We start from the raw sequence: 57,671 nt of genomic DNA on the forward strand, positions 1-57,671 counted from the left end.
GCCCACCGCTGGTCCTCCGTCCAGCCGTGCGCGGCGGGCCCCCGCTCCAGGTACGTCTGCAGCCAGGCCCGCCACTCGGGCCTGATCCGACTCGGCCGGCCGCTGGGCCCCTTGGACCGCAGCGCCTCGGTGCCGCCGGAGGCCCACCGCCGGTGCCAGGCGCAGGCCGACTTCCGCGAGATGCGCAGCCGCTCGGCCACCTCCGGCGGCCGGATTCCCTGCTCGAACATCTTGGCGGCCTCGAACCGCACCCGCTCCCGCCGGGCCCGCTCGGCCGACGTCTGGCCGCCACTGTCGGGATACCTCATGCCACCGGCCTACACCCGTCAGAGACAACCGGCACCCTGAACCGAAAGCCTCAGGTGTGACCTGCTGGATCAGTCCGGCGGCCTTGCGCAGCCGCTTGTTGTACCCGGGCTGCTTCGGCAGGTAGGGGAACAGGTGCCGCAGATGGGCGCGTGCGTGGCGGATCCACCGGGCCTCGGAGGTGAAGCCCAGCAGCGCCTGCATGACCGAGAGCGTGACCAGTTCGGCATCACTCAGCCGCGGCGCGATGCCGACCTCCGGGCGGTACGGGGCCAGCTGCGGCGATGTCTTCAGCAGGTCGTCAGTCTTCACGTAGAGTGCGGTCGCGAGGGTGTCCAGATTGTTCGTCACACAATGATCATGGATGCCCTCGCCTCATCACCGCGTGGAACAATTCCTCCCGGGTGCGGGAACAACTCCGGCCCGGCGGTGGAGCGTTCGCTCGCCGTACCTCGACGGGCAGCGCGACGGCGTTGAGACACCGTGTCCGCTACCGAGAGGGCGCTGACGATGGCTACATATGTGCTGATTCCCGGTGCCGCGTCCGGCCCGTGGTACTGGCAGCTGCTGGAGGCCGAGTTGCGTGGGCGGGGCCATGACGTGGTGGCGGTGGACCTGCCGTGCGACGACGACTCGGCCGGGCTGGCCGAGTACGCCGACACCGTGGTCGACGCCATCGGTGATCGCGCCGGCCTGATCCTGGTGGCCCATTCCTTCGGCGGGTTCACCGCCCCCCTGGTGTGTGACCGCGTGCCAGTGGACCTGCTGGTGATGCTGCAGGCGCAGATCCCGGCACCGGGCGAGAGTCCGGGCCAGTGGTGGGCCAACACCGGCTACGAGCAGGCCAGGCGCGAACAAGACGAACGCGACGGCAGGGACCCTGACGACGACACCGCCCTGTTCCACCACGACACCCCGCCGGCACTGGTCGCCGAGGCCAAGAAGCACACGCGCACGCAGTCGGCCACTCCGTTCATGAAGCCATGGCCACTGGCCGCGTGGCCAGATGTGCCCACGAAGTTCCTCCTGTCCCGGGACGACCGCTTCTTCCCCGCCGAGTACATGCGCCGGATCGTGCGGGAACGCCTCGGCATCACACCCGACGAACTGCCCGGTGACCACTGCCCCATGCTCGGCCACCCCACAGAACTGGCCGACCACCTGGAGGCATACCGAACCGGGGCGTAACAGCCGCCCGGCTCCACGCTCGCCTTCCACGTCAGCGCCGAGCCACCGCACACCACCTCTTGGAATAGATCATCTAGGGCCCCGCGATCAGCCAGAGGATGAGGACGGCGTCCAGATCTTCGCTGTAGCGGTAGACGACGCTGATGCCGCGCCCGCCGGTCTGCTCAGGCAGCAGCTCGACTACGCGGGACTCACTGCGCGCGTCGGCGTCCGGCAGGCCCCGGCCCTGCCGGGGGTCGTCTTCGAGCGCGCGGCGAACGCTCTCGACGGCGGCCCGCTCGGGCGGGCTCAGTTCGGTGAGGATCTTCTCGGCGGGGTCGCTGAAGAAGGCGTGGGTCACCGGGCGGCCTCGGCCAGCTTGCGGCGCAGCTCGGCCTCGACATCCCCGGTGGACCGGGCGAGTGCGGCCATGGCGCCGGGGTTGTAACGCATCAGGATGCGGTGCCGGTAGGCCTGAGTGATCTCGCGGACCCTGGTCAGGTCGTCCAGCTCGATCGCGTCGAGTTCCGCCTCGAACTTCTGCCGGTCACCGGGGAAGCCCCACGTCGACAACGCCTCACGCAGCTCGGCGAGCGTCCGCATCGGCGGGGCGAACTGGCCGATATCGGAGTGTTCGGGCTGTGCAGTCACGGTGACCTCCTCATGGTCGCTGCGTACGACGCTACCCGGGAGCGGCGCGTCATGGGGAGAGGCCCCCGACGACGGCAGCATCGGCCGGACCCGAGCGCGCCGCCGGGGACGGCCCAGTCTTTCTCATGCTGAACTGGCCTCCCCGTCCCGGGGCGCCGGGCGGGCCTGGGCGGCTGCAGCCGACGGGCGTCGCCACTGCCAACTGTCGTGAGCCTACCTGTACTCGCGACACTCCGGGCACCGGCACCAGCAGGGCGGCAAGGGTTCGTGTGACTCCGACCGATAGTTGGCCCTCTCGATCCGTAGTGGGCCATCGCCCCGTTTCGACTGCCCAAGACAGGCCCAGGTGCCTGTCGGAGGCTCAGCCGCTCGTCCTCCCCGCCGGGGAGACAGGGGAGATCGTGCACCGAAGCCCGGACGCCACCGTCGGATACCTCGGCGACCCGCAGAAGACCGCCGAAGCCTTCCGCGGCGGCTGGTTCCACTCGGGCGACCTCGGCTACTTCGACGAGGACAGCTACCTGTGGGTGGTCGACCGCAAGGTGGAAGAAGCCCTCCACGCGATGGACGGCGTCGCGGAGGCCGCCGTCATCGGCGTCCCGCATCTTTGGTGGATCGAGGCGGTGACCGCGGTCGTGGTCAGCGACCCGGACGCCGAACTCAGCGCACGGCAGGTGACCGAGCACTGCCTCCAGGCGCTGGCTGGCTTCAAGGCTCCCAAGTACGTCGTGTTCGCCGACTCGCTGCCCAAGAACCCGAGCGGAAAGATCCTCAAGCGGGAACTGCGGGAGCGGTACGCCGAAATTGCCGACGAAACCGACCCCCCGGACGCCGCCGGGACCCCGACCACCTGAGGAAACCGACGAGCACCCCCTGCTCGGCGCCGCGAGGACCACGGCGCCGAGCAGGACCTCGCACCGACGCCCCACCCGGGCCCACAGCCCCACCCGAACACCGGAGTACGATTCCCGTTCGATCGGCCGAACGGCTTTGGGGAGATGGAACTTGAGCACCCAACTGAGGGGAACTGCAACGCAGTTGGCCGACCAGCTCTGGCGCCGGCACACCGTGTACCGGGACCGGGAAGGGGGGGTGGTCATCCGGGGCGAGCACGTGCAGCGCTGGATCAGTCTCGCCCCCTCGGGCCGCACGGACGAAATCCTGCTCCGCGCGGGCCGCATCCTCGACGGCGGCACCACCGCTCCGGCACGTTCGGAGACCTTCGTACCGCTGCACGCGGGCACCGCCGAACTCGCCACCGCATGCCGCCGCCTGCTCGCCGAGACCGCCGCCGACGCCGCACCGCCCCGCCCGACGGAACCCGGCCCCACCGGACGCCCCGAGAAGCGGAAACGGTCCGGACGGAAAGAGAGACGGACGAGCCTCGCCTCCTGGACGATCCTCGTCTGCGTGGCCGGCGTGGTCGCACTGTACGTCTACAGCGCCGCGGCGACAGGCGCACTCTGAAGCAAGCCCCGCCCGCCCGCGATGCCCCCCACCCACCGTTGTGCAGCTGCCGGCCGTGAAGGCATTGACCGTCCGCGCGGCGGCGGACGTGTTCCTCGACCTGCTTGGCAACCCGCACACGGTCCGCAACTACGGGATCGGGGTCGGCAAGACCACCGAACGGATTGGCGAGGCTTTGGAACTGCTGTGGGGCACCGCAGCGGTCAACACGTGGAACTCCCGCCAGGCGGGGTGCTGTCCTGGCTCAGCTGGTGCCGGGAGCGCGGCTACGAGGGGCCGATGGCCCCGGCCTGGGCGAAGCGGCTGGCGGTGCCGGACTCCGTGACCCCGGCCCGCTCGAAAATGGCGATCGACCGGCTGGTCGCCCGCCGCGACGTCCACCTGTGGGAGAAGACGCTGTGGCGGATGCTGAGGGGGACGGCGTTGTTCCGGGTCGCCCGATCCGTCCGAACTCATCACTTGACATAGCAGCTTGTCACAAAGAAACCACACTGATGTGGACCTGTCATCTAGGGTGTGGCCATCCGAGGCGTAGGGGTAATTCCTGCGCAGTACGCGGCGGCCAACCGCGAACGATGCCTGACCGCCGATCGATCCATAGGGGGGCACATGAGACCGAGAACGCAGCGCGCCGGTTTTGTGACGGCGGTGGTGATAGCGCTCACGGCCGGGACAGCGCCGGCCGGCATGGCCGACGCACCGTCAAACGACCCGCCCAACGGGCAGAAGTTCCGTGTCCTGAAACTGGTCAAGGAGTACTTCACCACCCGGGACAAGGGCTGGATGTCTCCGCAGACAAGCCTGCTCACACGGGGGCAGCTCAGTGACGGCAGTGTCGGCGCGCAGCCGCTGCGCGTCGCACGGTCAGTGGCGCAGCTGGCCGACGAGGTGGAGGAGGAGCGAGGGCTGCGCGCGGAGAAGGTGCTCACTGGGTTCGCCGAGAAGAACCCCGTGCAGATCCGCGGTCACAAGGCCAGCGTCACCGTGACCACCGGAACAATGCTCGCCTGGAACGACAAGACTCTCGGCGAGTCGCAGCTGGGTGACACTTACGAGGTGACGCTGGAACGCGAGAAGCAGACCTGGCGGATCGTCGGCGTGGCCTACCAGCCGGTGCCGAGCACCGAGGGGAACGAGGGCCCCGACAAGCCTGACGAAGCAACTTCCGTACCCACCCCCGGGACCGCTCAGGAAGTCGCTTCAGAGGTCCTGCGGGAGGAACCGCACGCCACGGGCACCTACGACCGGGCCGCGGCCGCCCGTTACGCTTCCTACTGGGCGGACGAATGGCGCTGGTCGTCTGCACTCAATGAGTACGTGTACACGGGTGGCAACTACAACCCGGACTACGAGAAGTACGACAACGACTGCGCCAACTTCGTCTCACAGGCGCTGCACGCGGGAGGATGGCCCAAGAAGAGCGGCAGCGGCCTCTTCCAGGATCCCTCCGACCCCGCTGTATGGAGCGACAACGTCAGCGGCATTCGTGGCCCGGCCTGGAACTGGACCAAGGCCGCCTCGCTCCGCAACTACGCCGCCGACCCGGTCCGTGGCGAGGCGTGGAAGTCCGGCACCGGCGCTGAGACCGAAGATATCTGGAGGCTCCGGCCCGGTGATGTGCTCTTCACCGACTGGGATCCCAATGGTGTCCACGACGGCAGCATCGACCACGCCATGTTCATCAGCGGCACCTACACCGAGCTCGGCTTCACCGAGCCGACGTACTCCCAGCACAGCCCGCATCGCCGGAACGTCCCGCTGAGTATCGGAATCAAGATCGCCACCTCAGAGCCGCCGCCGACCGATCCCGGTGACGGCATGGGCGGCCAGGGTCGCAAGGTGATCTGGCACCCCGTCCACATCAAGGACATCTTCACCGGCTAGGTGTGCTGTCCCGGGACGTTGGTGACACGCGTGCTGGGTGTTGAACAGTGAGGGCCTTCTGGGTTTGGTGTGTATTGCGACATCTACCACCGAAGCCCCGGAGGCCCTCGTGTCCCACGATCATGCCCTGCTGACTCCGGCTGAACGACTGCGTCTTGCCCGGTGCGTTGACGAGGACGGATGGCCGGCGGTGACCGCCCGGTGGCGACGGCAGCGACGGGCGTGATGATGGCGCCAGTCGGTGTCACTCGTCCGGCTGACTGACCTGCGGTTTGCCCGCCGACTCGCATCAGATGCGGTTTTCTCGCATACGACGCGAGTGCCGGAGGGTGGTGGACCGGTGGGGTTCAACGGGTCGATCCCAGGTGCGGCACGGCTGCACCTGGTGGACGGAGTCGCACTGCTGCGGCCGGAGGAGCAGGTCTTCACCGCGATGCTGACCGGGTTCGCCAACCAGCAGCTCGCGCGGAATCTGGCCCGGACGGCGGTGGAGGGCCGGGAGAACACGGTCAAGGCGTTCGCCGCCTACGTGAACACCTACCCGTGGCGCTGGACGCCGGCGATGGTCGACGAGTGGCTCGGTGACCTGCGCTCGCTGAGGGATCTGCGCCGTTCCACGATCCGGTCTTACTCGGAGGCGGTCCGGGCGTTCTGCCACTTCGTCACCGACCCGCTCTACGACTGGGCGGCCACGTGTGAGGAGCGGTTCGGCACCCACCCGGTCCAGGTCGTGCATGAGTGGAACACCGCGGTGCACGTCCAGGACAACGAGGCCGACGCGAAGAAGCGGGCGTTCACCAAGGCCGAGCTGCACGCGTTCTTCGAGCACTGCGACGACGAGGTCGCCCGGATCAGGGCCTTCGGCCGCAAGGGCTGGCTGCCGGCGTTCCGTGACGCCACCCTGTTCAAGACCGCTTACGCCTACGGGCTGCGGCGCAACGAGACGCGGATGCTTGACGCCGCCGACTTCGGCCGCAACCCGCACGGCGCCGAGTACGGGGAGTTCGGTCGCTGCCAGGTCCGGTTCGGCAAGGCCAAGAAGGGCTCACCGCCCAAGCGCCGTGGCGTGCTGACCGTGTTCGGCTGGACCCCTGACGTCCTGGACGAGTGGTTCACCGAGGTCCGCCCGCTGCTGGGCACTGACGGCAACCCGGCAGCCTGGCCGTCCGAACGCGGGATGCGGATTGGCTGCCAGCGCATCAACTCCCGCTTCATCACCTACCGCAAGGCCCTGGGCCTGGACGACGGGCTGGACTACCACTCCTTCCGAAGGTCCTACGTCACCCACCTCATCGAGGACGGCTGGGATCCCCGCTTCGTCCAGGAACAGGTCGGTCACGAGCACGCCAGCACCACGTCCATCTACACCTGTGTCTCCTCGGACTTCCGCACTCGCACCCTGCGTCGGCACCTGGACACCACCGTCGCCGCCGCCCTCCAGGCCCAGAACGGGAAGCAGGCATGAAGCGCAAGGTCGGCTACACCTGGCGGTTGCGTGAGGTGATGGCCCAGCACCGCATCTTCACCGCGACCGAGCTGGTCCCGCTGCTGCGCGAACGCGGCATCGACCTGTCCGCCTCCCAGGTCCACCGTCTGGTCTCCGGAACCCCGGAACGGCTGTCGCTGCAGGTTCTGTCCGCGCTCTGCGACATCCTCTCGTGCACCCCGGCCGACTTGGTGACCACCACCGCCGAGAACGCCGGTGTCCGCAAGACCGCCACCGGCAACCTGCCCGCCCCACCCGCGAACGTCGCGAAGCTCCGGCCTCGCGCGGCCCGCATCCTGCCCGACGCATGAGCCGCCCCTACGCCACCGACGAACAATACGAACGCTGGTTCATGGCCGAGTGCTGCCGTTGCGGCCAGCGCAGACACAAGGCCGGCACCTGGCCGGACGGATACGTCTGCCGGACCTGCTCGGACCGCGCGGTGCGAATGCGAGGCACCTGCGCAGGATGCGCCCAGGACCGTGCCCTCCCTGGGCGTCACCCCGTCGACGGCTCCGCGATCTGCACGACCTGCGCCGGCTTCTCCCAGACCTTCGACTGCTCGCGCTGCGGCTTCGAGGGCAAACTGCTGGGCGGCCGGCTCTGCGAGCGGTGCACGCTCCCTGACCGGCTGACCGCCCTCCTGGACGACGGCACCGGCCGCGTCCGGCCCGCGCTGACGCCCTTGTTCAACCTGCTGGTGGGGATGGACGAGCCCAGGAGCGGCCTGGCCTGGCTGGCGATGCGCCGCGGCCAGCCGGCAAACGCCTCCCAGATGTTGCGGCGACTCGGTATCGGACAGCTACCTCTGACCCACGACGCCTTCCACGAACTCCAACCCTGGCGGGCAGCGGCTCATCTGGAAGAGCTCCTGATGGCCAGCGGAGTCCTGCCCGCCGTCGACAAGTACATCTGCTCCTTCCAGCGATGGCTGCCCGGCCACCTGGCCGACATCGCCGATCCCGAACACGTCAAGACGATCAAGCTCTTCTCGACCTGGCACGTCCTTCCCCACCTACGGGAACGATCCGATCGGAGCCGGATCACGCCGAGCGTCCGCCGCTTCGCAGCCGAGCAGATCAAGTACGCGACCACCTTCCTGCGATGGCTCAGCGCCCGGGACAGATCCCTCTCATCCTGCAGCCAGCTCGACATCGACGCCTGGTTCGCGGAGAACACCGAACACGGCCGCACCTGCCTGAGGGCCTTCCTCAACTGGGCTAGCCAGAGCCGTCGTTGTCCACACTCCCTGTCCATCCCCGCTATGAAGATCTCCCGGCGACCCGCGCTGAGCGAGGCCCAGCGGCTGGCGGCTCTCGGCCGACTGCTGACCGACACAGACACACCGATGCGCCTCCGCGTCGCCGGCATCATCGTCCTTCTCTATGCGCAACCCCTGACCCGGATCGTCCAGCTGACGATCGACGACGTGCTCCACGACGGGAAGACCACGCTTCTGCGGCTCGGGGAGCCGGCCTCGCCCGTCCCCGCGCCAGTGGCAGCCCTGCTGCTGGCATACATCGCGGACCGCGACAACATGAACACCGCCACCAACCAGGCATCGAGCTGGCTCTTCCCCGGCCGCCGGGCCAGCCGGCCGGCCCGTCCCGACCACATGTCCGCACTCCTGGGCGAGATCGGTGTCCCCGTCGCAGCCGCCCGCGGCGCCGCCATCCGGCAACAGCTCCTCGAACTTCCCGCCCCCGTCGTCGCGGACGCCCTCGGTTACCACGACAAGACCACCAGCCGCCTCCTCAGAGAGACCGGCGGGACCTGGAGCCGATACGCCGCAGGCGACCACCTACGGTCACCATCCGGCTGAACTCCCCATCGACTCACCGACGGTTGAAGCTCAGATCACGTCCCGGACCGGTTGCGGGTAGCCGATCTCGGCGATGTCCTCGGCCAGGTCTACGACGGTGACCTCCGAGTTCAGCGATGAAACGAGCTTCTGGCTCAGCGGTCGCAAGGCATACACATCGCGCACCGCTTCCAGGTCCACGGGAACCTCGTAGTAGTCCTCGGCGAAGCGCTGGAACGCTTCCGGCGAGCGGTCGACCAAGAGCTCGAACAGCCCCGTTGCCCCGTCCGGGTCGGAACACCCGGCGGGGAAGTCGATCACGCCGTGCCGCCACCGATCATCCGTCGCCTCCCGCCACAGGCAGGCCGTCACGACGGGGACGTCGTCCTCGTCGGTGAACGCCGGCTCTTCGACGAAGGGCTTGAAGACCTCCGGAACCTCGTCGATCACTCCCGGCCAGGGCTCGCCATCGTTGCCATACGGGCTCATCGGTGCTTCGTGGTCGAAGCCCCGGACATAGGCCCCGGCCGCCGAGAACACAATGGAGTACTCATCCCCCGACCCGTTGCGCATCGACGCCATCTCCTCGCCATCGGCCCAGCCGGCGTCGAAGGAGTAGTACCGGCCTTCCCAGTCCGGGCTCAAGATCGCATCGAGCATCGCCAGTGAGCGGCACAGGTTCCGCAGGTCAGCGATGGAAGGGAGCCGACGAGCTACGTCATAGACAGTCACGTGCTCATCCAACCGGATGCCTCTGACACCCAGAATCCCCCCAAGGCTGTCACGCTCAGTAGCGGTTCCGGAGTCAGCTGGGTCAACTCGCGACAGTTGAATACGCGAGCCCACCAGTACCACGGCCGATGACCATCGCTCGCTCCGTTGCCCTGTTCGTCGTCGCCGCCCTCTTTGAGATCGGCGGTGCCTGGCTGGTCTGGCAGGGCATCCGCGAGCACAAGGGGTGGGTGTGGATCGGCGCCGGCGTCATCGCCCTCGGCTTGTACGGGGTGGTGGCGACCTTCCAGGCCGACGAGAATTTCGGGCGCATCCTCGCCGCGTACGGCGGGATCTTCGTCGCCGGGTCGATCGCCTGGGGCATGGTCGCCGACGGCTACCGGCCCGACCGCTGGGACATCATCGGCGCCCTGGTGTGCCTCGCCGGTATGGCCGTGATCATGTACGCCCCCCGCAGCCACTAACGGCTGGCCGCAGGCGCACGCTTCATACGGACACACCAGGAAGGCTCAGACCGTGGCAGCCGAGCACGGGCTGGCCCAGACCCAGCGGCGGCACTGGCAGGACACGCACGCCGCCCACCCGGGCATGTACGGCGAGAAGCCGTCCGATCCCGCGGTTCACGCCGCCTCGGCTTTCAGGGCCGACATGGCCAAGAAAGTGCTGGAGCTGGCCGCCGGGCACGGTCGCGACGCCCTCTTCTTCGCCCGCGCGGGTCTTTACAGTCCAGGCCACCGAGGCGTCCGGCAGCGGCTCGCTCGGGGTCACGTGAGGCGCTGTGGCTTGGTGGGGGTTCGTGCGACGAGGAGGGCGATGTCGTCGGCGTGGTCGGTGGCCATACCGGCGAGGAGCTCGTCGCAGAAGGTGTCGAGGTCTTCGCGGGCGAGGGCGGCGGCGTGTTGTCGTAGCCGGGTCATGCCGTGGGTGAGGTCTTCGCCACGGCGTTCGATGAGGCCGTCGGTGTACATGAGCAGGGTGGAACGGGCGGGCAGCGTTTCGGTGGCGTGGTGGCGCGGGAGGCTGGAATCGACCCCGAGCAGAAGGCCGCGGCCGCCTTTGAGGTACTGAGTGTCGCCTTCGTGGGTGACCAGCAGGGGTGGTGGGTGGCCGGCGCTGGAGTAGGTGAGCGTCCAGCCACCGTCGTCGTCCTGGTCGAGGAGGGCGTACAGGCACGTTGCTGTGGCCTGCGGATAGAGGATGCCGTGTGCGAGGTCGAGGCGGCGCAGGATGTGCCCGGGGGGCTCTTGGCGGTCGCAGCCGATGCCACGCAGCATGTTGCGCAGCTGGCTCATGGTGATGGCGGCGCGCAGGTCGTGGCCGGTGACGTCGCCCATGATCATGGTGGTGCTTCCGTTGGGCAAGGGGAAGCTGTCGTACCAGTCGCCCCCCACTTCGGCGGTGGCGGCGGCGGGTGCGTAGCGGGCGGCCATCTGCAATGGGCCGGTTTTGGGAAGGGTGGGCAAAAGGGAGCGCTGGAGGCGTTCGGCGATGTGCTGGGTCTCGCGGTGCAGCCGGGCGTTGTCCACGCCCAGAGCGATGCGGTGGGTCAGGTCCTCCACCATGGCGAGATCGTCGTCTGTGAGGGGGGCGCGGTCGGCGGAGCGGGCGATGGTCAGGGCACCGAGGACTTGCCGGCGGGCGCGTACGGGGGCGACCACAGCGGTGTGGGTGCCGAGCTGGTCGAACAACTCGAGCTGGCGAGCGTGCAGCGGATCCGCGGCCTTGTCGGGGCTGGGGATGTCGCCTGCGGTCAGCAGCAGGGGCCCGGCACCGATGAGCGCGCGTGCGAGCGGCCCGACCGGATCTTCCGGGATGTCGGGCAGCAGCCCGGTCAGCCCGCCGACCGGCAATATATCGGGATCACGGTGCACGACGCTGACCCTGCGGGGGCGGCCCTCGTCGTCGAGGAGGTCGACCGCGCACCAGTCGGCCAGCTGTGGCACCAGGATCCGGCACACCCGTCGCACCGCGGCATAGGAATCGAGCGTGCTGGTCATGGCGGTGGTGGTCTCCGCCAAGAGAGTCAACCGGTCCAGCGCCCGCTGGACCACCTGGTCCACCTCGAAATCGTCCATACCCTCTCCTTCCCACATGGCCCACGAAGGAGCACCGGATACGGCACGCCTGCCCCTCAAAGCGCCTGACAGCTCACACGTGGTGGCTGTGTCACTTTCCGTGGATGTCGTTTCGACGTGAGTTCGGGAGTTACTCCGGCCGCTCATGCATGATCAATGTCAGCGAGAAGTGATGTCGCTTGGAGGGTTCGGGGGCCTGGGTAAGCGGCGTGGCATGCTGCGCATGACCGTCGGCAGGGATAGACACAAGAGATGGGTGATCACGGGGCTGGTCGAGGTGTAGCCGCGCAGGACTGGTTCGCGGGTGCTCGCGTCCGCATCCTCGGAGCGCATCGGTCCTTCTCGATGGAGCCCCTCGTGCTCAGGGCCTTCCAGTTCGGTGAGGAGTTGGAGATGGTGCAGTGGGGCCGGTCGGGACAGCGGGTCGGCACGGGCATGTGGTGGACGAGTCAGGATCTCGACGCAGCGCACTCCATCCCTGCGCAGAAGGTGGAGGTCCTGGAAGTGCTCGAGGGACAGCTGCCGGAGCCGGACGGGTAGGTGTGGAGGCGCCTTGGGGTGACGCGCCGACACTACTGTTGAGCAGCACTTCATCCGCCGGACGGGCAGTGTTGACCCCGCCCGGCACGTGCACACCCGTCCTTCCCCCGAGCAACCGCATCACCAATGCCCGAAATCAGACGCTGTGAATAGTTGCGCAAAGGCTGCCGACGGCGTACCCACACGCCGGCCAGCCCCATCCCTGGCCCCGCCCCGTCCCCGATCGCCTGCGAGCCGGCCGGAGCAGGGTTGGCTGTGCGCGGGGGAGGACAGGCAACGGGGGGATGTGCCTGCCCGCCCCCGCACGAGACGCGCTCACGGGGGAAAGCGGGCCTCACGGGGTCGACCTCGCGACCCACTTGCTACAGCGCACCGTTAGTCTCGGGTGTCACACCCCCGGGGGATGCGGCTGGTCCAGCGGGTGGCTGCCCAGCAGCTGGGCCGCCTGCTGCTGCGCCTGCTCGGCAGCCGCCTGGGCGTCTGCCACGACGTCTCCACGCTCGCGCACCAGGTCCTCGTAGATCGGTGGGTTGTCCCCCTCGTTCAAGCTGCCTGTCACCGTGCTGGCCTTGCCATGTCGGGCACTTTGTGCCGTAGTGGTTCCGGCACGGCGCTCGGCTGTCACGAGGCCCCACAGAAGCACCACGTTCACGTCACATCAGGCTCGGTTGATCCGCGCGGCAATGCCGTGACCGATCAGCAGATAAATGACCGCCGGAAGTCCGTAATTGAGGACGATGCGTAGCCCCTCTGTGTCCATGGTGAAAATATCCTGCGCCCAGCCGGACAGCCAGTCCGCCGCTCCGTGCACGAATTCGACGAAGGGGTTCGCCTGGTTGGCGTCGAGCAGGTAGAGCACGATCCACAACCCCAGCAGACCGGCCGCGATGTCGGCGATCGTGCAGATGGTGAGGGCCGTTCGGCGTGCGGCGGCCTGGTTGCGGGCGGAGTGGTCGGGCGCTGGCGGCTGGTCGTAGCTCTGGTATCCGGAAGCCGGGCCGGTGTTGTTCATGGGGAATCCGCTCTGACGGGTTTGCTGCCTCCCTCTACAGCGCCCGGTATTCGCCGCCGCGTTACACCCGGCACCTGGAACACGACAATGTCGCGGCCTATTCGGTCACGTACGCAAAAGGTCACCCTGCGGGGTACATTCCGGGCACCGGAGAGCGATGTCTACTTGACGCTGATCAGCAGGCGGGCGGATCGTGGCCATCTGCCGCCGCTTTAAAGGCTGATTGCCTCACGCAGGGTGGAACGGCAGTCGATGACGTCGTCAATGCCGACGATCTGCAGGGTGCGCAGCACGGATTCGGACGGACCGGCCAGGCGCAGCCATCCTCCTGCTGCGGTGACGGCTTGGTGGGCGGTGATGAGGATGTTGATGCCGGTGGAGTCCAGGAAGGTCACCTGCCGCAGGTAGATGACGAAGCGGGGGCGGTAGGCGTCGGAGAAGTCCAGGGCCTGTCTGAGCTGGTCGCCGGCGTGGTGGTCGATCTCTCCGGCCAGGGTCAGTACGCGGATGCCGTCGGTGGCGGTGGACACCACCGACAGCCCGGCGGGCCGCGGTGTGTGCTCAGCTCGTTCGGTGTCCGCCATGTGTCCCTCTGCCGTGTCGGTGATTCTGGTACGCCAAGCTTTCGCCCGGAGTGCTGCTCTGCACGCCACGGGGCATGCCCTTGTGTGGTGGAGCCGACAGAGGGGCGCCGGGCCGGCACCGGGCACACGCCGCGGTGCCCTGCGTCTGCTCGCTGCTACAGCCGAACGTCGCCCGCGTCCGCGCCCCTTTCCCGGTCCTGGGCGGCCGGGCCGGCCTCGCCGCCGAGGCGAGCGTGTGCGCCATGCTCCTGCAGACCGTGAGCCGCGGAGACAACCTCGCCCTCCAAGGCCCGCTCCGTCACTGGTCCGGGGAACTGCGCCGCTGATCTGCTGGGCGGGGCAGCGTCTCGCTCCACGTTCGCGGTGAGGCGCAGATGGGCGGTGATCTGCTTTCCCGGGGGGCGGGATGCGAGGACGACTCTGTCGCTGACCGTGTGTACCAGGTGCAGTCCGTGACCGCCGACGCGGTGCCGGTCGCCTTGGTTCACCGTCGGTTCGGCGGTGGAGGTGTCCCACACGGTGATCGCCAGTTCGCGGTCACACAACTGCAGGATCAGCCCGCACGGGCCGGGAGCATGCCGGATGGCGTTCGTGACGAGCTCGCTGACGACGAGTTCCGCGTCCAGGGCCGGCAAGGCGGGCACGGGCGGGCGGCCGCTCAGCGGGACGCGGCCGAGAAAGGCGCGCAGAACGCGGCGCGCGTCAGCGGCGCGGGCCACGCCGCTGTCCCAGGCCACGCCGGAACGCAGCGTGGCGTGCTCACCCATGCCCTGCTCGTCTGCCGCCTGATGCCTAACGACGTTGTCGGCTATTGATGTTGAGGCGTGATGACCTGAGAGTTCGGCTGGTGGGCGATTTAACAGGTCATCGGGCTGACGGGCACGAGTTCGGTGCTCGGTTTGCGGCGGGTGGGCCGCAGGGCGGCTCGGTCGGAGACCAGGCCGGCGACGGCTCGGTGCGTGGCCGGGTAGTGCTCGCGGCGGCCGAGGAAGCGCTGAAGCGGGCGCCACTGCTTGTGCTCGGCGTTGGCGTGTTCGACGCAGATCCGCGCCGAGGACTGGCGGCGCCGTTGCTCACGCCAGGCGTACCGGTCACCGAGCGGGACGTCTTCCCTTGGCTTCTTCGGCGGCGCACTGACCTGTTCGGGGAACTCGTTCGCCAGACCCCGGTAGCCCTCATCCACCTCGGCTCTCACGTCTGGGTGGAGGCGGAACTGCTCGGCGATGCCCTCGGTGCGCATCGCAGTCTGATCGTGCATTCTTCCGGGCCGGTCGGCCCCGGACCACAGGGTGCGGCTTTGGCCATCGCTGATCGTGGTGGTCTTCATGGTGTTCTGCTTCTTTTTGCCGGAGACGAACGCGCAGCGGCCCGGGCGGTGGGCCTTCGGGCGGCGGACCTGGGTCTCGGTCCCGTCGATCCGCAAGGTCACCCCCTCCGCATCGGCGTAGGCGAACACGTCGGCCAATGTCCGCAGGCGCAGTCCGGGCTGGTTGGGGACGGCGAAGCCGCGGTCGGCGAGCAGCGGGCGGATCTCGCCGATGGCCTCGGTGACGGTGGAGCGGCCGACCCCGTACAGCTCGGCGAGCGCGGCGTGCGGAAGCTGAGTGCGCAAGTGGACCAGTGCGACCAGCACTCGGTCGGTGAACACCAGCTCGTGCTTGCGGCCCGCCCCGGCGGCACGGTGACGCTTCCCTCCCCGCCGCTGATGCAATGTCGATTCCCGTCGGGCCTGCCACGGCCCGGCCAACTCCTCGATCAAACCGCCGAGATGGGCACGCGAAACGCCTGTGAAGACAGGATGGGACAAGGCCGCACGGGCCCACTTCTTGGTCACACTCGAAGAACCCGTGCGACCGTCCACACGACACGGCCTGTGACCGTGCTCATGGTTGGCGGGCAGGACGGAAGTTCTCCTACAGGAACGCCGAAACCGCCTCGGTGAACGCCTCCGGCGCTGCGTGGTGGATCAGGTGTCCAACCGGGATGGTGACCACTCGCCCGCCGGGGATGCGGCGGGCCAGCTCGGCGACGCCGTCCTGGGGAACATGGCTGTGTGGGCCGCCTGCGAGCACGAGGGTCTTGGCGGTGATCTGGCTGAGTCGCTCCAGCCATCTGGGGTCAGGCACATCGATCTGCCGCCTGACGGCCAGCACCATCTCCCAGTCGAAGGTCAGGGCGCCGTCCGGCCTGGTCGGGGTGGTCTGCTCCCGGGGACGCGGGATTGGAACGTCCTCCAGGATGAGTCGGCTCACCCGCTGCGGATGGTGCTGTGCGAGCAGGTAGGCCACGATCCCGCCCATGGAGTGCCCGATCAGATCCACTGGGCCAAGTCCCAGTGCGTCCAGGAACCGGAGCACATCGACCTGCATGAGTTTGAGCGAGTAGTCCCCCGGCCAGTCGCTTCGGCCGTGCCCGCGAAGATCGAGGGCATACACCCGTCGACTCCGGGCGAGGGCGGGCACAACCGCCTCCCAGTCGGTGGCATCCTCGCCCAGCGCGTGCAACAGGACGAGCGGCGGAGCGTCCGGCGGACCCGAGATCTGATAGGCCAGCCGGACCCCGCCAACGTCGACCGAGCGTTGCTCAACCATGTCCGGAGGATATGCGGGCGGGTCCTGTCGGAGGATCGGCGTTCACCAGCGGCCGAACCACCATCCCCAGTCAGCACCTCGGGCCTTCAGCCACACGCTTCTCGCCCCGATCTTCAATAGCCGACAACGCCGTTATCGCGTGAGGGGTGACGCTGTCTCAGTTTTGTGAGTTCTTATCCGCTGGCCGGTGGGTGGTTGGTGTGCTCGGGGCTGTGGGTCAGGGAGAGCAGGACCCGGCCTCGGCGGGGACGGGTGGGGTTTCGCCGGCTGGTGCGTTGCGGGGGCCGGCGGTGCGCCGGTTGCTGGTCCTGCGGCGGGGTGGGGAAGCTCACCGCGGGGCAGGTGCGGTCGGCGGTGGACGTGCTGGGGGTGCGGGAGCGTGCGGTGTGGCGGTGGCCGGCCGCCGTCGGACAGGACGGGGCAGCGGCCCGGGCGCCGGGGGAGCGGGCAGGGCTTGCCGGTGGTGAGCGTGAGGCCCCAAAAGCCCTGCCGTTTCGGTCCTGCGTGATGCATCAGTGCTCGCCGGTTTCTTGCGACCTCGCGGGTCGAGCCGGCAGAAACCAACGTGAGTGCAGTGTTGCTTACCGATCCATGACGTTGATCAGCCGGGTGGGGACAAGCGGGCTGCCGGCGGGATGTACTGCCGTTGTTGCTGCGCACCGGGGAGCCCGGTGCGCTTTCTCTGCCCTGGGGGTTCATGATCATGGGTATCGTCCGGAAGCCGGCCGGGAGACGGGTGCGGCGCACCCTGGCGGTGTGTGCTGTGGCAGTGGTTGTCGGGACGCTGAGTGCGGCGCCGGCGAACGCCACGTCGTCCGGGAAGAAGGGGCCGTCCGTCTCGGCATCGACGGGGGCGTCGATGCCGGCTGGGGGGACATCCACACGGACGGAAACGGAGCCACAGCCCGGGACTCCGGGCACGCCCGAGTACCCGCGTATCTCCGACGGCCCATACGCGGGGTTCCAGTTCTGCTCCGTTGGGGCACCCGTCGTAAGGAGCGGGGCTTCTGCGACATTCGCCGCCGATGTCACTCCGAGCGCCGGCGATCCCTCGTACCCGTTCCCGGTCTACCCGGACATGAACGGTGAATTCGAGATCGCTCTCCCGGGGGCGGAGCACGAGCCGTTCGTGCGTGTGACCAAGCGGGTCGAGAATGGTCGCCTTTTCGTCCATCAGAACGCGGTTCTGCCGGAGGGGGAGTACCGCTGGCGGGTGCGGGCCGAGCATCACGGTCTTCACTCCCCATGGACCGCGTGGTGCGACTTCGTTGTCCGGCCGACGTCGTAACGGCCTCGGCTACGGCTGAGTGGAGCGGGTCTCCTCACGCGCAGCATGAGGAGACCCGCTCTGCGGGCTCGCGGTGCATACGACGACCACGGTCGTGAGCACGGCGACCGGCCTGTTCCCTCGGTGAGCAGGTCCTGCCTACGCGGAGCGACGCGGACGAGGTGCGGGATGACGCGGCCTCGTTCAGGGAAGGGAGGAGGGATCACGTCGACGTCCGGTTCCGTGAGATCCGCGGGTCCGCGGGGGAGGTCGTCACGGCAATCACCCACGAACTCGAACGGCGCATTTCGGACTCCGGTTCTTACGGAACACGGACGTCAGAAGCTGGAGGCAGGCCGGAAGCGGCCTGGCCAGGGGCCGTGGTGCGAAGCTGAACGCATGAAGCATCCGTACGAGCCGATGGGGGAAGCGCCCGCTGGGCCGCGGCCGGCCGAAGCGGCCCGGGTCCTGGTGGTGGAGGACGATCCCACCGTGGCCGAGGTCGTCTCGGGATACCTGGACCGCGCGGGCTACGAGGTGGACCCGGTCGGGGACGGGCCGACCGCGCTCACCCGTGCCGCCGCGCACTGGCCGGACCTGGTGGTGCTGGACCTGATGCTGCCCGGGATGGACGGCCTGGAGGTGTGCCGCCGGCTGCGCGCCCGCGGTCCCGTGCCGGTCATCATGCTCACCGCGCGCGGTGACGAGGACGACCGGATCCTGGGCCTGGAGGTGGGAGCCAACGACTACGTCACCAAGCCCTTCAGCCCCCGGGAACTCGTCTTGCGGGTGGAATCGGTGCTGCGCCGTACCCGGTCTGCCAGGCCCGGCATGCGAACGCCCCTGCACGCCGCAGGCCTCACGGTTGACGCCGCGGCCCGCCGCGCCACCAAGAGCGGGACCGAACTCGCCCTCACCCTCCGCGAGTTCGATCTCCTCGCTTTCTTCCTGCGCCACCCCGGCCGCGCGTACAGCCGCGAGGACCTGATGCGTGAGGTCTGGGGCTGGGACTTCGGCGACCTGTCGACCGTCACCGTCCACGTCCGCCGGCTGCGCGGCAAGGTCGAGGACGACCCCGCGCGACCCCGGCTGATCCAGACCGTGTGGGGCGTGGGCTACCGGTTCGACCCCACCGGCACATCCGGGCAGGGAGAGGAGTAACCGTGCGTGACACTCTCCTCATCGCCCTGTTCGCCTTCCTCGGCGCCGCCGCGGCCGGGCTGCTCGGCGCAGGCGTGCTGTGGCCGATCCGCCGCCGCTCGCTCACCGCGTCGCTCACGGTCGTCGCGGCCGTCGCGGTGAGCGCGATGCTCGCGGGCACGCTGGCCGTGGCACAGGCGATGTTCCTCTCCAGGCACGACCTGTCCGTCGTCACGACGGTCGTCGCGATGGCAGCCGTCGTGTCCCTGGCCACCGCGCTGCTGCTGGGCCGCTGGGTGGTCGCCCGCAGCCGCGCACTCGCCCTCGCCACCCGCTCCTTCGGCGACGGCGGCGACTTCACGGCCCCCGACGGCCCCGCCACCGCCGAACTTGCCGCACTCAGCCGCGAACTGGCAGCGACGAGCATGAAACTCGCCGCCTCCCGGGAGCGTGAGCGCGCCCTGGAGTCCTCCCGCCGCGAACTCGTCGCCTGGTTCTCGCACGACCTGCGCACCCCGCTCGCGGGCCTGCGCGCCATGTCCGAGGCGCTGGAGGACGGCGTCGCCGCCGACCCCGACCGCTACCTCCGGCAGATGCGCACGGAGGTCGAGCGCCTCAGCGACATGGTCGGCGACCTCTTCGAACTGTCCCGCATCCACGCCGGCACGCTGGCGCTCTCGCCGTCCCGGATCTCGGTGTACGACCTCGTCGGCGACGCCCTCGCCGGAGCGGACCCACTCGCCCGCGAACACGGCGTGCGGCTGGTCGGCGACCGCGTCGAAGCAGTACCGGTCACCGTGGACGGCAAGGAGATGAGCCGCGTCCTGGGCAACCTGCTGGTCAACGCGATCCGCCGGACACCTGCCGACGGCACGGTCGCGGTGACCGCCGAGCGTTCGCCGGACGGAGTCATCCTCTCGGTCACCGACGGCTGCGGAGGCATCCCCGAGGAGGACCTTCCCCGCGTCTTCGACACCGGCTGGCGCGGCGCCCACGCCCGCACCCCTCCCGCCGGTGCGGGACTGGGCCTGGCCATTGTCCGCGGCATCGTGGAGGCCCACCACGGGCGTGCCGCCGTACAGAACATTCCCGGCGGCTGCCGATTCGAGGTGACGCTTCCCACGACCGAGGCGTGAAATCGCCTCGACCAGGTGTGGGCCGCCCCGGTGCGGCGCGACGGCGTAAGGGTTCTGTCATCTCTTGCCGGCTATGGGACGGTCGCCCGTTCCGTTGAATGGGTGGCGACAGAAATTCTCAGGAGGTGGGGCACTGATGGAACGCGTGGGGAAGGCACTGACCAGGCCGTTGGTCATCGGAGCGCTGGTGGTGGCTGTCGCTGGAGCCGGCTTTGGGCTGTACTGGTTCCAGCCGTGGAAGCTGTGGCAGGACGAGACCGTCGAAGAGGCCCTGCCCAGGACGGTGGAGACCACCGCTCCTCCTACCACGGCGCCCTCCAAGGCGCCCTCTCCGGCGACCGAGCCGAAGACGCTGGCGAACGGTGAACTGATCAGCCACGAGCACGCGACGTCGGGCACGGTGAAGCTCGTACGGCTGGCCGACGGCTCCCACGTCGTCCGGCTGGAGAACCTCGACACCAGCAACGGCCCGGACCTGCGCGTGTGGCTGACCGATGCACCGGTGAAGAAGGGCAAGGCAGGCTGGCACGTCTTCGACGACGGGCAGTACGTCAGCCTCGGCAAGCTCAAGGGCAACAAGGGCAGCCAGAACTACGCCCTGCCCGATGACATCGACCCCGTCCGCTACACCAGCGTCAGCATCTGGTGCGACCGCTTCGACGTCTCCTTTGGCGCTGCCGAGCTCACCCGGGCCTGACGCCGGTGCATGGCCTCACCGCGTTCTTGCACGAAGCCGCTGCGGCTCCGACACGAAGGCGACGGCGTGCCACACGCCACCCCTGCTGCCGTCGCCGTGCTTGGAGCGCCGGACACTCCTCGCGATGGTGTTCAAGCTCGCCGAAACCGACAGCGGCAGGAGGCCAAGAGGTACGAAGCGATGCCGGCCGTACGCGAGAGGCCCGCGCCAGGCGCGCCCGCTGGCAGCCCCGCGTCCGCGCCCAGGCCCGCCGCCAGGCCGCCACCCGCACCGGCCTGGTCGTCGACACCCGGGCCCGGTTCGGCTTCACCGCCGCGTCCGGCACCACCGACGACGCCCGCATCCGCCACCTCACCCTCACCCTGCCCCCGCAGGACGCGGCCCGCCTCTTCGACGCCCAGGGCGCCGGTGCCACCGAGCAGCAGCTGCGCATCCTCATCGGGGAAGCTCTGGGTGAGGTCTACTTCCGTGACGGCGGCAGCCGCGCTCATGGCCTGGCGGTGGAGTTCACCGACGTGGAGCATGTGGAGTTCGACCTGTAGCCACGTCGAATCGCACGAGCGGGCCTGTACGACAGCCACGTCGTCACTGGGTCACTGGCGATGCAAGAAGCGACATCCGCACCGCCTTCTGACGGAAGGAAACAATCCATGCCTGCATCTGCCCGCCCATGGCGCGCGTACCGTGGCGGTATGACCCGCCAGGAGGTGCCGATGAGCGCGCAGCCCGACCACGCACCCGTCACCCCGTACGCCCCCGCCCCCGGGGCTCCGGCCGAACTGCTCGCGCAGCTGCGCGCCAGCGAYCGCGCGGACCGGTGGGTGCCGGCCTTCGTGCAGGAGTGGGCGGCGGCSCTGGAGGAGTCCCGCCGGACGTTCTCCCTCGCCGGGCTSTACGAGGTCGTCCAGGTCTGGCAGGCCCGCGTCGCCTCCGCCCCGGCAGTCGACACGTTTCTCGCCTCCGGCCGCGACGAGACCGGCTTCGTGGACCTGGAGGAGATCCGGAGCAGGCGCCGGTGAGCGGACAGCACCCCTACGCGGTGCGCATCTCCCCACCGGCCGCGAAGGTGCTCGCCGCCCTGCCCGAGCCCGCGGAACAGATGGTCTGGGACGTCCTGGACGCCGCGGCCGCGAACCCCTGAGGCTTCCCGCAGTGGGACACCGGCGACCCGGAGGGCGAGGACGTGCGCATCGCCTCCGTCGGCCGGCTCTCCGTCATCTACTTCGCCAACCGCGCCCTGCGCCACCTGTCCGTCCTGGACATCGTCTGGCTCGGATAGCCGACGGATACGTCAACGCCCCGTCTCTGGCATTGCAACTGCCGGGGCCGGGGCGTTTTGCATCGTAGCCACGGCTCAGGTCATTGAGGCGCGACTGTCATCCGTGCGTTGGTCGTCTAAGAGCTCGCGCAGGTAGGCGCGCGGTCATGGTCGGTGGGCGGGTCGGTTGTCCCAGCGGTGAGTGCTCCAGGCGCGGCGGATAAGGCTACGCACGGTGATGACGGTGTCGGCTATGGCTTCGTAGGAGCAGCCGAACCGCAGGAGTTGGAGCAGCTTGTCGAAGATGATCCGCCGGCGGTGGCGGCCCGGCGGATGGTCCGAATCGTAGATCGGTCGCTCCGGCAAGAGGGCCGAGAATTGGTCCCAGGGCGGGTCAATCAGCCATGCTGGCAGTGCAGGCACAGGTCTCCCCAGTGGTCACAGAGCGTCGCAACTCCATGATTACCAAGACCTGTGCCTGCGTCGCTGTCGGGGGCACCCACACCTGTCTGCGCGAGCTGCTTGACAACAAGCTCAGAGGTCGAGGAGGAAGGCGCGCAGGGCGGTGCCGATCTCGTGGGGCGAGTCCTCCTGGACGAAGTGGCTGCCGCGCACGGTGACCTCGCGCTGGTTCGGCCAGCYGCGGGCGAACTCCAGGGCGCTGCCCCGCAGCACGACGCCGGGGTCGCCGACCACCAGCAGCTTCGGCACCGGGCTCYGGGCGAGCCAGGCGCCGAAGGACTCGACGATCTCCACCACGTCCGCCGGGCTGCCGTCGATGGGCAGTTCGCGGGGCCACACCAGGGTCGGCATCCGGGACTCGGGGGTCGGGTACGGGGCCCGGTAGGTGTCCATCTCCTCGTCGGTGAGGGTCCGCAGCACGCTCATGGGCAGGACCTTCTCGATGAAGAGGTTCCCCTCCAGGACGATCTTCTCGCCCTCCGGGGAGCGGATGGCGCCGAACACCTCGGGGAAGTCGCTCAGGGTCATCGGCTGGACGTGCGTCTCCATGTAGGCGATCGCCTTGACCCGGTCGGGATGCCGCTGGGCCCAGTGGTGCCCGAGGTCGCCGCCCCAGTCGTGGACCACCAGGGTCACCTCGCGGTCCAGGCCCAGGGCGTCGAACCAGGCGTCGAGGTAGCGGACGTGGTCCGCAAAGCGGTATCCGCCGTCGGGGGCCGGCCCGGAGGCGCCCATGCCCACCAGGTCGGGGGCGAGGCAGCGGCCGATGTCGGAGACGTGCGGGATGATGTTGCGCCACAGGTACGACGAGGTGGGGTTGCCGTGCAGGAAGACGATCGGGTCGCCCGCGCCGGTGTCGACGTAGCTGATCTCGGTGCCGAGCACCGGGACGCGCCGGCGCGGGTGCGGGTCGGCGGCGGAGACGGGGGCATGGCTCATCGGGGAACCCTTTCGTGGTGCGGGTGGGGGAAGGGAGCGGGGTCAGCGCAGAACGGTCGAGAAGACGATCCGCCTGAACCGTTCCAGGGGTTCCGCGCTGCGTTCGACCTTCATGCGCAGGACCGCGCCGTGCCAGGAGGCGAGCAGGTAGTCGGCGAGCTCGGCTGCGGGCAGTGCGAGGCGGATCTGTCCGGCCGCGGCAGCCTCGTCGAGGCAGTCGGCGAACGGCTGCCGCCAGACGCGGAAGATGTCGGYGAGGCGCTCGCGCAGTGGTTCGCTCWCYTCGGCGGACTCCAGGCTGAGGTTGCCGATCAGGCACCCGTCGCGCCAGCCTCGTGCCTCCAGGCTGTCGGTGACGGCGTCGAAGTATGCCGACAGTCGCTGCAGCGGCGGYAGTTCCGTGTTGCGGAGCGTCGCGTCGACGATGGCACCGACATCCGTGAAGTAGCGGTCGAGGATCTCCAGCCCGAACGCCTCCTTCGAGGGGAAATGGTTGGAGAACGACCCCTGCGGCACTCCCGCCGCGCTGGTGATGTGGCGGACCCCCGAGGCGTGAAACCCGCGGCGGCGCACGACTTCGAGTCCTTCGCGCAGGATCTGTTCCTTGTTCGATGCTCTTGCCATACCTTCAATATGGACGAMCGTATTGGTTTGGTCAATTCGTCGAGCGCGGGTGAACTCCTGGACGGAGGGTTCGTGGCCCGGCGTTCCGCCGAGCACACCCGCAGTGAGGACGGTCGGATCACCCCCGGACCGGACCTGCCCAGGGGCGCCGGCCGGGCGTTGTCACGTTGTTGGGTGCGTGACCGGCTGATGGCGTGTCGGGGCGGGGTGGGCCCGCAGCCCGGGCCTGGGGTCAGGCCGTGGTGGGCAGGTTGGCAGCGCCGGTGATCTGGTCCCAGATCACGCAGCGGACGGTCATCTCGGTGCGGTAGCCGGGGGCGGTCATCCGGTGCCGGCGGGGCCGGAAGTGGGGTGAGATACCGCTGAACGCGGCCAGGAATCTCTGGGCTCCTCCGACGCTGCGGAAGCCCTTCATGGCGCGTTCGCGCTGCCTCGTCGGCTGGTGGCTGTTCTCGGCCCGGTTGTTCAGGCCCTTGTGCGAGCGGTGCTCGACCGAGGGCATCACCTCGCGGTGGGCCGCGCGGTAGGAACGGAGCCTGTCGGTGACGATCACCCTCGGCACGGCCCCGATTCCTTTGAGGAGCTTGCGGAAGAAGCGCCGGGCGGCGGCCTCGTCGCGCCGGTTCTGGACGAGGATGGCCAGCACGGTGCCGTCCTGGTCGACCGCGCGCCACMGGTAGTGCCGCATCCCGTTGATCTTCACGAAGACCTCGTCCAGGTGCCACTTGTCACCGGGGCGGGGACGTCGGCGGCGCAGCGCGTTGGCGTAGGACTGTCCGAATTTCAGACACCACCGGCGGAYCGTCTCGTGGGACACGATGACGCCGCGCTGCAGCATCAGCTCCTCCACCTCGCGGAATGACAACGGGAAGCGGAAGTACAGCCACACGCAGKGGGAGATCACCTCGGCCGGRTACCGGTGCCCCCTGTACGACGGCGGCGTACTGCCCACGGACAACCCCTCCACCATGATCAACCCGAAGATCATCCCACCCGGTCAACCAACGTGACAGCGCCTGGTCAAGGCCGGTATGACCGCCACCGGTCACAGCGCGGGCCCGGTCCGGCCTCCGCTCACCGATCTGACCCCGCAGGAGCTCGAAGAGCTCACGGCACTGATCGCCAAGCTGCCCGTCACCACAGCCTGACCGGTACGAAGTGCGGGTTGGCGACGTACGGTCCGACCGGGACGCCGTACTCCATCGGCTGCGCGCCGCGGATGTACCGGCGGTCGATGCCCCCGGGGAAGAGCACCTCCTCCTGGTCGGGGAAGGGCGAGGCGAGGCCCAGGGTGGCGTTCACGTCGATGCCACCGGGGACCTGCAGGTCGTAGCGCCAGCGGTAGCGGCGGTGCAGGGCGGAAGCGCCCATCGGGTTCGCGCGGGCGCTGTCGCGCACGTAGTCGCGGTTCGCGGTCGCGCTCGAGAAGACGGTGTGCGGGACCTGGGCGCTGCCACCGTAGACGTGGTCGATGATGTGCACGACGTCGGACCCGTACGGCTTGAGCCCGTCGCGGAAGATCTGCTCGGGCCCCTCGGGAGCGAAGCGGTACAGCGGGCCGTCGTGGTCGCGCCACAGCGCTTCGGGGAACGTGACGCCTGCCAGCAAGGCCGGGTCGGCCGCGACGGTGGCCGGGTCGGCCGGCGGAGTCAAGCTCACCGGACCGGTGGCGGGCCAGCCGACCGGTACGGGGGAGGGGTCCGGCTCGTCCGGGGTGAGCGACTCGGTCGAGAGGCGTGAGGAGGCGACGAGTCCGCGGCCAGGCAGATACCAGTCCCAGGCGGGTCCCTCGGAGTGCACCTGCCCGGTCATGTCGGTGACGCCTCCCGCGGAGGGGCCTTCGGGGTTGTACTCGCCGCGCAGTCCGAGCGACGGGATCTCGGCCACGAACACATGGAGATCCGGATCGTCCTGGCCGTAACCCCACACGGTGTGCCGGTCGGTGGAGACGGCCACCGGGAACTCCTCCAGGGTCTCCGCGAACCGCCTGTCGAACTGCCCGTCCGCCGAGTAGGGCAGGGTCTGCCCCGCCGGAGTCGCGCCGTCGGCGCTCGCTTCCGTGGCGGGCGCGGTCCAGCGCTGCCGCAGCCCCAGGCCGGGGCGGAGGGTGTCGGCCAGCTCCGCGGCGGACGCCGGTGCGGCCCCGGTGCCGGTGCCCCCGTCCAACAGGTGGCCGGCGACCCGGCGCACCGCGTCACGGAAGTCCTCACCGGCGTAACGGGAGTCGGCGAGCGCCGAGTGCGGCTCCGCCGGAAGCACCAGGGAGACGGCGGCGGCCCAGGCACGGGTGGTGTCGGCCTCGACCGTGCCCTCGGGAGCCGCGCCCGCGAAGTCGGCGTATGCCCGAGCCCACAGCCGCCGTGACGCGTTCGCGGCGGCTGTGTCCATCGTGTCCGTCCATGCGTCGGGGCGCGCCATCCGCACTCGGACCAGGTCCAGCGGCGACAGTTCGCCCGCGGGCAGTCGGTCGTCGCCACGCAGCACCATCTCGGTCCGCTGCCCCTGGGAGAGCGTGATGCCCACGGCGCCCAGCTCATTCAGGCCGACGGTCTCGCCCGCGGCGGGCCTCGGCGAGGTGGACGGCAGGTCGTCCTCGGTCAACTGCCCCGCGATCCACCGGCGTCGGCCGGCGTCCCTCGGGACGACCGGGGCCCCGTCACCCGCGCCGGGGCCATCGCCCCGCGCCGCGCCGAGCGCGTCCGGCGCGACGCCCAGGGTCCACAGTCTCACCTCGGCGTCCTCCAGCCGCGGGCGCACCTCGTCCACCCCGGCCCAGGCCTCCGCCACCGCCGTCTCGTCGCCGCTGCCCCGCTCCGTCGTCGCGGCTTCGGCAGCGGCCTCGCCCAGCTCGGTCAGCTCCCGCGCGTGCGCGTCCCACGCCGCGGCGAGGTCCGCGGCAGTGGCTGCCTCGTCGGGCTCGACGGTGGCGGTGCGGGATCCGGCAGGCGGGGACGCGAGCGAGGCGGCGTTGGCTGCCGCCACGGAGCGGGCCTCCCGCAGGGGTATGCGCAGGGCCGTGTCGTCGTCACCCTCCGGCACCAGGTAGAGGGCCGAGGAGTCCGCCACGACCCGGTGGGGCGCGGACTCCTGGCCGAGGTCCTCCATCAGGAGCGAGAGGGTGTCCATGTTGGCGACACGGCCGATCCAGCCGCTGTCGCCACGCAGGATCGTGCCCGTCGTCGCGTGGACGAAGTCGTGGCCGAACCGCGTCCACCCGGCCGGCGAGATCTCCTCCCCGCCGGGGAGCCTGATGTGCCCGGTGTCGGCGACCTCGTAACGGAAGGGCTCCGAGCGGGACCCGGCGGAACGCGTGTAGGGGAACCACCGGTTCGGCTGCGGGCCCACGGAGGCCGGCGGCTCGTCCTCGGTCGCGCGGGCCGGGTCCTTGCCCTTCGCGGTCCCGGTGTCCGAGGACGAGCCGGTCGCGGGTACGTCAGTGGCGGCGCGCACGTCGGCTGCGGACACGACGAAGTCCGGGTCGATGCCGCCGAAGCGGGGCCGCATGACGGTGATCGGGCGGCCGATCGGCCACTGCTCCGCGACCGGGTCGAGACCGTCGTCACGCGAGCCTCCCGGCAGACCCCCCGGCGGGGAGCCGCTCCCCGGACCCCGCGTGGCGACGTGCCGCGGCCCGCCTCGGTGGTCGTCGACCGTGATGTTCACGGTGGAAGCCGCCGAGTCGCCCGTGGATGTCCGACGGTCGCGCACCGAGACCGGCTCGACGGTGAACCGGTCGACGGTGAGGTGCGGCTGCGGCGTGCCGTCCTGGAGTTCCACGAGCGCTGCGGCGAGCTCCTGCCGGAACGAGGCCGCGACCGCCTCGGCACGCACCTTCGCGATGTCCCGGCCGACGAGGCGGCCGCTGCGACGGCCGGTGACCTGAACGTCCGGCAACGGCAGGCCGTTGGTCCCGTTCCACAGCGCCGCCCTGGCCACCACCTTGGCCAGGTACCGGAGGGAGTGCTTCGCGCTCTCGGGCGTCTGCCGGCCCCCCTTGTCGAAGGAGATGGCCACCGGTAGTGCCTGCTGGCCGCGGAGCACGACGGCGGTGAGTGGATTGGCCTCGGCGGAGGGCCCGTCACCCAGCAGTTCCGCGTTGGTGTCGTGGGCGGACTCGCCCGGACGCTGCGAGTACATCCGCATGTACCACTGGTCCTTGCCCGCGATGACCGGTTCGAGCTGACCGATGCGGAGTGCGGCGGCGCGGGTGGCACCCTCCAGCGTCTTCTCGGCCGCGGCACGCTCCGGCGAACCGGCGGGCGCCGAGTTCATCTCCGTCCGGGCCTGCTTCGCCCTGACCAGAGCGAGGGTCAGGTCGAGGTAGCCGCGCAGCTCCACGAGGTCCTTATCCGCACCCTCGTCCGGCTGCCCCTCGATCTCCCGGCGCAGTCGTGACGCGATCTCCCGCAGGTCCGCCAGGTCGTGGTTGCGCAGGTTCGCCTGGACCGCCCTGCGGTGCCGGTGGTTGCGTTGGGAGGCACGTGCGTGGTTCTCCAGGGAGATCTGATGGCTGCCGTCCTCGCTGGCCAGGATCACGGTGACGAAGTGGTAGCCGAAGTGCGCGCCGCCGGGACCCGCCTGCGGTTTGGCGTAGTTGTGCTCCAGGCTCGGCTGGCCCTGCTCGCCGGACGCCGCGACGGACTGCACGACGTAGCCCTCGCCGATGTCGGCCCACGCGTGCTCGTTGACCCCGATCCGGCCCGCGGCGTCGGACAGGGCGTCGCGCCGCGGGTCGTCCTCCTGGGCGAGGCTCAGCGCGCTGCCGTACGCGCGGCCGGGCAGCGGACCGCCGTCACCGCCGGTGGGACGGTCGTCCTGGCGGACGAGCGCCGCCGCCCACTCCGGATCCGCCGTGTCCGGACGCGTGTCGCCGTCCGCGAGGCGGCCCAGCGCGTCGGCGAGGTGGTGGGTGCCGGTGACCTCGGCCCCGTCGGAGGCGTTGACCGGCGCGGTGACCACCGGGCCGGCCCCGGGGGTGCGGAAGACCATGTGCGAGGTGCGGGAGGTGTCGGCGAGCATGTCGGCGAAGTCCCGGCAGACCTCCTCCGTGGGCTGGCCGGAGCGGGTCAGGAAGACGGGAGTCACCAGGAACAGCCGCCTGCTGCCGCCGCCTGGGGTGGGCAGGATGACGCTCAGGTCCTGGTCGGCCCGCAGACGCACCGCGGTGCCCGCACGCGACAGCTTGACCGAGGCGCGGGCGACGGCTTCCTCGGTCGCGAAGACCTGCTGGCCGTACATCCCGTTCTCGACCGCGAGCGTGCGGTCCGAGGAGATCCGCAGGACGGGCCGATCCGTGACGAGCGTCTCGTGGTAGTCCTGCACGGACATGGCGAGTTCGGGTGCGTCGTCCGTTCCCCTCAGGGCCCGCGGGGTCTGCCAGCTCCCCTGGGTCCCGCCGGGCCTGCGGAAGATCACGCCTGTGTCGCGGCCGTTCACGACGCCGTAGTGCGTCGTGGTCAGCGGCTCGGCCCGGCGTGCGTCGACTCCCTCGGCGTGGTCGGAGCCGCTCCCGTACAGGCCGAGGATGTCCGCGACGTCCCCGTCGCTGTCGGCGTCCTGACCCGGCTGGACGGAGGCCCACACCGTGCCGACGTCGCCGTCGCCGAGGGGACCCAGTGTGATGTGGTCGGTGCCGGTGCGCCAGTCCGTGGACGGACGGGGACCGTGCTCCGAGTACCAGACCCGGGAGCCGGTCAGGTCGGCGACGTGCTGTGCCAGGGACGCGATGTCTCCGTGGGGCACGACCAGCACGACATCGGCGCCGGCGGGACGCGCCGGGTCCCGCGCGACGATCCGGGCGAACTCCCCGGGGTCGTCCAGCGTGAACGTGCCGCGTGGCGTGTTCAGTTGGACCGAGTCGGCGTCCCCCTGGGCGAAGACCGTGTAGGGGGCCTGCCACGGGGCGGGCCACATGCTCAGCCGGCCGTCCTCGCCCTCCACCGTGTACGAGTCGAGGGGCGGCACCTCGGTCCCGGTGCCGGTCCAGTTCCGTCCGGTGCCGTGCTCCGACACGAGCCGGGTGCCCCGGCCCAGGGCTGCGTCATGGCTCGTCAGATACGCGGTGAGGGTGTCCTCGTCGGCCAGTTCGGCCGGGGAGGCGCTGAGGGCCAACGACCCGAGCAGCAGAAGGTGCTGCTCACTCACCTCGGCGTCCGGGGCGAGGGTCAGCACCCGCCTGGCCAGACCGTGCAGGGGATCGCCGGCGGCCACGGACGAGGGCTGCGGGTGCCTCTGGGCGAGTTCCCGCAGCGACAGGGCCGTGCCGACCAGCATCTCGGGCGCATGAGCGTCGCGGGCCGCGGGTCCGAAGAGGAGGTCGAGCCACACCTCGTGCGTGGTCTCCGGGGCGCCGTCCTCGCTGTCGGAGTCGCTGGTGTCGTCGGTGAAGCGGAACCGCGCCGGCGAACCGGCGTCGGAGTCGTCGGTGAAGCGGAACGCCGCGAACTCCTCGGCTTCGGCGCCGGACAGCGTACTCAGTTCGTACGCCTCCTCCTCACCCGTGAGCCCGGGGAGGTCGCTGCCGGCCGGGAACCCGGGTGACAGAGGCAGCGGAACAGCCGCCGGGTCCTGCGGCGACCCAGGACTCGTCCCGGAGAGGTCGCTGCCGGCCGGGAACCCGGGTGACAGAGGCAGCGGAACAGCCGCCGGGTCCTGCGGCGACCCAGGACTCGTCCCGGAGAGGTCGCTGCCGGCCGGGAACCCGGGTGACAGAGGCAGCGGAACAGCCGCCGGGTCCTGCGGCGACCCGGGACTCGTCGTATTCGTCGTGCTCGTCGTCCCCGGCTTGCTCCGTGTGTCCGGCGTGTCCGCCGACCTGGGTTCCGGTGCGGGGGTGCGGAGAAGCAGGGGGACGAAGTCGCCCCCACGGCGGCGGAGCCGGAGAGAGGGGCTGTCGGCGGAGGGGCCGGGGTAGGTGTGGGCGGTGCCGTTCTCCTCGATCAGGGTGACCGTGGTGCCGGTGGCGGCGGCCGCCCACTCGGCGACGGCCCGGTCGGCCTCGGGGCCCCAGGGGGCGGTGGCGAGATGGCGGCGCAGGTGGCCGTCCCGGGCTTCCGCGCTCGGGTTCGGCGCGCCCGGACGGGTGTTCATCGGCGGCGGCGTGAAGAGGGAATCACGCTTATCGGGGTCGCCGGGCAGACCGTTCAGGCGCATCAGCTGGGCGGGCGGCGCCCCGGCGCGGACGCGCAGCCGTGCCGCCTCGTGGCGGTCCGTCCCGGGCTGCGCTGCCGCCAGGCGCAGGGCCGTGGAGAGCGCGCCGAAGAAGCCGTTGCCGCGCCCGGAGGGGGTGCCCTGCGTGTAGGTGGAACCGTCGGGGGCGGTGAGGACCCCGTCCCGGTCGAGGCGGAAGCGCGGTCCGGTGTTGTCCGTGGGCGGCATCCAGGGCGGGGTGGCGTGGCTGCGGTGCGCCGGCGGCTGCTCGGATGCCGGGCGTGTGGTGCCCGTACCCGGGGTTCCCGCGGTCGCCGGGGCCGGCAGCGGCGTGACGACCGGAGCCGGGGCGCCCGGCGGGAGGGCGGCGTGGAAGAAGCCGCCGGCGGCGAAGAGGACCGGGTCGGCGGCCCGGTCCACGGCGGCCGGGTCGGTGCCGTGCGGGAGGAAGAGCTGTTCGCGGCCCTCGCCGGTGACCACGGTGAGCGGGGTGCCCAGGACCCGGGCGGCCAGTGCGGGCAGCAGGTCGGCGCCACCGTGATCGCCCGCGCGGCGCTCGGGCGGGGCCGGTTCGCCGTCCGTGCCCTCCTGGCGCGGTTCGCTCGCGAACGGGCGGGAGAGGGCCGCGCCCGCCAGTGCCACCCGCTGTGCGGGAGAGGGCCAGAGGGTCACCGGCAGACGTCCGAAGGCGTCGAACTCGGCCTGCTGGGCGGCAGTCAACTGCACTCCGGCGGCGTCGAGTTCGGCCTGGGTGAAGGTGTCCGCGACGTCCAGGGCGAGGGCGTCGAGCAGGTCCTCGTTGCCGTCCTGGCCGAGCGCCCAGGCCAGGCGGTCGCGAGCGGCGCCGATGGCCTCGGCCGTGACCGCCGGGTCGCCAGGAGCACCCGCGAACCGGCCGGCGAGGTCGGTACCGAGCAGGTGGGGCAGGCGGCCTCGGTCCTGGGCTGCGGCGAGCAGCGCGTGGAAGAACGAGGCGCCGTCGTGGGGCATGTCGTGCACCTCGCGCACCGTTGCGCCGTCCGGTGAGGTGATGGTGCGCGGGGCGGAGCCGGTGCCGTCGGTGATCTTGTACGGCTCCGGCGCCTCGGAGCGCCATCCCGGCGCGGCGTACTCCTGCGGGAGGTCCTTCACCGGGACCGAGGCCGAGCCCTGGTGGTGGGCGGTGAGGCGGGAGGCGGCGAGGTGCAGCCGGTGGTGGTCCGCGGCGGCGGTGTCGGTGCGCTCCTTCCAGCGGCGTACCTCCTCGCGGGCGGCCTGCCAGGCGGCGACGGCCGGGGAAGGGGTCACCGCCTGACCGGAGTCGTCGGCGTCCAGCGCGGTCTGTTCGTCCGTACTCAGACCGAGCCATGCCTCCCGGGCCCTCGCCCGGGCGTCGTAGTAGCCCTTCTCGGCCGTAGCGAGGTCGCCTGCCGCCTTGGCCTGGCCGTCCCAGGCCGCGAGGACCTCGTCGGTGAACGTGGAGTCGTCCAGGAGGCCGTAGTCGCGGGCGATGTCCTCGCGCAGCCAGACCAGCGCGGTGGTCTCGGCCTCGGCGGCGCGCGGCCCCCGCTTGGCCTTGCCGAGCGCGTGGAGCGGACGGCTGTCGGTGAACCGGTGGTCCACCTCGGCCACCGCCAGCCAGCTCACCGGAAGCGCGAAGAGCATGCTCCGGTCGGTGACGACCTTGATGTGGGTGCCCAGGGTGGTGTCCGCGGTGCCCTTGAGCGTGGTGCCGTCGTTCGTACCGCCGATGGGGACCGTGCCACCGGGGTTGGTGAGGCCCGCGTTGCTGGTGCCCGCCAGCGGCGCGGTGCCCACCATGCCCTCGACGTTGTCGGTGATACCGGCTTCCAGCGCGTCGGAGGTCTTCGCCCGCTGTATGGCCTCCATGCGCGGCTTGTTCTCCACGGCGAGCAGACGGGCCCCGCGGCGGTGCATCCTCGCGTAGAGACGGGAGTCGGCGGTGTGGGACTGGCCGAGGAGAAGGGCGGAGGCCTGGGTGGGCAGCGCTGCGCCGTTCGCGCCGAGGGCCTCGCGGAAGCCGGAAGTCAGACCGACTTGGGAGGTGGCCTCCTGCTGGGCCTGGGCCGGGGCGGTGCCGAGGCCGGTGAGCGGGGTGAGGCGAGCTGTGCGGACGCGTCCGTCGAGGGCCGTGCCGGTGTGCCGTCTGCCGAGGTCGGTGTCGCCGAGGCCGTCGGCGCGGGCGGTGGCCAGGGGCAGGGCGTCCCGCACGTTGGCGGCGCCCCGGATGTCCACGGCGAGGATGCCGGAACCGATCCGGTCGTCGAAGGGCAGGACGTCCGGATCGGCGTTGCCGGTGGTGTCCCCGGCGGATGTGCGCCAGGCGGCGATGCCCTCGGGGCGGGCCTGGTCGGCACTCAGCATCCGCACCGCGCGCTCGGGTTCCGGCACGTCCTGCTCGGTGAGCGCGCCGTCGGCGCCGTCGCCGTCCGGGGTGAGCAGGCTCGCCGGGAGGAACTCGTGGAGGCTGCCGACGGGTACGTCGGCGGCACCGGGGGCGAGCGGATCACCGGTGGCGTCCGTCATGGTGACGGTCAGGGTGTAGCTGGTGACGATCTCGGCGTGGGCCTGTGTGGTGGCGATGTTCGGCATCGCGGTGGTGCCGGAGGTCTGGGTCTGGTTGCTCAACCGCTTCTTGGCCGCGGTGCCCTGGAGCGAGGGATTGGCGACGAGAAGGCCGCTGTCCGCCGCGCGCTCGCCCCCGCTGAGTGTCACGTCGGCGCCGCGGTCCTGGGAGGTGCCGGCGGCGTCGTCGCGGGAGGTGGTGCGGTAGTCCTCCAGCTCGAAGCCGGTGCGCAGCCTCTCCACGGTGGTGGTGACCGGGGTCAGCTGGAACCTGACCTGTCCGGGGCTGCCGCCGACCGGCAGGTGGAACGGACTGGACCAGTCACGGTAGCGGACCGGCAGAGTCATCCCGTCGGTCGTCAGCTCGTGCAGGTGGACCGCGAGGAAGTCCGGGGAGAGCCGCTGCAGGACCTGCTCCCGGTCGTGCGAGGGCACTCCGGCCTTCTCCAGCTGTCCCATCAGCTGCTGTGCCACACGGCTTGCGTCGAGCCGGCCGCTGGGGTGGGTGGGGAAGCGGCGGCCGCGCAGGTAAGGGGGCACCCGGTATCCGCCACCGAGATTGTGTGGGGTGGTGGTGCCCAGGCCGTCCGGGGCGAGCCCGGCCTCGATGACGTCCTGCATCGGCAGGTGGAACATCACCGCGTCGCGGATGTGCTGGAGCGCGGCGGCGGCCCGGCGCGGGGCGAGCCTGTTGCCGAAGCCTTCGGAAAGCCGTCCGGCCACGGAGCTGATACGGTCCCCGGCGCGGGTGCCCACCGTCCCCATCGCGGCCGTCCAGCGGTCCCGTACCGCGATGGTCTCGGCGGTGTCGGCGACCACCAGGTACATGCGCCCGGCGTAGGTGAGGGTGGTGCTGCGTATCCGGGTGAGGGTCTGCGAGACGCCGCGGCCCTTGCCCCACGCGTACTGCAGGGCGGTCGAGTAGGAGCCGACCACCGCCGCTTGGCCGGGGGCCTGCTGCAGCGGCCTGTCGGCGCCCTGGAGGCCCAGGGTGGTGCGCGAGACGGTGCTGGCGCTGCCGTTGACCCGGTGCTCGTTGCCGACGGTGGCCTCGAGGCTGGCCGGCTTGGGGTCGCTCTTGACCCGGAAGTTGCTCAGTTCGCCGCGGACCGCTGCCTTGAGGTAGTGCGTCCGGAACGGTCCCGCACCGATGAGTCCGGTGATGCGGGAGCCGAACGGACCCAGATACTGACCGAGTTGTCCGGCCACACTGAGGTTCGCCATCGCCCGGCGCAGTGCGGTGCGCACCGGGGCGCCGGGCGCACTGACGTGCCAGGAGGTGCCCGAGGCGCGGTCGGCGGTGTCCTGCGCGAGCCGTTCGCGCTGCGGGCCGCCCTCGGTGCTCAGCACCACGTGTGGGGCGCTCAGCAGCTTCTCGGTGAGCTGCTGGTCGGACGAGTCCGTCCTCGGCAGCGGCTGAATGCCGTCGAGGAGTTGGTCCGCCTCGAGGGAGGAGAGCTGCCGCGGTACGGCCGTGGTCACCTGTGCCGGCCCGGCGGACGGCGGGTCGGCGGGGGGGTGGTGTTCGGAGCCGTGCGCGGCCGGCACGGCGAGCTCCACCCGGCCCACCGTCTCGTTGCCCCGGGTGAACAGGGGCCGTTCCTCGACCTTGCTGACGAAGACACCCGCGCCCAGCAGGCCGACCGATGCGAGCCGTGCCCAGCCGCGCGGGCGCCGGTGGCCCTCGAAGGTGGCACCCAACTCCACCTGGTAGCTGTAGAGATCGGCACCGTTCTGGTACGTCAGGTGGTCGTGGGTGGCCGCGACCGTGCTCCTGGTGGTCTTCTGGTCGGTCCGGGCGAGACGGGCCCCGACCGACGCACTGCCGGCCTGGCGGGGCAGTCCGGCCTCGGGCACCTTGTCGTGGTCGCGCGGCAAGATGCCCAGCTCCACACCGCCGGAGAGGGTGATGGCGGCCTGCTGACCCTGGCCGGAGAGTTCGGTACCGATCACCGCGTTGCGCAGCGAGCGCTCACTCATGGTGGTCTCGAACCTCCGGTCGGAGAGGCGCGCCCTGAGGATGAGCGTGTGGTGGCCGCGGCGCACCTTGCCGTCCTCGGTGAGGGCGACCGGCACTCCCGTGGTGGTCAGGTCGTCCAGGCTCTGCGCCAGGCTGGGCCGGTTCAGTGCCTCGCGCACCTGACGGTCGTTGTGCAGCGCGGTCCGCATCCGCCCGTCGCCGTACCAGAACTTGGCCAGCCGCGGGTGCCGCAGCATGAACGGCGGGACGAACAGTGACGGATACGCGTGGTGCAGTGTGTCCAGGACGGTGTCGGCGAAGGCCCGCATGGGGTCCTGGGGGGTGGGTTGCTGACTTTGCGTCGGCTGCTGGGTCTGCCCCTGCGGCTGCACCTGTGGCTGTGGCTGAGGCCGGCTGGGACGGAAGCCCTCGGCACGGACCTGGCCGCTCAGGTGGACCGGGTCCTCCCGGGTGAGGTACCAGGGCACGGGCGGCTCGGCGTCCGGGTCGGGGCCGGTCCGGCCGGGGGTGCGGCCGTCCCAGCCGGCGAGACGGCGCGCGTCCTGGGTGGAGATCCAGTCCAGGCTGACCACCCGGACCGGGCGGGCCGCCGATGGGAGATCGCCGGGCTTGCGCACCATCAGGGTGCGCTCGACCCGGTAGAGCGCGATCGGTTGGTTACGGAGGCGGCCCGTGGTTTTCCGGGCCGCGTCGGCGCCGAGATAGTGTCCGCGCCCGGTGGAGAGGTCCACGCGGACCAGCGGACCGCCCTGGAGCCGGACGTCGGTATCCGCACCGGGGAGCGTGTAGTTCGGCCCGGCGGTGACCTGGACGCCCAGTCGGGTGTCACGGACGTGGCCGCGCTCGTTCTGGTACGTGGTCTGGGTGAGGTCTCGCAGCTCCGCCTTGACCGATTCGGCGACCAGGGTGGCCCGGTGCGGTACCGACCGCTCCACGATCAGGTGCCCCAGCGGGTGCTGTCCGCTGCCCCGGGTCAGCTCCGGGCCGGTGACCGGCCCCGAGAACCGGCCGAACAACGCGAGGAGTCGGCCCGGCCGGACGTACGAGACCAGGGTCCGGTGCGCCGAACTCCCGGGCCGCGCACCGGAAAGGGCGAGGGCGATGTCCTCCGGCGGGTCCACCAGGTGCAGCCCGGTGGTGTCGGTCATCCGCGGCTCGATCCCGTCCGGGAAGGTGAGCGTCTTCGGTGCCTGCCGGGGCCCCTTGTAGGGCACGGTGAGATCGTCCGGGAGCCGCCAGCTGAGCCCGTCGCGCATCGCGAACTCAGCGGTGTGCACCTGGGTGCGCTGCCAATTCGGTTTCGGAATGGGCGGGTTGGTCTGTCCCGTGACGGCGTCGGACCGGGTGTCCGGCCCGATGGCCGTCGGCGCCTCGGTGACGCGGTCCACCCGCACCCGGTAGTGGACGTCGTCCAGGTGCAGGTGCGAGCCCTCGTGGGCGCGATACTCGGACTGGTTGTACGCCTGGGTGCCCTGCACGTAGTCGGTCCTGCGGGTCCAGCCAAGCGAGATGCCCAGTTTCAGAAGCCAGTTGAGCGGCGGCCCCATGCTCAGCCCGCCCGCGATCCGCCGTCCGGAGCCGACTCTGCGCCCGCCGCCCGTGCCTGCCTGGCCGCGTCGCATGGTGTCCAGCCGGACTGTGGCGCCGTCCACGTCGGAGAAGCGTTCCCAGCGGTGGTACGGGATGGCCTCGACCGTCATCTCGTGGCCGACCCCGGACTTCTCACGGCCCACGAAGCGCGCGCCGCGCGGGGCGGTGAAGGCACCGGGCTGATCCGTCAGCAGCCGCAGCAGGTCCGCCTCGTCGAACTGGGCGCGCAGCTTCGCCGGCAGCTTGCCCAGGATCTCCTCCGCCACCTGCTCGGGCGAGCGCAGGGTGGTCTTGCCGAGGCCGGTGAAGAGTCCGGTCCGGTGACTCCGTGTGGACCCGTCCGTCCGGCCGCCCTGCGTACCGTCGCCCGGGTCGGTGTCCGGGCTGAGCAGGACCGTGGGCAGTCGGCTGCCGTCCTCGAAGGTGACGGTGTCCGGCACCGGGCCTGGAGGCCGGGCGTCTGGGCCGGTCAGCAGCCGCGCCGGGCGATGCCGTTCGAGCTGGGTCTCCAGCGGAACCGGGTCGCCCCGGTCGGGGGCCTCGGTGTCGGGGTTGTCGAGGTCGGTGGTCCCACCTGTGTCGCGCGACGACTTCTCAGGGGGGCCGGAACCGGCCGGGTCCTGGGTGACAGTCGTGGTGCCCGGGTCCGGCGTGGTGCCCGGGTCCGGCATGGTGCCCGGGTCCGGCACGGCGCCCGGGTCCGGCACGGCGCCCGGGTCCGGCACGGCGCCCGGGTCCGGCACGGCGCCCGGGTCCGGCACGGCGCCCGGGTCCGGCACGGCGCCCGGGTCCGGCACGGCGCCCGGGTCCGGCACGGCGCCCGGGTCCGGCACGGCGCCCGGGTCCGGCACGGCGCCCGGGTCCGGCATCGTACCCGGACCAGAGGTGGCGTCCGGGCCAGGAGTGGTGTTCGGGTCCTGAGTGAGCTTCGGGTCCTGAGTGGTGTCCGAGTCCGCCAGGGGCGTGAGCGGGGCCGAGGCCGGGACCAGTGCGTCGAAGTGGTCGGTGCCGTTGTAGGCCAGATAAAGGGCGCCGCCCTGGCCGCCCGGATTGAGGGTGTTGACGAAAGTGCTCCCCGGGGACTGCCGGTCGGGCTGGACGAGCCGCAGGTCGAGGTCGAGCGTGTGTGCCAGCGCCTCCGGAAGCTGGTCGGCGAAGGGAGAGGCCCACAGCGCGGGGAGTTCGGCTGCCGAGGCGACGAGCTCCTTGGTGCCGAGCCGCCACGCCTCGGCCGGGGTGGGAGCCACGTCGGCGAGGTGTGGGTAGTCGCTCTCCCGGAGGATCCGCTGCCACGCGCCGACATCGCCGTCGGTGACGACATCCTGCGCGATCCGGTTCCAGAGCTCGGTGATCCGGTTCAGTTCGGCCGGGTCCCGCACCCCGGCGACGGCGCGCATCCGCAGGTCGTCCACGACGGCGAACACCGGGTCCGGGATCGCCACGGTCACCTCGTCGCCCAGTTCGGACCCGGTGATCCGGTCGCTCAGCATGCGGCGCAGGCCGGCGACGTTCCGCGCGGCCCACGCCGGTGGTATGTCCCAGCTGCGCGCGCTGTCGAGCAGTGACCGGAAGAGGCAGTTCCCGTCGCCCGGCGTGTCCAGCCGGCGGAAGGCCGATCCGTCCGCGTGCACGGTGTCCGCGGGACCGGGCGGGTCCTTGCTGAGGAGGGCCATGTCCTCGACGAGGCTCTCCGGGCGGCTCGGCTCGGGCGCCAGGTCCGGCCTGCGGCGGGCGAGTTCAGCGGTGTCCTCGGGGCTCAGGGCGAGCTCGGACAACGGCAGCGGGGTGCCGGCGAGCGACCAGGTGACGTGTGCGGTGGGCGCGTAGGCCAGGCCACGCACGTCCTCCGGCGAGACCAGGGTGGTCGGCGGGAGCACGGGCGGTGGCGGGGGCAGCAGGGCGTCGAGCGTGGTGTCGGGCCCGGCGGTGGAACGCAACTCGGCCGCGGCGCGCAGGAAATCGCCGTACTGCTCGACCGTGGGGCCCGCGGCCGGATCACCGGTGGTGGTGCCGGCGGCACCGCTGCGGTCGATGACCATCCGGCGCAGCAGGTCCGGGGTCATACGGCCGTCGCCGTAACGGGCCGCGGTGCCCGGGCTGTGCCAGCGCAGGCCGTCCACGAAGGCGAGCCCTGCGAGCAGTTCCCGGTTCTCAGGGCGCTGTTCGGCGTCCGGTCCGAGGGCTTCACGCAGCGTGCGGACCTGCTGGAGGGCACGGGCCAGGGCGAAGGCGTCGGCCGGCTCCGGACCCGTGTGCAGGCCCGCGTCACGCGCCAGACCGTCCAGGTCGGCACCGCTGGGCTCCGGGGTGAAGAGCCGCCACCGCCCCGGCCCGTCCGCACCCTCGGTGAGCACCGCGCGGACGTTGCCGTCCCCGTCCCTGGCCGTGCCCACCTCGGTGGTCGGCGCGTGGACCCGACGCCCGGTCCGGTTCGCCACGTGCTGGGCCACCGGCAGTCCCGCCACCTCGGGCTGCCGCCCGGTCTCGCAGGAGAACAGCACCAGCGGCCGGTCCTGAGCGCCGTCCTGTGCCCAGGACTTGAGCACCTCGCCGAGTTGCACACCGCTGACCTTCACGGTGGGCCGCGCCGCGTCCTCGGTACCGAGAGTGACGGTACGGGAGGTGCCGTGCCCCGCGAAGTAGTCGGCGCCGCGGTCGGTGCCCGAACCGGGGAGCGCGACCGGCGGGCCGGTGAAGACCGTACGGGGGGCGGGCGGGGCCGCGGTGGTCTCCGGGGCCGGGGCTTCGGAGGTGGTGCGCACGCCGCGGAACGTGTCCGCGCCGAGCAGCGCCCGGCGCCCCTCGGCGCGGGCCGTGCCGTCTTCCGCCGGGCTCTGGGAGATGGTCAACGACTGTATCGCACGGCCGGGTTGGGGCCTCGCGGCGGCGTCGGGAACCAAGCGCCGAAGCTGCGCGAAGGGCACCGTGTAGCCGTCCAGCGTGGTGACGGCCGGCTCCCTCGCGGGACGTGCCGAACCGTTGCCGCTGTCTGCAGTGGAGCCGCTGCCGCCCGGGCGTACGACGATCCGGCCCGGCGGTGGAGGCGCGACCGGGGACGGCGCGGGGCGGTTGTCCGGCGTGGTGGGCGGGGGTGGCGGCGGGGTGCCGTCGCTTCCTGCTCCTCGCCCGCCGCCGGCGCCGGGAGCCCGTCCGCCGGTTCCCGGGCCGCCGTCGCCGTCGCTGTCGCTGTCGCCGTCGCCAGCGCTGTCGCGGTGACCCGACTCCAGGTACACGTCCGTGGCCGTCTCGGTCCAGGGCCGGGACAGGGTGGCGAGCTTGGCCGGGGCGGGTGCGGTGGTGGCCGTGGCGTCCGGGCCGGCTGTGGCGCCGTGTACGGGGGCCGACTTCTCCGGGAGCACCGTCGGGGGCGTGGCCGAGGAGGTGACGACCGGAGTGCTTTGGGTCGTCACGCCGCTTTGGGTGGTGGGGCGGGGCATCGGGCCGAGGGCGTCGGCCAGCGGCATCAGCACGTCCGCGCCGGGGAACGCGGTGTCCGTGGCGCCGTCCGCCGTCGCGGCGGGTGCCGGGCCGGCGAGCGGACGGACCCGGACCGGTGCACCAGGCCCCTCACGGGTCAGCTCCGCCGACGCGCGTACCGGACGTCCCGCACCGTCCGGCGCGACCGCCGGCCCGAGCACGACGGCCCGGTCGGTCCCGGCGCCGTCCAGCAGCGCGATCGCCTCCGGCGATCCCTCCACCGGCGGCGGCACCTCCGACACCACGATCGTCAGCGGCGCCGCCTGCGCGGACTCCGGGCCCCCGGTGCGAGTGGGACCGGCCTTCACGTCGGCTGTGGTGCTGACATCCCCTGCGTCGCCGGTGCCGACGGACGAACCGACGGTGCCGGCCTTCGGCGGGATGGCGGGGATGTCGACGGCCGGACCGGTGGTGGTACCGGGTGCGGGAGTGACGACGTTCTCCGCTGATTCCGACGCGCCGTCGCTCCCGGTCGGGTCGACGGCATCCGCAGCGGCGGGGGCTTCGGGAGCGGGCTCGGTCGGCGAGGAATCGCCCGGCACCGTCCGTGCGCCCTCTCCCGGGGCTGTGGCGTCCGGGGTACGGGCGCCCTGGGGCGGGGTGGCGGAGGGGGCCGCCGGGGCACTGGTCGGGGCACCACCCGGCCGGGCGCCGCTGCCCGTGCCAGGTGTGGCGGAGGTGGTGGGGCCGCCCGTGGCAACGGGAGCGCCTGCCCCCTGATCCGGCGCCGCAGCCGTACGGCCGTCCTGCACGGCCGATTCGTCCGAAGAGCGCGGGATGTCGCCCTGCGGGCTCCCCTGAGGCGCCTCGGTCCGGACCCCCGGCGATGTCACGGCCGGGTTCTCGGGCGTCGTGGCTCCTGGGGTCTTTGGGCCGGTGGCTCCCGGGTTCTCCGACGTCGTCACAGCCGGATTCCCCGAAGCCGTCACAGCCGGATTCCCCGAAGCCGTCACAGCCGGGTTCCCCGGCACGTCCACGATCACGTTCTCCAGCGGCGACGCGTCGGGGGCGGCACCCTGCCGGTCGCTTCCCGCAGAGCCTCCGGCGGAGTCGGCCGTGGTCGTGGCCGTCAGGGGGCTGTTGCCATGGGTGTCCGGGGCGACCACGATCGGGGCGTCCACCGTGACCGGGGTGTCGAAGGCACCGAGGGCGCGGCGGACCTCGTCGGTGTCGATCCGGGCGGCAGGGCCGCTCCCGGCGGGCACCACCCGCACCTCGGGCAGTTGCGACAGGTTGCCCTGCAGGCCGTCGCGGACGCCGATCTCGGTACTGCCCGGCGGCTGGGCGCCGCGCAGGGCGGCAAGGTCACTCAGCGCCTGCCGGCGTGCCTCGGCGGGGCCGCTGTGCACCTGCTGCCACAGCTCGTTCTCGGCGGCGGTCACAGGCAGCGAGCCCGGGGTGTACGGCGGTGGGGCCCCGGTGGCGTACGGCGGCGGAGCCTGGGTGGTGTACGGGGCCTGGGTGGTGTACGGCGGGTCCGCGGCGTAGGGCGGTGGCGATGGGCTGCCGGTGGCATCCCCCTGTCCGGTCGTCTGCTGGACGACGGGCGGGGGCGAGGTGAGGGCGGGTCCGTCGCCGCCCGTGGTGTCCCCTCGTGAGGGACCGTCGGTGCGGTCGGAGCCGGTGCCGTCGCCGGCGCGCGAGGAACCGTCGGAGACTCCGTTACCGCCGGAGACGGTGGGCGGCTGATTGCGCATCCTGTCGATGACGTGGCGCAGTTCGGCGCCGCTGTTCAGGGCCGTGCCGGTGAGTGTGGACTCGGCATGGCTGCTGATGCCCGCGCCGACGAAGGTGGACCAACTGGTGGACCAGTCGCCGTCGAAGGCTCCCTTGATCAGGATCTCCGCGAGCGCCTCGCCGGAGCCGGCGGCGAGGAAGTCGGTCGTCGCCTTCAGTCCGTAGTGCCCGGCCAGCGCACCCGGCCGGTTGGCGTTGTTGCGCAGGATCTGGTTGTTCCGCCACAGGTTGAGGTTGTTCCGGAAGGAGAGCGGATCGTTCCGGAAGGTGACCGGCGGCTTACTCGAATGGCTGGGGCCGTTCCCGTACGGGGTGGGATCGGGGCGGCCCGGGTTCGGGGTGGCGTCCGGCTTGGGGTTCGGGGTGGCGTCCGGCTTGGGGTTCGGGGTGGCGTCCGGCTTGGGGTTCGGGGTGGGGTTCGGGCCGTTGTTCTTGAAGTCGAGGTCCGGGTTGTTCTTCGGGTTGGGGTTGTTCTTGAAGTCGAGGTCCGGACCGTTCTTGAGGAAGTTGCTGTCGAAGCTGTCGACGATGTTCTTCGCGAACCTGTTGAAGACGCTGGTGAGGCCACCGGCCGCGGCACCGAACGCGGCGGACTTGAGGATGTCGTTCCAGTCGATGCCGTCGGGGCGACGGCCGTGCGGGGCGAAGTTCATCATCGCCAGCCGAACCGCGAAGGTGGTGAACGCCTCGGCGAACGCCTCGGTCAGCGAGGGCGCCAGGTGCAGCCGCTGGAGCAGGTGGCTGAGCGTGGTGAGGATGAAGAACCGGCTGCGCAGCTTGGCCATCATGATCTGGCTGGCCGAGGCGCCACCGGTGAAGAAGGACAACGCCAGGTAGATGGCGATCTCGATGAGCAGCCTGATGATCTCGGCGATGACCTGCCACTTCGACTCCATGATGTCCATGGAGGTCTTGCGCCGGCCCTCGGCGATCCGGTCGAGCTGGTCGGCGAAGTCCTTCAGGTAGTTCTTGCCGCCGTCGTCGATGAGCATGCCCATCGCGTTCGCGTACGACTTGGAGAGGTCGTCCGGCATGGACTCGCCGATGTCGTGGATCGACTTGTCGATCAGCGAGGAAAGCCTCGACAGCTTGCGGCCCAGGCCGGAGTAAGGCAGACGGCTGTCGAAGGCCAGGTCCTCGTCGGCGTCGATGAGCTTCTCACCGGTGAGGATGAAGATCATCGTGTTGATCTCGGGCGGCACCTGGATGCTCATCGGGGGCCGCCCTGGCGCCCGCCCGGGCAGGACGGAGCGGCCGCTCCCGACGTGTTGCGGGAGCGGCCGGCGGTGCGGAGGTCAGCGGCGGCCATGCCCGCCCGAGCTGCCGCCCAGTCCATCGGTGTCGATGCGGCTGGTGCCCTTCTCGATTTGCTCGATGTTGTGGTCGCGGGTGTCCTTCATCATCCGGACCTGGCTGACCGTGGCGTCGGTGATGCTCACCAGCGCGTCGCGGATGGACATCATGGTGTCCTTGGTGGTCTGCCGTTCCTTCTGCTCCTGCGGTTTGGCCTTCTCCGCGAAGTCGCCCTCCGATCCCGGCCAGTTCACCGTGGGTGCCAGCTCGTCGAGGAACTCCTCGGTCATGCTCCTGGTCAGGGTGCCGATCTCCTCCAGCTGCCCGGCCAAGGCCTCGATGCGCTGCGGGTCTACGTAATACCGCTGTCCCATCGTCAGTCCTCTCCCTCTTCGCCGAGTGCGTCCCGCCAGGCGGGGGCGGTCCGGCCGCCACGTGCCGGGTCCTCGTCGTCCTCGCGCAGCACTTCAGGACCGAAGATGCGCTCCCAGTCCAGCTCGAAGCCCTTCAGCTCAGGCACGCCGCTGCTGGGCTCGGCGAAGGGCGCCATGGCCTTCATCACATGCCGGTTCATCTTCAGGCGCGCCGCGCTCGCAGCCTCCAGGACGCTGGCGGCCAACTCCTGCGGGGACATGTTCCGGTACTTGTCCTCCAGGAACTCGATCCCGGTCAGCTCGCCCTGGGGGCCCGCGGTGGCACGGACCGCACGGTCGGAGGACAGCGACGAGAACGACGCGGTCCGCAGCTCGCGCTCGGTGTGCGCGACTGCCTCCTGGGCCGCCTGCAGTTCGGCCATGGCCCTCTCCAGGCGCTTCTCCAGTGGTTCCGTCACGCCCGCTCCCCCCTTTTCCGTCGGTCTCTCCGCAGGTCCGGACATCCTGGTCCGTACATCCGCCCTGGTCCCCGGCCCGTCATCTGCTCCGCCCATCCTGCCTGGTGAAGGCGCTGGTACGGAAGCCGGAGCCGGGTGGGTTTCGTCTCCGCGTCATGGCCACCCGGGACCTGAGCGGCCGTCATCGCCCGATCACGGCCGGGGTGCCGCCCTCCTCGGTGCCCCACACGTCCGCGTCCCCCTCCAGGTAGTCGGCGGAACTGGTGGACCTGCGGCGCGGCTCCGCCTCCTCCTCGGGGGCGTCGCCGCCGGTGGTCGCCACCCGGGAGGCGGGGGCCAGGAAGGTGTCGCTGTCCTCCTGACGGTTCCACGGGCTGCGGCGCCGGCGGTTGCGGCGCTCGCTCTCCTCCGCCGCGTCGACCAGGACGGCGCGCACCCGCTCGCCGTTGCCCTTGTCACCGCCGCCCGCGCCCATGCCGCCCATGCCGCCGCCCATCGGCATGCCGGGGCTGCCGGGCATGCCCGGGGCGCCGGGGGCGCCGGGCTGGGCTGAGGTGGCGAGCGGGGTGCCCGTGCCGCCGGTGACGCCGTCCGAGAGGGGGTCGGCCGCGCCGAGGCCACCCGGGGAGAGGGAGCCCGCCTCGGAGAGCCCGCCGCCGAGGGCGCTGGTGCTCGCCTGGCTCCCGCCGACACCCAGGTCGGAGAACGGCACCTCCCTGGTGGTGGCGGTGGTGCCGCCGCCGGTCGCGTCGAGCCCTCCCAGGCCGCTCGACCCGCTCAGGCCCCCGAGGCCGCCGGACCCGCTCAGGCCGCCGAGGTCGCCGAGGTCGCCAAGTCCGTCGAGGACGCTCGAACTGTCTGTATCACCGCTCGAGTTGAGATCGTGCAGGTTCACCGTCTCGGTCTTGCCCTGCGGGTCGGTGACGGTGGCGATGCCGGTGTCCGGGTCGATGACCTGCCTACTGCCGTCCGGGAAAGTGTGGGTCAGCTGGCCGTTGTCCAGGGCGGTGGTGGAGCCGTCCGGGTTCGTCACCGTCGCCCCGTGGGTGAGGTCGGTGGTCACGGTGGAGCCGTCCGGGCCGGTCACGGTGAACGTCCCGATGTCCGGGTCGAAGACGCCCTTGCTGCCGTCCCCGAACGTGGTGGCGAAGTCGTCGTTGACGAGCGCGGTGCGCCCGCCGGTCGGAGTCTCCAGGCCGGACAGGTTGGTGTGGAGACTCCCGAGGTCGCCCAGGTCACCGATCGACTCGGTGGGCAGGCCGGCGTTGATGTCGCCGAGCCCCCCCAGGTCCGTGGGGCCCCCAAGGCCGTTCTGACCGTTCAGGTCGCCGAGACTGCCGAGGTTCTGGGTGACGGTGGCGCCGTCGGGGCCGGTGGAGACGGCCTGGCCGGTCGYGGGRTCGACGACCTGGGTGCTGCCGTCCGGGAAAGTGGTGGTCAGCTTGCCGTCGTCACCGAGGGAGGTGACCGACCCGTCCGGATTCGTCACCCCGGTTCCGTCGCCCAGGTTCCGCGTGGTGACGCTGCCGTCCGGGTGCGTGGTCGTGACCAGCCCGCTCTCCGGGTCGACGGTGCTGGTGCTGCCGTCCGGGAAGTCCGAGGTGAGCTTGCCGCCGTCGAGATAAGCGCTGCCGCCGGTAGGGGTGTCGATCGAGCCGCCGGCGCGGGTGTTCAGGTCGCCGAGACTGCCGAGGTTCTGGGTGACGGTGGCGCCGTCGGGGCCGGTGGAGATGGCCTGGCCGGTCGCGGGGTCGACGACCTGGGTGCTGCCGTCCGGGAAAGTGGTGGTCAGCTTGCCGTCGTCACCGAGGGAGGTGACCGACCCGTCCGGATTCGTCACCCCGGTTCCGTCGCCCAGGTTCCGCGTGGTGACGCTGCCGTCCGGGTGCGTGGTCGTGACCAGCCCGCTCTCCGGGTCGACGGTGCTGGTGCTGCCGTCCGGGAAGTCCGAGGTGAGCTTGCCGCCGTCGAGATAAGCGCTGCCGCCGGTAGGGGTGTCGATCGAGCCGCCGGCACTGGTGTTCAGGTCGCCGAGACTGCCGAGGTTCTGGGTGATGGCCGGGTTGGCGTCGTTGGCGGCCTTGTTGGTCCCGCCCGGACCGTTGTTGAGCGCACCGAGACCGCCCAGGGTCTGGGTTATCGGAGGCAGGGGGGCGGTGGACCCCTGTTGGTTCCCGTTCTCGCCACCCGGGCTGTTCAGATCGCCCAAACCGCCCAGGGTCTCGGTGACCGCACTGTTCACGTCACCGGGTCCGTTGCTGCCGGGGCCACCCGGGCTGTTCAGGTCGCCCAGGCCACCGAGGCTTTCGGTGACCGGTTTGTTCCCGTTCAGCAGGGCCTCGAGACCGCCGAGGTTCAGCTCCTTGCCGCCACCGGGACCGCCGGGACCGTTGATGTTGCCGAGGCTCTCCCCCAGCGCCTTCGCCTGGTCGTCGGCCTGACGCTTGGCCTCGTCCGCCGCTGCCTTCTGCTCCGCCCGCAGTTTCTCCGCGTATGCCTTGTCCTCCGCCCGCAGCTTCTCCTGCTCCGCCCGCAGCTTGTCCGCCTCGGCCTTGTCCTCCGCCCGCTGCTTCTCCGCCTCCGCCCGCAGCTTGTCCGCGTAGGCCTTGTCCTCCGCCCGCTGCTTCTCCTGCTCCGCCCGCAGCTTGTCCGCCTCGGCCTTGTCCTCCGCCCGCTGCTTCTCCGCCTCCGCCCGCACCTTCTCCGCGTATGCCTTGTCCTCCGCCCGCAGCTTCTCGTAGTACTCCTTGTCCTCCTTGGCTTTGCGGTCCGCCTCGTCCTGAGCGTCCTTGAGCTTCTTGTCCGTGTAGCCCTCGGAGGCCGTGCTGGTCGACTTCGGTTTGGGGATGTTGTCGGAGAAGTCCTTGCCCAGCTCGAGGAAGTGGTTGTTCAGGGCGGACTGCACCTTCGCGGCGGGCTTGCCGAGGTACTCGTCGATGCCCTGGAACCAGAGCTTGACCGCAGCGTCGCCGACCTTCGCCCAGTTCGCGATGTCGGTGAGGTCGCCGTACTCAGGATGCGCCTGCTTGAACCCCTCTTTCGGCCTGTGGGTGATGACCGTGCTGGCTGCGGGGTACATATAGGTGGACGACTGGATCTCCGTCTTGTCGATGTTCTCCCTGTCCACCCACCGACCGAGCTCGTCGAGGACGTAACGCAGCACTTCATGCGGGTCGTAGTACGGGGATTTGGCCCAGGTCAGCCAAGCGTCCAACAGTTTGTTGGCGGAGTCCTCCAGGTATGCGCGGCCCAGAGACAAGGCGCGTGAGTACACCGTGTTGCCGGTGCCGGCCTTGTCTCCGGTGCCCGACGTGGCGTTGAAGGTCTCGACGTAACTGTCGTAGTTCTCGCGGATCTTCTTCAGCAGGCTGCGGAAGACCTCCGCCGCCTCGCCCTTCCAACTCGCGTTGTCCCCGGCGAAGCGGTCCTCCCAGTCCTTCAGCACCCCGGCGTGATCCGTGAAGAACTTGGCCGCGAAGTCGAACGACCGCCCTGTGTCGTCGAACGAATCCAGGTCCACCACGTTGGCCGCCGGGACGCCCAGGTCGCTGAACCGGGCGTCCTTCGTGCTGCCGGTCAGCAGCTCGAGCAGCGCTGCCCGCGGCCCGTTCATGTACCGGGCGAGCGCCACGGTGCTCATCTTGTCCTTGTTGTAGTCCGTGAACTCGTTGCCTTCGCGGACCTGGGCATCGTGGACGTTGTCGGAGTCGGGACTGGCGAAGATGACCTCGTCACCGGCCTTCACACGGCCCTCGAAGACGATCCGGGCCTGCCGGATCGAGTGCGGCTTACCGCTGTCGAAGAACCAGATGTCGTAGTCCTCGCCCTTGTTCATCAGGAAGCCGGATTCCTGGACGAGCAAGCGGAGGGGCCTCTCCTGGATGTCCATCCGGAAGAGTTTGCCGCCGTGATCGGATCGGAGCGTGTCGAAGACGGTGCTCCGGTCCGGCACCGGATAGCCGGTGATGTGCGTGACCAGAGCGGCCCAGGTGTCATTCGGCGTGTCCGTGACCTTCGCGTACTTCGCGACATAGTCGTCGGAGTCCTCATCGTATCCTTTGGCCACTGTGCACTCTTTCTGGTCGGTTGTCCTTCGTGGCGGCACACCACGTCCTCGCGCGGGCGCACAGCCGGGCGTCTCTCACGCAGGCGAGCCGGGCGGCACGCGCCGCGCAGGACTCAGGTGCTCTTCTCGCCCGACGACCCGCTGGTGAGCGTGTCGACCTCTCCGAAGGTCTGCAGCAGCGTCTGCGCATCGATCGCGTCGATGTTCTTGTTCTTGGTCTTGTTGGCTTCGTCGATGGTCTCGGTGAGAGCCTCCTTCAACTCCTTGAAGAGGTCCATCTGGTCGCCCAGCAGCTTGTCGATGGCCGTGGCGGCGGCGCGGACCTCCGCCATCAGCTTCGGCCCCGAGACCAGTTTGTCGGTGGCCATCTTGCCGATACGCAGGAGCTGCTGGTCCTGGTCGAGGTTGTTCTCGGTGGTGTGTCCGTCGATGAGGTCGCCGAGCGGCCGCACGTCGGGCCCGTTGCCGTCGTTGCGGTGCTGCTTCGCGGCGGTGTACACCGGCTGCACCTCGTGGTCCCGGAAGTTCTCCATCTGTTTGAGGTCGAAATGCCTGACGTCGGCCTTCTCACCGGCCATGGGACGTCCTCCTGCCGTTTGGTGCCGGACGGGGATACGGGGCGGCCGGGCGGGCCTCTGTGCGAACGGCGACCCGACGGGCGGGCGTGCCGGCTGCGAACGCGGACGCCGGGGCCTAGCGGGCCCGCACACTCCCCCAGTTGTCGGCGCTCCTGCGCTCGTCACGGGAGTGGTTGTCGTGGATGGTCTGCACCAGCTCGCCGCTGTCGCCGAGGAGCAGGGCCATGTTCTTGGTGGCCTGGTCCCACTCGGCCTGGACCCCGCGGTACATCTGCTGGTCATCCCCCTCCCAGGAAGTCACGAGCGGCCTCAGCTCGTCCTCCAGGTTGTTGAGGGTCGTGATGATCTGCCGAGTCTGGTCCTTCAGCTCCTCGATCGCGTGCCGGACCGTCGAGTACTGCACATCGATGATGCCGTCGGCCATGACTGCTCCTCTCGGGTGGCCGGGCTCCGGGGCCCGGCGAACTCACGTGCTCCGGCCTCCGGGGGCCGGTGCCGCGGGGGTGGGTCAGCGCAGCGCTTCGAAGACGCCCTGGCTGGTCTTGCTGTTGAGTACCTCGGTCAGGTCCTGGTTCTCCTTCGCCAGGCGGTTGGCCGAGGTCACGTTCTCCTGGAGCGCGTCGACCATCTTGCTGATCTGGACGACGACCTTCTGCGCCTCGCCGTTCCAGCTTCGGAAGAGCTTCAACAGGGCCTGACCCTCGTCGCCGCCGACGCCCGAATGTGCCGCGATCTCCGCGACGTTGTTCTGAATCTTCTCGACCGCGCTCCGGGCCGACTCCAGGGAGGAGACTCCCCCCAAGCCCTTGGCATAGTCCGCTTTCCTCGCGCCAGTGTCCGCCACGTCGCGCTCCCTTCCTTCAGGCCAGTCTTGTTGCACCGTTGCCCCGCCGAGGCTAAAGAGAACCCAGCGTTCCGCGCAACGTGTGTGGGGAAGATTTGAGCATAGGTCAATTTAGCAGAATCCTTACATGGCAACGGAGTTGTCCCAATGTTTCCATGGGAGGAACCTGCCGCTCCCGAACGGCAGGACTACGGGACGGCAACCCTGCACCGGGCAACACGAAACGGACGGAAAACGGGCAGGCAAATCAGGAGAACGGTCATCCGGGCGGCCCGCTTTCCGGTCGATGCGCACGCACATGCGGGATTCCACGGGCGCGACCGCCCGAATACCTGAGCTTCATTTGAGGTTTCCCACTGCGGTCGGCTCGCGAGTAATCGACCTCCGCCGGTGCGGAGTTACCCGTCCGCCACATTTCCATTTCCTCGACAGCGCATGGGGGCATTTGCCTGGATCAGGTCGCGGAGTCCGCCGTGCCGGCTGCGTCGGGAGCATCCCCCGTGTCCGCCTTGTCCGCCTCGTCGTTGCCCTCCGTTGCTTCGGCGCCGCACTGCGGAGCCGTGACCCGGGTCTTCGCGGCACCCGAGGCGGCGGCCGGGTCGAGGTCCGCGCCGGTCGGGAGGGCGGCGAGCAGCGGTGCCGGGACCGAGTCGACGTCTCCGTCCGCGTACCCGAGCGCCGCCAGCGCGTCCTTGGCGGGGACGCGGTACTTCACGCCGTTCTCCGCCACCAGATAGGTCGTCCCGGCGTGCGCGGCACCGCTTGCGTGCAGGGCCCTGACCAGGGCGCCGCGTCCTGGCCGTACCACCGTGGCGTCCGTACGGACACAGGCCGGACTCAGCGGCTGAGCGGTGCCCTCCGACACCACGACCGGGGCGAGCCGGTTCAGTTGGACCAGCACCGACCTGATTTGGGTGCCGCCGTTGTCCCCGTCCACCTGCGCACAGAGCGCGGTGCCGCGCGGCGCGGACTGCGGTACCGGCGGCGTGTCCGGCAGCTCCGCGGATTCGGCGGGGGCCGAGCCCTTCGCCCGGTGCGTGCGCAGCGCGTCCGCGCCGACGGCGCGCGCCTCGGGCGACTGCCCCTGGTAGGCGTCCTTCTGCGTGGCCGGATCACCCAGCACCAGGGCGGCTCCGAGCCGGGTCAGCGGCACCAGCCCGTCCTTCTGCAACAGGTGGTAGGTGCTGCCGCCGCCGGGCACACTGACGTTGAACACCTGGCCGATCCGGCTGGCCTCGCCACCGAGAACCGGTCCTTCCTCACCGCGCCCCGGAACCGCGGGCGGCTTGAGGGCAGGGCCGGGGGCCAGCGCGTCCAGGAAGGCCGCCGAGACCGGCATCGGCGGCTCCGAGCCGTAGCCGAGGGCGTTGCGTGCGTCGGAGGCGCGGTCCAGCGGCAGCCTGCTGCCCCGCCACACCAGGTACTCGTTGTCGCCCGGGCCGCTCACGAGCACCCCGCGGTCGCCACCGACATTTCGGGAGTCCAGTGGCGCCCCGGCGACCACCGTGGTGGCGCCCGGCTTGTCCACCCCGGTATCCGCCACGGCACCGGAGGTGCTGGGCAGTGCCCCGTCCGGGCCGGTCACGCACATGTGCCAGGCGTCGTCGTCGAGCTCACCGGGTCCGGGCACGGTGTCCGGTGCGCCGGGTATGCCGGCCGGGGCCCCCACGGGGACGTCCCGCAGCGAGGCGGTGGCGACGTCCACGGTCGCGAGGTCCGAGCCGCCGATCAGCCTCGCCGAGGCGTAGTTGCGCACCGGGTGCAGTACGCCGTCGGTGCCGGTCCACAGGTACCGGGCGCCGGTGTCACGGTTGACGACCAGGTGCTCGCCGTCACGCCAGCCGTCGTTCCCGCCCGGGCGCAGCAGCCCGAAGACCGTGGCGCCCGCGCCGACCAGTACGGTCACCAGTACGCCGAAGACGACCCCGCGGGTGGTACGCCCGAGGGGGCTCTCCGGGGCATCCGGGTCGGCTGTCAGCAGGCCCGAGCTGAGCCTGCCCATCATGAAACTGTGGGCCTGTACCTGGTCGCGCTTGGACTGCACTGCCTCTCCTCACCAACTCGTTTCCCATGTCCCGGCGTGCGGGTGTACTCAGCCGAACAGGCCGCGCAGCCAGCCGAAGAGACCCGCGCCCCACAGGCTGAGCGGCAGCAGCGCGACGGCGAAGAGGGTGTGGGCCAGTTCGGCCGCGCGGCCCCAGTACGGCAGCACCCGGCGGCCGGGCACAGTCCAGGAGGCGGTCACGAGTCCGGCCGCCGCGGCGAGCAGCACCGCGAAGACCACCAGGCGCCCGTCGGTGTCGCTGTCCGCCGCCCAGGCGCGGGCGAGGAGCAGCAGTCCCCAGATTCCGGGCACCGCCAGGGCCAGCCGCTGCCCGATGTGCACCAGGCCCCGGGAGTGCAGGAGGAGCAGCAGGCTCAGCGCGAGCGCGGTCAGCACCTCGGGCAGGTCCGGGTGCTCGGCGAGGACGGTCAGGGCGGCCGCGGCGATGACACCGGTGGCGGCGAAGAGCGCGGCGACCCAGCGTCCGGCCAGTTCGGTGCGCTCGGCCACCTCGTCGCCGGAGTAGGGGTCGATGCCCTCCTGGAGTTGGTCGGCCGAGGACGGCAGGGCGGGCATCCGCATCCCGGCCAGCTTGAAGGCGAACGGCGCAACCGCCCCGGCGGCCAGCACGACCACCGTCGCCACCAGCGCCACCGCGGCCGGCGCACCCAGGCCCGTGTATCCCATCAGGGCCCCGGCCATGGCGGTGGCCACCGAGACGACCGCGGTGGCCAGCAGGGCCGGGGCGCCGACTGCGGTGGCGGCGAGCGCGATGACCGCGCCACCCGCGCCCGCGGCGCCCGCGGCGAGCAGTCGCGCTCCCACGACCTGCGTCGCGTCCGGGCCGGTCACGTCGCCACCGGGCAGCACCCAGCCGGCGATCGCCAGGCACGGAGCGACCATCAGACCGAGCGCGGTCGCGGAGAGGCGGTCGCCGACGGCGCGGCTGGCGGAGCCCGCGCCCGCGAGCAGCAGCAGCCCGGCGACGGCCGCGCAGGCCGCCCGGGAGGGGTCGGAGCCGGTCACTCCCGGCCAGAACACCAGTACGAGGGCCACCGCCACGGTCGCCACGGCGGTGCCCACCAGCAGGCCGCGGGCCGCCCCGGGGTGCCAGGTGTGCAGCCGCCGGCCCGCGGTGTCGGCTATCCCGTCCACCAGGTCGTCGAGTCGCACCTCGGGCAACGCCTCGGTGTGCGGGCGCAGATAGAGCACGGACCCGTCGGACAGCCCGGCGCCGGCCAGGGTGGTCTCCTCGTCGAGCGGGGCGTCGCCGAGCCGCTGGAGCGTCCAGCCGGCGTGGTCCAGTCCGGCCTCCTCGGCCTCTTGGCCGACGTAACGCAGCAGCGTGGGCAGCAGGTCGGCGACCGGGACGTCGGCGGGCACGGCCAGATCAACGGTGACGCTCGGCGCACGTACGGTCAGGCGGCACGACTCGGCCACCGCACTGTCGGTCATCAGCTGAACTCTCGGCTTCCGTGGAGGCTTTGACAGGAGGGCTCCCCCGGGAGGAGGGGATGTGCGAACTGTACGGAAGGTCCGTACGGCCGGGAACGGTTGCCCGGCAGGGAAAATTGCGTCGGCGCACACCGCGACGACAGCCCCCGCGTGGACAGTTCGCGTTCCGTGAATGCAGACTACTGCCTACGACCACCGGGTCGTATTGCGGATCGGACTCACTATCCGGTATGCAATTGGCCATCAAGGGAGTTGCTCCTCCCCCACTGTCCGCCCGAAACATTCATCCGGTGTTCACCGCGACACGCAGGACCCGGAGAATCAGCGCGGTGCGGTCTTTCCCACTACCGGGCGCACCGGTATTCGGTACGGGCCGGGAAGCCGTAAAACCGGAGGTTCTGTTCCTTGAGTGTGGTGCTGTTCCGCCGTCCGGCCCGCCGTCGCGGCCCGGAGATGCCCGAAGGGCAATTGACCCTCCAGGAGCCGCCGGTCCTCGCCGAGACCGTGCCGGACACTTCGGCGATATGGACCTATTTGCCGATGGCTCTCATGTCGGTGTCGATGATGCTGATGTTCCTGCGGCCCGGTGGCGGCAACGGCGTCTTCATGTATCTGGCGATGGGCGTGATGGCGCTCTCCGCCGGTGCCATGCTGCTGGGGCAGTTGATGCGCCGCTCCAGCGAGCGCAAGCAGCGCCTGAAGGGGGAACGCCGCGACTACCTCCGCTACCTGGCGCAGACCCGCAAGCGGGTCAGGACCGCCATCGCCGAACAGCAGCGGGCACTCGCCTGGCGCCACCCGGAGCCCAACTCGCTCCGTTCGCTGGCACGCACCTCCCGTCTCTGGGAACGCCGCCCGGCCGACGAGGACTTCGGCGAGGTCCGTCTCGCAGTCGGCGAGCAGCAGCTCGCCCTCACCCTGGAACCGGTCTCCACCCGCCCGGTGGAGGACCTCGAACCCCTTTGCGCACACGCCCTGCGTCGCTTCATCCGGGCCTACTCCACCATTCCGGAGCAGCCTCTCGGCCTCTATCTGCGCTCCTCGGCCCGGATCCTGCTGCGCCCCGAGGAGACACCGGACGAGGAGTCCGCCGAGCCGGGCACCCCGTCGCGCGGGGAGAACGGCGGGGCCGTCGACCCCGGCGCCGACGCCGTACGCGCCCTGGTGCGCGCCGTGCTCGGGCAGCTCGCGGTGTTCCACGCGCCGGAGGAGCTGTGGCTCGCCCTCTGCGTCAGCGACGAGCGGCGGCCCGACTGGGAATGGGTCAAGTGGCTGCCGCACGTGCTGCACCCGCACGAGGAGGACGGCGCCGGCCAGGTGCGCCGGATCACCGCCGACATCACCGAGCTGGACGACCTGCTCGGCGCCGAGTTCGCCGAACGCCCGGACTTCGACCCCGACGCCCGCCCCGGACGCGACGAGCCCTACACGGTCGTCGTCCTCGACGGCGTCACCGTCCCCGAGGGCCACCGCTGGGAGGGGCACGGCTACCGCAACGCCCTGGCCCTCGACGTCTCCGGGGCGCTGCGCTGGCGCCCCGGCCGCAACACGCTGCGGCTGACCGCCGGTCCCGGCCAGGTGAGCCTGGTACGCACGGACCGCAGCCGCAAGGAGCGCTCCGTGCCGCTCGGCCGGCCGGACCGGCTCGGTCCGCTCGGCGCGGAGTCCCTGGCCAGGCTGCTCACGTCCCGGCGGATGAGTCTGGGCACCGACATCGCGCAGCCGCTGGACTCCGACGTGGAGCTGACCACCCTCCTCGGCATCCCCGACCTGCACCGGCACGACCCGCAGACCCTCTTCGACCGGCACACCGGCTCCGCCCGGCTGCGGGTGCCGATCGCGGTGGGGGTGGACGGCCGCCCGGTGGAACTCGACATCAAGGAGTCCGCGCAGGGCGGCATGGGCCCGCACGGCATGCTCATCGGCGCCACCGGTTCCGGCAAGAGCGAACTCCTGCGCACCCTCGTCCTCGGCCTCGCCCTGACCAACTCCTCTGAGACCCTCAACTTCGTCCTGGTCGACTTCAAGGGCGGCGCCACCTTCCTCGGCCTGGAGGAGCTCCCGCACACCTCCGCCGTCATCACCAACCTCGCGAACGAGGTCGCCCTGGTGGAGCGTATGCAGGACGCCCTGCACGGCGAACTCATCCGCCGCCAGGAGCTGTTGCGCGCCGCCGGCAACTACACCTCCGCCTTGGAGTACGAGCGGGCCCGCGCCGCCGGGGCGGACCTCGCCCCGCTGCCCAGCCTGTTCGTGGTGGTCGACGAGTTCAGCGAACTGCTGTCCGCTCACCGGGAGTTCATGGACCTGTTCGTGATGATCGGCCGCCTGGGCCGTTCCCTCGGGGTGCATCTGCTGCTCGCCTCGCAACGCCTGGACGAGGGGCGCATGCACCAGTTGGAGAGTCACCTCTCGTACCGCATCGGCCTGCGCACCTTCTCCGCCATGGAGAGCCGCGGCGTGCTCGGCGTACCGGACGCCTACGAGCTGCCGGCCCAGCCCGGCAGCGGCTACCTGAAGTCCGGCGTGGGAGCCCTGACCCGGTTCCGTGCCGCCTACTCCTCCGGGACGTACCGGCGCCGTACGGGCGCGGTCGTGCAGGCCCGGGTGGCCAGCCAGGTGGTGCCGTGGACGAGTGGCTGGGTGGTGCCTCGCACCGTGGAGCCCTCGGCCGAACCGGAGCCGGAGACCGAGGAGAGCGGCGACGAGGAGGCTCTGCTCGACGTGGCCCTCGACCGGCTGCGCGATTCCGGCCCCGCCGCGCACCAGGTGTGGTTGCCGCCGCTGAAGGAGCCCTCCCCGCTGGACGCCCTGCTGCCCGGCATCGCCCCCGATCCGGAGCGCGGCCTCAGCGCCGCCGGCTGGCCCGGCACCGGCAGGCTGCGGGTCCCGGTCGGCCTCGTGGACAAGCCGTTCGAGCAGCGCCGCGACCCGCTGGTCGTGGACCTCTCCGGTGCCGGCGGCCACGTCGCCGTCGCGGGCGGCTCGCAGAGCGGCAAGTCCACCCTCACCCGCACACTGATCACCGCCCTCGCCCTCACCCACACCCCGGCCGAGGTCCAGTTCTACTGCCTGGACTTCGGCGGCGGCGGACTCTCACAGCTCGCCGCTCTCCCGCACGTCGGCGGCGTCGCCGCGCGGCTCAACCCGGAGCGGGTGCACCGGGCCGTCGCCGAGGTGATGACGCTGCTGGCACACCGTGAACAGTTCTTCGTGGACCACGCCCTGGACTCCATGCAGTCCTACCGCCGCCGGCGGGCCGCCGGGGAGTTCCCCGACGAGCCCTTCGGCGACGTGTTCCTGGTGGTCGACGGCTGGTCCACGGTCCGCCAGGACTACGACGGCCTGATCCCGAAGTTCAACGAACTCGCCGCCCGTGGCCTCAACTACGGCATCCACCTGCTCATCACCACCACCCGCTGGGTAGAGCTGTCCGCCCAGGTCCGTGACCAGGCCGCCACCCGTCTCGAACTGCGGATGGGTGACCCGATGGACTCCGAGATCGATACCCGCAAGGCCCGTTCGGTGCCGCGCAGCGGCGGCCGCGGCATCACCGCCGACAGCAAGATGCACTTCCTCGCCGCTCTGCCCCGCCTGGACGGCAGCGGTTCCCTCGACGACCTCGGCGAGGGCGTCGCCCACCTGGTGGCCGAAGTCTCCCGGCACTGGTCCGGCGCACCCGCCCCGCAGGTACGGATGCTGCCGCACCGCCTCCCGCTCGCCGAACTCCCCGCCCCCGAGGCCACCGAAGGCGGCGGCATGCGTCTCCCGCTCGGCATCGACCAGGAGTCGCTGGAGCCGGTCTGGCACGACTTCAGCCGTACGCCGCACCTGATCGCGGTCGGCGACACGGAGAGCGGCAAGACCAACCTGCTGCGCCTCGTGACCAAGGGCATCATCGCCCGCTACGCCCCGAACGAGGCGAAGATCATCGCGGTGGATTACCGCCGCACTCTGGTGGACGCCATCCCGGAGGAATACCGCATCGGGCATGTGATCTCCCTGGACAACCTCACGGAAACCGTCGACGGTGCGGCCCGCGCCCTGAAGACCCGTGTGCCCGGGGCGGACATCGCCCCCGCCCGTATGCGCCAGTGCGACTGGTGGACCGGCCCGCGTCTCTTCATCCTGGTCGACGACTACGACATGGTCTCCGGAAACTCCTTCCAGAGCCCCTTCGAGCCGCTCTTCGAGAGTCTGACCCTCGGCTTCGAAATGGGCCTGCACCTGGTCGTCGCCCG

40 protein-coding genes and 4 pseudogenes (1 of these 44 running past the window's edge) are annotated in these 57,671 nt (G+C 70.9%); 18 read left to right on the plus strand and 26 right to left on the minus strand.

Going from position 1 to position 57,671, the window contains the following annotated elements; all coding sequences use genetic code 11:
• Together DIZ27_RS33080 and DIZ27_RS47670 are read right to left on the minus strand one after the other, a co-directional pair.
• Positions 1-308, minus strand: a 308-nt coding sequence (locus DIZ27_RS33080) for a helix-turn-helix domain-containing protein (protein WP_146229037.1), incomplete at its 3' end; no start/stop codon positions are given.
• A gap of 61 nt (positions 309-369) precedes the next feature.
• Positions 370-657: pseudogene (locus DIZ27_RS47670) on the minus strand (IS982 family transposase); the annotation flags it as partial.
• Positions 658-816: 159 nt separating this feature from the next.
• Here DIZ27_RS47670 and DIZ27_RS33090 point away from each other — a divergent pair.
• The gene (locus DIZ27_RS33090; protein WP_109382107.1) at positions 817-1,494 is read left to right on the plus strand and encodes an alpha/beta fold hydrolase; all 678 of its coding nucleotides are present in this window, start codon (positions 817-819) and stop codon (positions 1,492-1,494) included.
• 73 nt (positions 1,495-1,567) lie between these two features.
• On the opposite strand, the gene DIZ27_RS33095 is transcribed toward DIZ27_RS33090, so the two are convergent.
• Complete coding sequence (locus DIZ27_RS33095; RefSeq protein ID WP_109382108.1) at positions 1,568-1,834, minus strand: hypothetical protein; 267 nt, start codon at positions 1,832-1,834, stop codon at positions 1,568-1,570.
• On the minus strand, positions 1,831-2,124 hold the full coding sequence (locus tag DIZ27_RS33100; RefSeq protein ID WP_109382109.1) for a hypothetical protein: 294 nt from the start codon (positions 2,122-2,124) through the stop codon (positions 1,831-1,833). The genes DIZ27_RS33095 and DIZ27_RS33100 overlap by 4 nt, the downstream gene beginning before the upstream one ends.
• A 401-nt stretch (positions 2,125-2,525) precedes the next feature.
• On the opposite strand from DIZ27_RS33100, the gene DIZ27_RS48915 reads away from it, so the two are divergent.
• From DIZ27_RS48915 to DIZ27_RS47675, 8 genes and pseudogenes are all read left to right on the plus strand, one after another.
• Positions 2,526-2,978, plus strand: a complete 453-nt coding sequence (locus DIZ27_RS48915) for a hypothetical protein (protein ID WP_375232030.1) — start codon at positions 2,526-2,528, stop codon at positions 2,976-2,978.
• A gap of 151 nt (positions 2,979-3,129) precedes the next feature.
• Complete coding sequence (locus tag DIZ27_RS33110) at positions 3,130-3,591, plus strand: hypothetical protein (RefSeq protein ID WP_109382111.1); 462 nt, start codon at positions 3,130-3,132, stop codon at positions 3,589-3,591.
• A 40-nt stretch (positions 3,592-3,631) separates the two neighbouring features.
• Positions 3,632-4,011: pseudogene (locus DIZ27_RS33115) on the plus strand (site-specific integrase); the annotation flags it as partial.
• 189 nt (positions 4,012-4,200) lie between these two features.
• Positions 4,201-5,475, plus strand: coding sequence for an amidase domain-containing protein (locus DIZ27_RS33120; RefSeq protein WP_109382112.1), 1,275 nt, complete (start codon positions 4,201-4,203; stop codon positions 5,473-5,475).
• A 109-nt stretch (positions 5,476-5,584) separates the two neighbouring features.
• A pseudogene (locus DIZ27_RS48920) lies at positions 5,585-5,689 on the plus strand (IS481 family transposase); the annotation flags it as partial.
• Positions 5,690-5,815: 126 nt separating this feature from the next.
• On the plus strand, positions 5,816-6,940 hold the full coding sequence (locus DIZ27_RS33130; RefSeq protein WP_109382114.1) for a site-specific integrase: 1,125 nt from the start codon (positions 5,816-5,818) through the stop codon (positions 6,938-6,940).
• Positions 6,937-7,272, plus strand: coding sequence for a helix-turn-helix transcriptional regulator (locus DIZ27_RS33135; protein ID WP_109382115.1), 336 nt, complete (start codon positions 6,937-6,939; stop codon positions 7,270-7,272). The genes DIZ27_RS33130 and DIZ27_RS33135 overlap by 4 nt, the downstream gene beginning before the upstream one ends.
• Positions 7,269-8,783: a hypothetical protein gene (locus DIZ27_RS47675; protein ID WP_181383806.1), complete on the plus strand. Its 1,515-nt coding sequence runs from the start codon at positions 7,269-7,271 to the stop codon at positions 8,781-8,783. The genes DIZ27_RS33135 and DIZ27_RS47675 overlap by 4 nt, the downstream gene beginning before the upstream one ends.
• Positions 8,784-8,813: 30 nt before the next feature.
• Here the strand turns inward: DIZ27_RS47675 and DIZ27_RS33145 are convergent, their stop codons facing one another.
• Positions 8,814-9,494 carry a hypothetical protein gene (locus DIZ27_RS33145; protein ID WP_109382116.1) on the minus strand — a complete coding sequence of 227 codons (681 nt, stop codon included), beginning with the start codon at positions 9,492-9,494 and terminating at the stop codon, positions 8,814-8,816.
• A 128-nt stretch (positions 9,495-9,622) separates the two neighbouring features.
• Here DIZ27_RS33145 and DIZ27_RS33150 point away from each other — a divergent pair, with 128 nt between their 5' ends.
• Complete coding sequence (locus DIZ27_RS33150) at positions 9,623-9,958, plus strand: YnfA family protein (protein WP_109382117.1); 336 nt, start codon at positions 9,623-9,625, stop codon at positions 9,956-9,958.
• 22 nt (positions 9,959-9,980) lie between these two features.
• Here DIZ27_RS33150 and DIZ27_RS46090 read toward each other — a convergent pair whose 3' ends face one another.
• Together DIZ27_RS46090 and DIZ27_RS33160 are read right to left on the minus strand one after the other, a co-directional pair.
• The gene (locus DIZ27_RS46090; RefSeq protein WP_181383807.1) at positions 9,981-10,262 is read right to left on the minus strand and encodes a hypothetical protein; all 282 of its coding nucleotides are present in this window, start codon (positions 10,260-10,262) and stop codon (positions 9,981-9,983) included.
• Complete coding sequence (locus DIZ27_RS33160) at positions 10,259-11,569, minus strand: PP2C family protein-serine/threonine phosphatase (RefSeq protein ID WP_109382118.1); 1,311 nt, start codon at positions 11,567-11,569, stop codon at positions 10,259-10,261. Before DIZ27_RS33160 ends, DIZ27_RS46090 begins: the two co-directional genes overlap by 4 nt.
• 357 nt (positions 11,570-11,926) lie before the next feature.
• Here DIZ27_RS33160 and DIZ27_RS45290 point away from each other — a divergent pair, with 357 nt between their 5' ends.
• Positions 11,927-12,109 carry a hypothetical protein gene (locus tag DIZ27_RS45290; RefSeq protein WP_146229038.1) on the plus strand — a complete coding sequence of 61 codons (183 nt, stop codon included), beginning with the start codon at positions 11,927-11,929 and terminating at the stop codon, positions 12,107-12,109.
• Positions 12,110-12,497: 388 nt separating this feature from the next.
• Here the strand turns inward: DIZ27_RS45290 and DIZ27_RS46095 are convergent, their stop codons facing one another.
• The 6 genes from DIZ27_RS46095 to DIZ27_RS33195 all read right to left on the minus strand — a co-directional run bounded on the left by DIZ27_RS46095 (position 12,498) and on the right by DIZ27_RS33195 (position 16,296).
• Complete coding sequence (locus DIZ27_RS46095; RefSeq protein ID WP_181383811.1) at positions 12,498-12,668, minus strand: hypothetical protein; 171 nt, start codon at positions 12,666-12,668, stop codon at positions 12,498-12,500.
• Positions 12,669-12,767: 99 nt separating this feature from the next.
• On the minus strand, positions 12,768-13,121 hold the full coding sequence (locus DIZ27_RS33170) for a hypothetical protein (protein ID WP_109382120.1): 354 nt from the start codon (positions 13,119-13,121) through the stop codon (positions 12,768-12,770).
• A 212-nt stretch (positions 13,122-13,333) separates the two neighbouring features.
• A complete protein-coding gene (locus DIZ27_RS33175; protein WP_109382121.1) occupies positions 13,334-13,705 on the minus strand; it encodes an STAS domain-containing protein in 372 nt (123 codons plus the stop codon).
• Positions 13,706-13,860: 155 nt separating this feature from the next.
• Positions 13,861-14,472, minus strand: coding sequence for an ATP-binding protein (locus DIZ27_RS33185; protein ID WP_258308652.1), 612 nt, complete (start codon positions 14,470-14,472; stop codon positions 13,861-13,863).
• Positions 14,473-14,561: 89 nt separating this feature from the next.
• The gene (locus tag DIZ27_RS33190) at positions 14,562-15,539 is read right to left on the minus strand and encodes a transposase family protein (RefSeq protein WP_109382123.1); all 978 of its coding nucleotides are present in this window, start codon (positions 15,537-15,539) and stop codon (positions 14,562-14,564) included.
• Between the two features lie 79 nt (positions 15,540-15,618).
• The gene (locus DIZ27_RS33195; RefSeq protein ID WP_109382124.1) at positions 15,619-16,296 is read right to left on the minus strand and encodes an alpha/beta fold hydrolase; all 678 of its coding nucleotides are present in this window, start codon (positions 16,294-16,296) and stop codon (positions 15,619-15,621) included.
• A 1,666-nt stretch (positions 16,297-17,962) separates the two neighbouring features.
• On the opposite strand from DIZ27_RS33195, the gene DIZ27_RS33205 reads away from it, so the two are divergent.
• From DIZ27_RS33205 to DIZ27_RS47680, 6 genes are all read left to right on the plus strand, one after another.
• Positions 17,963-18,724 (plus strand): response regulator transcription factor, encoded by a 762-nt coding sequence (locus DIZ27_RS33205; protein WP_109382126.1) that lies wholly within the window; start codon positions 17,963-17,965, stop codon positions 18,722-18,724.
• Between the two features lie 2 nt (positions 18,725-18,726).
• Positions 18,727-19,839 (plus strand): sensor histidine kinase KdpD, encoded by a 1,113-nt coding sequence (locus DIZ27_RS33210; protein WP_109382127.1) that lies wholly within the window; start codon positions 18,727-18,729, stop codon positions 19,837-19,839.
• A gap of 136 nt (positions 19,840-19,975) precedes the next feature.
• Positions 19,976-20,536, plus strand: a complete 561-nt coding sequence (locus DIZ27_RS33215) for a DM13 domain-containing protein (protein ID WP_109382128.1) — start codon at positions 19,976-19,978, stop codon at positions 20,534-20,536.
• 26 nt (positions 20,537-20,562) lie between these two features.
• A complete protein-coding gene (locus DIZ27_RS46100; RefSeq protein ID WP_181383808.1) occupies positions 20,563-21,078 on the plus strand; it encodes a hypothetical protein in 516 nt (171 codons plus the stop codon).
• Positions 21,079-21,249: 171 nt separating this feature from the next.
• On the plus strand, positions 21,250-21,555 hold the full coding sequence (locus DIZ27_RS33225) for a DUF6247 family protein (RefSeq protein WP_109382129.1): 306 nt from the start codon (positions 21,250-21,252) through the stop codon (positions 21,553-21,555).
• Entirely contained in the window at positions 21,552-21,677 is a 126-nt protein-coding gene (locus DIZ27_RS47680) for a type II toxin-antitoxin system RelE/ParE family toxin (protein ID WP_258308653.1), read from the plus strand. Before DIZ27_RS33225 ends, DIZ27_RS47680 begins: the two co-directional genes overlap by 4 nt.
• Positions 21,678-22,007: 330 nt before the next feature.
• Here DIZ27_RS47680 and DIZ27_RS33235 read toward each other — a convergent pair.
• The 13 genes and pseudogenes from DIZ27_RS33235 to eccD form a co-directional block, all read right to left on the minus strand.
• A pseudogene (locus tag DIZ27_RS33235) lies at positions 22,008-22,217 on the minus strand (IS5/IS1182 family transposase); the annotation flags it as partial.
• Positions 22,218-22,328: 111 nt separating this feature from the next.
• On the minus strand, positions 22,329-23,195 hold the full coding sequence (locus tag DIZ27_RS33240; RefSeq protein ID WP_109382130.1) for a haloalkane dehalogenase: 867 nt from the start codon (positions 23,193-23,195) through the stop codon (positions 22,329-22,331).
• A 42-nt stretch (positions 23,196-23,237) separates the two neighbouring features.
• A complete protein-coding gene (locus DIZ27_RS33245) occupies positions 23,238-23,819 on the minus strand; it encodes a TetR/AcrR family transcriptional regulator (RefSeq protein ID WP_109382131.1) in 582 nt (193 codons plus the stop codon).
• A 232-nt stretch (positions 23,820-24,051) separates the two neighbouring features.
• Entirely contained in the window at positions 24,052-24,789 is a 738-nt protein-coding gene (locus DIZ27_RS33250) for an IS6 family transposase (protein WP_109382150.1), read from the minus strand.
• Between the two features lie 164 nt (positions 24,790-24,953).
• Positions 24,954-43,532 (minus strand): hypothetical protein, encoded by an 18,579-nt coding sequence (locus DIZ27_RS33260; RefSeq protein ID WP_109382132.1) that lies wholly within the window; start codon positions 43,530-43,532, stop codon positions 24,954-24,956.
• A gap of 81 nt (positions 43,533-43,613) precedes the next feature.
• Positions 43,614-43,985: a hypothetical protein gene (locus tag DIZ27_RS33265; RefSeq protein WP_109382133.1), complete on the minus strand. Its 372-nt coding sequence runs from the start codon at positions 43,983-43,985 to the stop codon at positions 43,614-43,616.
• A 2-nt stretch (positions 43,986-43,987) separates the two neighbouring features.
• Positions 43,988-44,443 (minus strand): YbaB/EbfC family nucleoid-associated protein, encoded by a 456-nt coding sequence (locus DIZ27_RS33270; protein ID WP_109382134.1) that lies wholly within the window; start codon positions 44,441-44,443, stop codon positions 43,988-43,990.
• 181 nt (positions 44,444-44,624) lie between these two features.
• Complete coding sequence (locus DIZ27_RS33275) at positions 44,625-48,509, minus strand: AAWKG family protein (RefSeq protein WP_181383809.1); 3,885 nt, start codon at positions 48,507-48,509, stop codon at positions 44,625-44,627.
• Between the two features lie 113 nt (positions 48,510-48,622).
• Positions 48,623-49,087 (minus strand): type VII secretion system-associated protein, encoded by a 465-nt coding sequence (locus DIZ27_RS33280; RefSeq protein ID WP_109382135.1) that lies wholly within the window; start codon positions 49,085-49,087, stop codon positions 48,623-48,625.
• Between the two features lie 115 nt (positions 49,088-49,202).
• Positions 49,203-49,511, minus strand: coding sequence for a WXG100 family type VII secretion target (locus tag DIZ27_RS33285; RefSeq protein ID WP_109382136.1), 309 nt, complete (start codon positions 49,509-49,511; stop codon positions 49,203-49,205).
• A gap of 84 nt (positions 49,512-49,595) precedes the next feature.
• Positions 49,596-49,931, minus strand: coding sequence for a hypothetical protein (locus DIZ27_RS33290; RefSeq protein ID WP_109382137.1), 336 nt, complete (start codon positions 49,929-49,931; stop codon positions 49,596-49,598).
• Positions 49,932-50,385: 454 nt separating this feature from the next.
• The gene (gene eccB, locus DIZ27_RS33295) at positions 50,386-51,975 is read right to left on the minus strand and encodes a type VII secretion protein EccB (RefSeq protein ID WP_109382138.1); all 1,590 of its coding nucleotides are present in this window, start codon (positions 51,973-51,975) and stop codon (positions 50,386-50,388) included.
• A gap of 48 nt (positions 51,976-52,023) precedes the next feature.
• A complete protein-coding gene (gene eccD / locus DIZ27_RS33300; RefSeq protein WP_109382139.1) occupies positions 52,024-53,430 on the minus strand; it encodes a type VII secretion integral membrane protein EccD in 1,407 nt (468 codons plus the stop codon).
• Positions 53,431-53,835: 405 nt separating this feature from the next.
• On the opposite strand from eccD, the gene eccCa reads away from it, so the two are divergent.
• A protein-coding gene (gene eccCa / locus DIZ27_RS33305; protein WP_219933675.1) for a type VII secretion protein EccCa crosses the window boundary here: on the plus strand, positions 53,836-57,671 show its 5' portion. The gene runs 220 nt beyond the window's last position; the window shows 3,836 of its 4,056 coding nt (coding positions 1-3,836); its start codon is at positions 53,836-53,838; its stop codon lies beyond the right edge, outside the window.

It is taken from the genome of Streptomyces sp. NWU339, from assembly GCF_003143855.1.
GTDB lineage: Bacteria > Actinomycetota > Actinomycetes > Streptomycetales > Streptomycetaceae > Streptomyces.

What these genes read in the sequence shown, in the direction of transcription:
- DIZ27_RS33090 (WP_109382107.1), top strand. Translation starts at nt 817, where the DNA reads ATGGCTACATATGTGCTGATTCCCGGTGCCGCGTCCGGCCCGTGGTAC.
- DIZ27_RS33120 (WP_109382112.1), top strand. Translation starts at nt 4,201, where the DNA reads ATGAGACCGAGAACGCAGCGCGCCGGTTTTGTGACGGCGGTGGTGATA.
- DIZ27_RS33135 (WP_109382115.1), top strand. Translation starts at nt 6,937, where the DNA reads ATGAAGCGCAAGGTCGGCTACACCTGGCGGTTGCGTGAGGTGATGGCC.
- DIZ27_RS47675 (WP_181383806.1), top strand. Translation starts at nt 7,269, where the DNA reads ATGAGCCGCCCCTACGCCACCGACGAACAATACGAACGCTGGTTCATG.
- DIZ27_RS33150 (WP_109382117.1), top strand. Translation starts at nt 9,623, where the DNA reads ATGACCATCGCTCGCTCCGTTGCCCTGTTCGTCGTCGCCGCCCTCTTT.
- DIZ27_RS33160 (WP_109382118.1), bottom strand. Translation starts at nt 11,569, where the DNA reads ATGGACGATTTCGAGGTGGACCAGGTGGTCCAGCGGGCGCTGGACCGG.
- DIZ27_RS33170 (WP_109382120.1), bottom strand. Translation starts at nt 13,121, where the DNA reads ATGAACAACACCGGCCCGGCTTCCGGATACCAGAGCTACGACCAGCCG.
- DIZ27_RS33175 (WP_109382121.1), bottom strand. Translation starts at nt 13,705, where the DNA reads ATGGCGGACACCGAACGAGCTGAGCACACACCGCGGCCCGCCGGGCTG.
- DIZ27_RS33185 (WP_258308652.1), bottom strand. Translation starts at nt 14,472, where the DNA reads ATGGGTGAGCACGCCACGCTGCGTTCCGGCGTGGCCTGGGACAGCGGC.
- DIZ27_RS33195 (WP_109382124.1), bottom strand. Translation starts at nt 16,296, where the DNA reads ATGGTTGAGCAACGCTCGGTCGACGTTGGCGGGGTCCGGCTGGCCTAT.
- DIZ27_RS33205 (WP_109382126.1), top strand. Translation starts at nt 17,963, where the DNA reads ATGAAGCATCCGTACGAGCCGATGGGGGAAGCGCCCGCTGGGCCGCGG.
- DIZ27_RS33215 (WP_109382128.1), top strand. Translation starts at nt 19,976, where the DNA reads ATGGAACGCGTGGGGAAGGCACTGACCAGGCCGTTGGTCATCGGAGCG.
- DIZ27_RS33260 (WP_109382132.1), bottom strand. Translation starts at nt 43,532, where the DNA reads ATGAGCATCCAGGTGCCGCCCGAGATCAACACGATGATCTTCATCCTC.
- DIZ27_RS33265 (WP_109382133.1), bottom strand. Translation starts at nt 43,985, where the DNA reads ATGGGACAGCGGTATTACGTAGACCCGCAGCGCATCGAGGCCTTGGCC.
- DIZ27_RS33280 (WP_109382135.1), bottom strand. Translation starts at nt 49,087, where the DNA reads ATGGCCGGTGAGAAGGCCGACGTCAGGCATTTCGACCTCAAACAGATG.
- DIZ27_RS33285 (WP_109382136.1), bottom strand. Translation starts at nt 49,511, where the DNA reads ATGGCCGACGGCATCATCGATGTGCAGTACTCGACGGTCCGGCACGCG.
- eccD (WP_109382139.1), bottom strand. Translation starts at nt 53,430, where the DNA reads ATGACCGACAGTGCGGTGGCCGAGTCGTGCCGCCTGACCGTACGTGCG.